Annotated in this window: 51 protein-coding genes, 2 tRNA genes, 1 other RNA gene and 1 pseudogene (2 of these 55 running past the window's edge); 29 read left to right on the top strand and 26 right to left on the bottom strand. The window is 63.4% G+C overall.

Annotation, left to right across the window (positions count from 1 at the left end; translation table 11 throughout):
- Positions 1-814, bottom strand: the 5' portion of a protein-coding gene (gene purU, locus G473_RS0116915) for a formyltetrahydrofolate deformylase (protein ID WP_210163358.1). It extends 53 nt beyond the left edge of the window; only the first 814 of its 867 coding nucleotides appear in the window; it begins with the start codon at positions 812-814; its stop codon lies beyond the left edge, outside the window.
- A gap of 213 nt (positions 815-1,027) precedes the next feature.
- Between purU and G473_RS0116910 the strand changes: the two genes are divergently transcribed.
- From G473_RS0116910 to G473_RS0116895, 4 genes are all read left to right on the top strand, one after another.
- A complete protein-coding gene (locus G473_RS0116910) occupies positions 1,028-1,462 on the top strand; it encodes a MerR family transcriptional regulator (protein ID WP_051330369.1) in 435 nt (144 codons plus the stop codon).
- A gap of 124 nt (positions 1,463-1,586) precedes the next feature.
- Positions 1,587-2,726 (top strand): thiolase family protein, encoded by a 1,140-nt coding sequence (locus G473_RS0116905; protein WP_029014083.1) that lies wholly within the window; start codon positions 1,587-1,589, stop codon positions 2,724-2,726.
- A gap of 25 nt (positions 2,727-2,751) precedes the next feature.
- Positions 2,752-5,094: a 3-hydroxyacyl-CoA dehydrogenase/enoyl-CoA hydratase family protein gene (locus G473_RS0116900; RefSeq protein WP_029014082.1), complete on the top strand. Its 2,343-nt coding sequence runs from the start codon at positions 2,752-2,754 to the stop codon at positions 5,092-5,094.
- Between the two features lie 344 nt (positions 5,095-5,438).
- Positions 5,439-7,235: an acyl-CoA dehydrogenase C-terminal domain-containing protein gene (locus G473_RS0116895; protein WP_029014081.1), complete on the top strand. Its 1,797-nt coding sequence runs from the start codon at positions 5,439-5,441 to the stop codon at positions 7,233-7,235.
- Between the two features lie 90 nt (positions 7,236-7,325).
- Here the strand turns inward: G473_RS0116895 and G473_RS0116890 are convergent, their stop codons facing one another.
- Both G473_RS0116890 and G473_RS0116885 read right to left on the bottom strand, forming a co-directional pair.
- Positions 7,326-7,694, bottom strand: a complete 369-nt coding sequence (locus tag G473_RS0116890) for a hypothetical protein (RefSeq protein WP_029014080.1) — start codon at positions 7,692-7,694, stop codon at positions 7,326-7,328.
- A gap of 149 nt (positions 7,695-7,843) precedes the next feature.
- Positions 7,844-8,275: an OsmC family protein gene (locus tag G473_RS0116885; RefSeq protein ID WP_210163341.1), complete on the bottom strand. Its 432-nt coding sequence runs from the start codon at positions 8,273-8,275 to the stop codon at positions 7,844-7,846.
- Positions 8,276-8,451: 176 nt separating this feature from the next.
- Here G473_RS0116885 and G473_RS27425 point away from each other — a divergent pair, with 176 nt between their 5' ends.
- Both G473_RS27425 and G473_RS0116875 read left to right on the top strand, forming a co-directional pair.
- A complete protein-coding gene (locus G473_RS27425; protein ID WP_051330368.1) occupies positions 8,452-8,769 on the top strand; it encodes a type II toxin-antitoxin system RelE/ParE family toxin in 318 nt (105 codons plus the stop codon).
- Positions 8,766-9,080: an addiction module antidote protein gene (locus tag G473_RS0116875; RefSeq protein ID WP_035707563.1), complete on the top strand. Its 315-nt coding sequence runs from the start codon at positions 8,766-8,768 to the stop codon at positions 9,078-9,080. The genes G473_RS27425 and G473_RS0116875 overlap by 4 nt, the downstream gene beginning before the upstream one ends.
- A 54-nt stretch (positions 9,081-9,134) precedes the next feature.
- Here the strand turns inward: G473_RS0116875 and uvrB are convergent, their stop codons facing one another.
- A complete protein-coding gene (gene uvrB, locus G473_RS27420; RefSeq protein ID WP_051330464.1) occupies positions 9,135-11,318 on the bottom strand; it encodes an excinuclease ABC subunit UvrB in 2,184 nt (727 codons plus the stop codon).
- 144 nt (positions 11,319-11,462) lie between these two features.
- Entirely contained in the window at positions 11,463-12,128 is a 666-nt protein-coding gene (locus G473_RS0116865; RefSeq protein WP_029014077.1) for a nuclease-related domain-containing protein, read from the bottom strand.
- A 175-nt stretch (positions 12,129-12,303) separates the two neighbouring features.
- Here G473_RS0116865 and G473_RS0116860 point away from each other — a divergent pair, with 175 nt between their 5' ends.
- On the top strand, positions 12,304-13,506 hold the full coding sequence (locus tag G473_RS0116860; protein WP_029014076.1) for a pyridoxal phosphate-dependent aminotransferase: 1,203 nt from the start codon (positions 12,304-12,306) through the stop codon (positions 13,504-13,506).
- A gap of 105 nt (positions 13,507-13,611) precedes the next feature.
- Here the strand turns inward: G473_RS0116860 and G473_RS0116855 are convergent, their stop codons facing one another.
- A complete protein-coding gene (locus G473_RS0116855; protein ID WP_029014075.1) occupies positions 13,612-14,013 on the bottom strand; it encodes an acyl-CoA thioesterase in 402 nt (133 codons plus the stop codon).
- Between the two features lie 100 nt (positions 14,014-14,113).
- Between G473_RS0116855 and parE the strand changes: the two genes are divergently transcribed.
- A complete protein-coding gene (gene parE, locus G473_RS0116850; protein ID WP_029014074.1) occupies positions 14,114-16,105 on the top strand; it encodes a DNA topoisomerase IV subunit B in 1,992 nt (663 codons plus the stop codon).
- A gap of 216 nt (positions 16,106-16,321) precedes the next feature.
- Here parE and ykgO read toward each other — a convergent pair whose 3' ends face one another.
- Together ykgO and G473_RS0116840 are read right to left on the bottom strand one after the other, a co-directional pair.
- Positions 16,322-16,447, bottom strand: coding sequence for a type B 50S ribosomal protein L36 (gene ykgO, locus G473_RS0116845; RefSeq protein WP_029014073.1), 126 nt, complete (start codon positions 16,445-16,447; stop codon positions 16,322-16,324).
- Between the two features lie 149 nt (positions 16,448-16,596).
- Complete coding sequence (locus G473_RS0116840) at positions 16,597-17,568, bottom strand: SAM-dependent methyltransferase (protein ID WP_029014072.1); 972 nt, start codon at positions 17,566-17,568, stop codon at positions 16,597-16,599.
- A 445-nt stretch (positions 17,569-18,013) separates the two neighbouring features.
- On the opposite strand from G473_RS0116840, the gene G473_RS0116835 reads away from it, so the two are divergent.
- On the top strand, positions 18,014-18,631 hold the full coding sequence (locus G473_RS0116835; RefSeq protein WP_029014071.1) for a cold-shock protein: 618 nt from the start codon (positions 18,014-18,016) through the stop codon (positions 18,629-18,631).
- 307 nt (positions 18,632-18,938) lie between these two features.
- Positions 18,939-20,687 carry a gamma-glutamyltransferase gene (gene ggt, locus G473_RS0116830; RefSeq protein ID WP_029014070.1) on the top strand — a complete coding sequence of 583 codons (1,749 nt, stop codon included), beginning with the start codon at positions 18,939-18,941 and terminating at the stop codon, positions 20,685-20,687.
- 132 nt (positions 20,688-20,819) lie between these two features.
- On the opposite strand, the gene G473_RS0116825 is transcribed toward ggt, so the two are convergent.
- The 5 genes from G473_RS0116825 to hemC form a co-directional block, all read right to left on the bottom strand.
- The gene (locus G473_RS0116825; RefSeq protein ID WP_029014069.1) at positions 20,820-21,818 is read right to left on the bottom strand and encodes a cobalamin biosynthesis protein CobD/CbiB; all 999 of its coding nucleotides are present in this window, start codon (positions 21,816-21,818) and stop codon (positions 20,820-20,822) included.
- Between the two features lie 113 nt (positions 21,819-21,931).
- Positions 21,932-23,248, bottom strand: a complete 1,317-nt coding sequence (locus tag G473_RS0116820; RefSeq protein WP_029014068.1) for a heme biosynthesis protein HemY — start codon at positions 23,246-23,248, stop codon at positions 21,932-21,934.
- A complete protein-coding gene (locus G473_RS0116815; RefSeq protein ID WP_029014067.1) occupies positions 23,245-24,816 on the bottom strand; it encodes a COG4223 family protein in 1,572 nt (523 codons plus the stop codon). The genes G473_RS0116820 and G473_RS0116815 overlap by 4 nt, the downstream gene beginning before the upstream one ends.
- Positions 24,817-24,857: 41 nt before the next feature.
- Entirely contained in the window at positions 24,858-25,571 is a 714-nt protein-coding gene (locus G473_RS0116810) for a uroporphyrinogen-III synthase (protein ID WP_029014066.1), read from the bottom strand.
- Positions 25,568-26,527: a hydroxymethylbilane synthase gene (hemC, locus tag G473_RS0116805; RefSeq protein WP_035707557.1), complete on the bottom strand. Its 960-nt coding sequence runs from the start codon at positions 26,525-26,527 to the stop codon at positions 25,568-25,570. Before hemC ends, G473_RS0116810 begins: the two co-directional genes overlap by 4 nt.
- Before the next feature lie 81 nt (positions 26,528-26,608).
- On the opposite strand from hemC, the gene tsaD reads away from it, so the two are divergent.
- The 4 genes and pseudogenes from tsaD to G473_RS29980 all read left to right on the top strand — a co-directional run.
- Entirely contained in the window at positions 26,609-27,673 is a 1,065-nt protein-coding gene (gene tsaD / locus G473_RS0116800; RefSeq protein ID WP_029014064.1) for a tRNA (adenosine(37)-N6)-threonylcarbamoyltransferase complex transferase subunit TsaD, read from the top strand.
- A gap of 422 nt (positions 27,674-28,095) precedes the next feature.
- Complete coding sequence (locus G473_RS0116795) at positions 28,096-28,635, top strand: DUF4189 domain-containing protein (protein ID WP_029014063.1); 540 nt, start codon at positions 28,096-28,098, stop codon at positions 28,633-28,635.
- A 256-nt stretch (positions 28,636-28,891) separates the two neighbouring features.
- Positions 28,892-29,884, top strand: coding sequence for an NAD(P)H-dependent glycerol-3-phosphate dehydrogenase (locus G473_RS0116790; protein ID WP_029014062.1), 993 nt, complete (start codon positions 28,892-28,894; stop codon positions 29,882-29,884).
- Between the two features lie 448 nt (positions 29,885-30,332).
- Positions 30,333-30,560, top strand: a pseudogene (locus tag G473_RS29980) (transposase); the annotation flags it as partial.
- A gap of 141 nt (positions 30,561-30,701) precedes the next feature.
- On the opposite strand, the gene G473_RS0116780 reads toward G473_RS29980, so the two are convergent.
- Positions 30,702-31,361 (bottom strand): glutathione S-transferase family protein, encoded by a 660-nt coding sequence (locus tag G473_RS0116780; protein WP_029014060.1) that lies wholly within the window; start codon positions 31,359-31,361, stop codon positions 30,702-30,704.
- A 235-nt stretch (positions 31,362-31,596) separates the two neighbouring features.
- On the opposite strand from G473_RS0116780, the gene G473_RS0116775 reads away from it, so the two are divergent.
- Positions 31,597-32,337 carry a DUF6250 domain-containing protein gene (locus G473_RS0116775; RefSeq protein ID WP_035707553.1) on the top strand — a complete coding sequence of 247 codons (741 nt, stop codon included), beginning with the start codon at positions 31,597-31,599 and terminating at the stop codon, positions 32,335-32,337.
- Positions 32,338-32,350: 13 nt separating this feature from the next.
- On the opposite strand, the gene G473_RS0116770 is transcribed toward G473_RS0116775, so the two are convergent.
- The 4 genes from G473_RS0116770 to G473_RS30785 all read right to left on the bottom strand — a co-directional run bounded on the left by G473_RS0116770 (position 32,351) and on the right by G473_RS30785 (position 35,000).
- A complete protein-coding gene (locus G473_RS0116770) occupies positions 32,351-32,794 on the bottom strand; it encodes a DUF2948 family protein (protein WP_029014058.1) in 444 nt (147 codons plus the stop codon).
- A 32-nt stretch (positions 32,795-32,826) separates the two neighbouring features.
- Positions 32,827-34,122, bottom strand: a complete 1,296-nt coding sequence (gene murA, locus G473_RS0116765) for a UDP-N-acetylglucosamine 1-carboxyvinyltransferase (RefSeq protein ID WP_029014057.1) — start codon at positions 34,120-34,122, stop codon at positions 32,827-32,829.
- Positions 34,123-34,207: 85 nt separating this feature from the next.
- Positions 34,208-34,762, bottom strand: coding sequence for a dCTP deaminase (gene dcd / locus G473_RS0116760; protein ID WP_029014056.1), 555 nt, complete (start codon positions 34,760-34,762; stop codon positions 34,208-34,210).
- A 76-nt stretch (positions 34,763-34,838) separates the two neighbouring features.
- Positions 34,839-35,000: a hypothetical protein gene (locus G473_RS30785; protein WP_169728481.1), complete on the bottom strand. Its 162-nt coding sequence runs from the start codon at positions 34,998-35,000 to the stop codon at positions 34,839-34,841.
- A gap of 174 nt (positions 35,001-35,174) precedes the next feature.
- Here G473_RS30785 and G473_RS0116750 point away from each other — a divergent pair.
- Positions 35,175-35,250: transfer RNA gene (locus tag G473_RS0116750), tRNA-Thr, on the top strand.
- 185 nt (positions 35,251-35,435) lie between these two features.
- Positions 35,436-35,511, top strand: a tRNA-Thr gene (locus tag G473_RS0116745).
- A 125-nt stretch (positions 35,512-35,636) separates the two neighbouring features.
- Here G473_RS0116745 and G473_RS0116740 read toward each other — a convergent pair.
- Positions 35,637-36,299 carry an alpha/beta hydrolase gene (locus tag G473_RS0116740; protein ID WP_029014055.1) on the bottom strand — a complete coding sequence of 221 codons (663 nt, stop codon included), beginning with the start codon at positions 36,297-36,299 and terminating at the stop codon, positions 35,637-35,639.
- 378 nt (positions 36,300-36,677) lie between these two features.
- Between G473_RS0116740 and G473_RS0116735 the strand changes: the two genes are divergently transcribed.
- The 5 genes from G473_RS0116735 to G473_RS27410 all read left to right on the top strand — a co-directional run bounded on the left by G473_RS0116735 (position 36,678) and on the right by G473_RS27410 (position 40,454).
- Positions 36,678-37,790 carry a cysteine desulfurase family protein gene (locus G473_RS0116735; protein ID WP_029014054.1) on the top strand — a complete coding sequence of 371 codons (1,113 nt, stop codon included), beginning with the start codon at positions 36,678-36,680 and terminating at the stop codon, positions 37,788-37,790.
- A gap of 10 nt (positions 37,791-37,800) precedes the next feature.
- Entirely contained in the window at positions 37,801-38,382 is a 582-nt protein-coding gene (locus G473_RS29460) for a molecular chaperone DnaJ (RefSeq protein ID WP_154667441.1), read from the top strand.
- A gap of 147 nt (positions 38,383-38,529) precedes the next feature.
- Positions 38,530-38,844, top strand: a complete 315-nt coding sequence (locus G473_RS0116725; RefSeq protein ID WP_029014053.1) for a ferredoxin family 2Fe-2S iron-sulfur cluster binding protein — start codon at positions 38,530-38,532, stop codon at positions 38,842-38,844.
- Positions 38,845-38,874: 30 nt separating this feature from the next.
- A complete protein-coding gene (tenA, locus tag G473_RS0116720) occupies positions 38,875-39,579 on the top strand; it encodes a thiaminase II (protein WP_029014052.1) in 705 nt (234 codons plus the stop codon).
- Positions 39,576-40,454, top strand: a complete 879-nt coding sequence (locus G473_RS27410; RefSeq protein ID WP_051330366.1) for an EamA family transporter — start codon at positions 39,576-39,578, stop codon at positions 40,452-40,454. Before tenA ends, G473_RS27410 begins: the two co-directional genes overlap by 4 nt.
- Here G473_RS27410 and G473_RS0116710 read toward each other — a convergent pair.
- The 5 genes from G473_RS0116710 to G473_RS0116690 form a co-directional block, all read right to left on the bottom strand.
- Positions 40,431-41,354 carry a CPBP family intramembrane glutamic endopeptidase gene (locus tag G473_RS0116710; RefSeq protein ID WP_029014051.1) on the bottom strand — a complete coding sequence of 308 codons (924 nt, stop codon included), beginning with the start codon at positions 41,352-41,354 and terminating at the stop codon, positions 40,431-40,433. The genes G473_RS27410 and G473_RS0116710 overlap by 24 nt on opposite strands.
- A complete protein-coding gene (locus tag G473_RS0116705) occupies positions 41,348-42,289 on the bottom strand; it encodes a CPBP family intramembrane glutamic endopeptidase (protein ID WP_029014050.1) in 942 nt (313 codons plus the stop codon). The genes G473_RS0116710 and G473_RS0116705 overlap by 7 nt, the downstream gene beginning before the upstream one ends.
- 102 nt (positions 42,290-42,391) lie before the next feature.
- Positions 42,392-43,717, bottom strand: a complete 1,326-nt coding sequence (locus G473_RS0116700; RefSeq protein WP_245580085.1) for a D-alanyl-D-alanine carboxypeptidase — start codon at positions 43,715-43,717, stop codon at positions 42,392-42,394.
- A gap of 153 nt (positions 43,718-43,870) precedes the next feature.
- Entirely contained in the window at positions 43,871-44,482 is a 612-nt protein-coding gene (locus G473_RS0116695) for a glutathione S-transferase family protein (RefSeq protein ID WP_029014048.1), read from the bottom strand.
- 54 nt (positions 44,483-44,536) lie between these two features.
- Positions 44,537-45,448, bottom strand: coding sequence for a uracil-DNA glycosylase (locus tag G473_RS0116690; protein WP_029014047.1), 912 nt, complete (start codon positions 45,446-45,448; stop codon positions 44,537-44,539).
- Positions 45,449-45,605: 157 nt separating this feature from the next.
- Here G473_RS0116690 and G473_RS0116685 point away from each other — a divergent pair, with 157 nt between their 5' ends.
- The 3 genes from G473_RS0116685 (at position 45,606) to G473_RS0116675 (ending at position 50,353) form a co-directional block, all read left to right on the top strand.
- Positions 45,606-47,267 carry an electron transfer flavoprotein-ubiquinone oxidoreductase gene (locus G473_RS0116685; RefSeq protein ID WP_029014046.1) on the top strand — a complete coding sequence of 554 codons (1,662 nt, stop codon included), beginning with the start codon at positions 45,606-45,608 and terminating at the stop codon, positions 47,265-47,267.
- Positions 47,268-47,562: 295 nt separating this feature from the next.
- Positions 47,563-48,297, top strand: coding sequence for an SDR family oxidoreductase (locus G473_RS0116680; protein WP_029014045.1), 735 nt, complete (start codon positions 47,563-47,565; stop codon positions 48,295-48,297).
- 106 nt (positions 48,298-48,403) lie between these two features.
- On the top strand, positions 48,404-50,353 hold the full coding sequence (locus tag G473_RS0116675; protein WP_029014044.1) for a glycoside hydrolase family 84 protein: 1,950 nt from the start codon (positions 48,404-48,406) through the stop codon (positions 50,351-50,353).
- A gap of 42 nt (positions 50,354-50,395) precedes the next feature.
- Here the strand turns inward: G473_RS0116675 and G473_RS0116670 are convergent, their stop codons facing one another.
- Entirely contained in the window at positions 50,396-51,313 is a 918-nt protein-coding gene (locus tag G473_RS0116670) for an AraC family transcriptional regulator (RefSeq protein ID WP_029014043.1), read from the bottom strand.
- A 180-nt stretch (positions 51,314-51,493) separates the two neighbouring features.
- On the bottom strand, positions 51,494-53,200 hold the full coding sequence (locus G473_RS27405) for a methyl-accepting chemotaxis protein (protein ID WP_051330365.1): 1,707 nt from the start codon (positions 53,198-53,200) through the stop codon (positions 51,494-51,496).
- Positions 53,201-53,513: 313 nt separating this feature from the next.
- Here G473_RS27405 and G473_RS0116660 point away from each other — a divergent pair, with 313 nt between their 5' ends.
- The 4 genes from G473_RS0116660 to rsmH form a co-directional block, all read left to right on the top strand.
- Positions 53,514-54,314: an N-acetylmuramoyl-L-alanine amidase gene (locus tag G473_RS0116660; RefSeq protein WP_029014042.1), complete on the top strand. Its 801-nt coding sequence runs from the start codon at positions 53,514-53,516 to the stop codon at positions 54,312-54,314.
- A 10-nt stretch (positions 54,315-54,324) separates the two neighbouring features.
- Positions 54,325-54,753, top strand: an RNA gene (gene rnpB, locus G473_RS29545) — RNase P RNA component class A.
- Positions 54,754-55,499: 746 nt separating this feature from the next.
- A complete protein-coding gene (locus G473_RS0116655) occupies positions 55,500-55,874 on the top strand; it encodes a division/cell wall cluster transcriptional repressor MraZ (RefSeq protein WP_161631001.1) in 375 nt (124 codons plus the stop codon).
- Positions 55,874-56,260, top strand: the 5' end (the start) of a protein-coding gene (gene rsmH / locus G473_RS0116650) for a 16S rRNA (cytosine(1402)-N(4))-methyltransferase RsmH (RefSeq protein ID WP_029014040.1). Its footprint extends 576 nt past the window's final position; only the first 387 of its 963 coding nucleotides appear in the window; it begins with the start codon at positions 55,874-55,876; its stop codon lies off the right edge, out of view. The genes G473_RS0116655 and rsmH overlap by 1 nt, the downstream gene beginning before the upstream one ends.

The raw sequence follows: 56,260 nt of genomic DNA, 5'->3' as shown, positions 1-56,260 counted from the left end.
GCCATTTCACAGCCCGTGCCAGCACGGCGCATTCCACGTCACGGCCCATATTCACCAGATCTTCCGGCGTGTGGCTATGGTCCACACGCTGGATATCCTGTTCGATGATCGGGCCTTCATCCAGCACATTGGTGACGAAATGCGCCGTAGCGCCGATGATCTTCACGCCGCGGTCATGGGCCTGATGATAGGGCTTGGCGCCCTTGAAGCTGGGCAGGAAGCTGTGATGGATATTGATGCAGCGCCCCGCCAGCACGCCGCAGAACTCCGGTGACAGAATCTGCATATACCGGGCCAGCACCACCAGATCGGCACCGCTTTCGCGGATGATGTTGGTGAACTGCGCTTCCTGTTCTTCCTTGTTGCCCTTGGTCACGGGCAGATGGTGATAGGGGATGCCGCTCCATTCCACGAAGCTGCGCATATCATCATGGTTAGAGACAACGGCCGGGATATCCATGCGCAGGATGCCGGAACGCTGACGATGCAGCAGGTCGTAAAGGCAATGACCGAACTTGGAGACGGCAATCACCACCTTGGGCTTCACTGTCAGATCGTGAAGCTCCCATTCCATGGCGTAAGCATCGGCAACGGGGGCGAACCCCTCTTTCAACGACGCCAGATCAGGGAAGCCCGCGCCATCGGGCCGGAAAACGACGCGCATGAAGAAACGATCATTGATCGCGTCGTTGAAATGGTTCGATTCCGTGATCGAGGCATCATGCGAAGCCAGATAGGTGGAGACGGCGGCCACAATGCCCTTCCGGTCCGGACAGCGCACCACCAGCACAAAACGCGCCTGCTCACCCTTCATCATCATGACCCAATCACTAGATTATAAGAAAGAAACTGTCGGGCGGTGAGATTTGCGGCTGGCGGCTGATCTTGTCCACTCCCATAGTGATTCTTGCCCTCTGACGGATGGCGGCCATGCAAAATCCGCTTGACGTTTTGGTAAGCGCGATCTACCTATTACGTAAACGTAAGCACCATATGGTGCGATGTTGGTTATCCAAGGGACGGTCGCATGCTGAACAGCGCGGAATTGACCCGGTCCAACCCGCAGACGGAGCGGACCTATTCCATTGGCCAACTGGCGGAAGAATTCGGGCTGACGCTGCGATCCTTGCGTTTCTACGAGGATGAGGGGCTGATCTCCCCCGCCCGTGTCGGCCAGACGCGGGTCTATTCCCATCGGGACCGGGCGCGGCTGAAACTGATCTGCCGCGGCAAGCGGCTGGGCTTCTCCATCGGCGAGATCAAGGATTTCCTGGATCTGTATGAGACGGACGAAGCGCAGGTAGAGCAGATGAGCTTCCTGTTAAAGGGGGCTCGCAACCGTATCCGCCATCTGGAACAGCAACTGCGCGACGTGCAGCAGACGCTGAAAGAACTGCATGAGATTGACGGCATGATCGTGTCGCATCTCAACGCCAAGGGCGTATCCGTCCCGACTGAATGATTGCCGGGGCGGAATGAAGACCCGGCGGCATCCCCGCCGGTTTAAGATTGGTCAAAACCCACCAGCCGGCACACCGGGACAGAACCGGGGCCGAAGCCACACCAGGCGAGGAGCGCGGAAGATTATGAAGAATGTCGTGATTGCCGGTTATGCCCGGTCGCCTTTCCATCTGGCCAACAAGGGCGAGCTGACGAAGGTGCGCCCGGATGATCTGGCCGCGACCGTCGTTAAGGCCCTGCTGGAACGCACGGGTGTTGACGGCGCCGCCGTGGAAGATCTGATCGTCGGCTGCGCCTTCCCGGAAGGGGAGCAGGGCTTCAACGTCGCCAAACTGATCGCCATGATCGCGGGCCTGCCGGCCTCGGTCGCCGGCGCCACGGTCAACCGTTTCTGCGGCTCCTCCATGCAGGCCATCCATCAGGCCGCTGGCGCCATCGCGCTCGGCGCTGGTGACTGCTTCATCGCCGCCGGTGTGGAAAGCATGACCCGCGTGCCGATGATGGGCTTCAACCCGATGCCCAACCCGGCCCTGCACGCCGCCAACCCCGGCGCCTACATGTCCATGGGCATCACGGCGGAGAATCTGGCCAAGAAGTTTGGCTTCACCCGCGCCCAGCAGGAAGCCTTTGCCGTGGAAAGCCACCGCAAGGCCGCCAAGGCCCAGGCCGAAGGCCGTTTTGAGGCAGAAATCGTCCCCATCACCACCCCGTCGGGCAAGGTGATCAGCCAGGATGGCTGTATCCGTGGTGACAGCTCGGTGGAAGCGCTCTCCACCCTGAAGCCGGCCTTTGACGCCGCCGGCACCGTCACCGCCGGCACTTCCTCCCCGCTCACCGATGGTGCTTCGGCCACGCTGATCTGCTCGGAAGATTTCGCCAAGGCCCATGGGCTGAAGGTGCTGGCCAAGATCCGCTCCATCGCCGTTGCCGGCTGTGACCCGACCATCATGGGCTATGGCCCGGTGCCGGCAACCACCAAGGCCCTGGCCCGCGCCGGCCTGAAGGTCTCCGATCTGGACATCATCGAAAGCAACGAGGCCTTCGCCGTGCAGGCCATGACCGTTTGCCAGGAACTGGGCTTTGACCCGGCCAAGGTGAATATTGATGGCGGCGGCATCGCCATGGGCCACCCGCTGGGCGCCACCGGTGCCCGCATCACCGGCAAGGCCGCCAGCCTGCTGGTGCGCGAAGGCAAGTCGCTGGCGCTGTCCACCCAGTGTATCGGCGGCGGCCAGGGCATCGCCACCGTTCTGGAAGCGGTCTGATCCGGGCCGGACGGGAGGAGCAACCATGACAATCAAGAAAGCCGCCGTCATCGGCGCGGGCGTGATGGGCAGCGGCATCGCCGCCCATATCGCCAATGCCGGCATCCCGGTCTATCTGCTGGATATCGTGCCGCAATCCGTGAAGGATAATGGCGGCGACCGCTCGGTGATCGCCAAGGGCGCCATCGAGAAGATGCAGAAGACCGACCCTGCCCCCTTCATGCACAGGAAGGCGGCCAGCCTCGTCACCCCCGGCAATATCGAGGATGACCTGGAAAAGCTGGCCGATGTGGATTGGATCGTCGAGGCCGTGCTGGAAAACCCGGCCATCAAGCACGACCTTTATGCCAAGCTGGAAAAGGTGCGGAAAGACGGTTCCATCGTCTCTTCCAACACCTCCACCATTCCGCTGAACATCCTGTTGCAGGGCCAGACCGAACGGTTTGCCGCTGATTTCTGTATCACCCACTTCTTCAACCCGCCGCGTTACATGCGCCTGCTGGAAGTGGTGAAGGGTCCGAAGACCCGTCAGGATGCCTTTGAGACGGTTAGCGTCTTCTGCGACAAGGTGCTGGGCAAGGGCGTGGTAGAGTGCAAGGACACGCCGGGCTTCATCGCCAACCGTATCGGCACCTATTTCATGGCCGTTGCCGTGAATGAGGCGATGGATGGCGGGTTGACGGTGGAAGAGGCGGACGCCATCACCGGTCGCCCCATGGGCATCCCCAAGACCGGCACCTTCGGCCTGATTGATCTGGTCGGCCTGGACCTGATGCCGCTGATTTCCAAGTCGCTGCTAGCCACCCTGCCGGCGGATGATGATTACCGCCGCATCCACCGTGACAGCCCGATGATCACCAAGATGATCAGCGAAGGCTATACCGGGCGCAAGGGCAAGGGCGGCTTCTATCGCCAGACCAAGGCTGCCGACGGTCGCCGCACCAAGGAAGCCATCGACCTGACGACGGGCGTGTATCGCGCGTCGGAAAAGGCATCGCTGGCGTCGGCCTCCGCCAAGGGGCTGAAGGCCCTGGTGGAAACGGCGGACCAGGGCGGGGCCTATGCCTGGCGGGTACTGTCGCAGGCGCTCTCCTACGCTGCCGATCTGGTGCCGCAGATTGCCGAGCAGATCACCGCTGTCGATGAGGCGATGCGGCTGGGCTATAACTGGAAGGCTGGCCCGTTCGAGATGATCGACCAGCTGGGCACCGGCTGGTTTGCCGAGAAGCTGAAGGCGGAAGGCAAAAAGGTTCCCCACATGGTGGAAGTCGCCGCTGGCCGGCCCTTTTACAAGGTGGATGGCGCCAAGCTGCTGTTCCTGACCACCAGCGGCGAGTATGCCGAGGTGAAGCGCCCGGACGGCGTGCTGTTGCTGACCGATATCAAGCGTGGCTCCAAGCCGGTGGCCAAGAATGGTTCCGCCAGCCTGTGGGATATTGGCGACGGCGTGCTGTGCCTGGAATTCACCAGCAAGATGAACGCGCTGGACCAGGACATCATGAACCTGATCCGCAAGGCCATCGGCATTATCGGCGACGGCAAGTCCGGCCCGTACAAGGCGCTGGTCGTGCATAATGAGGCACCGAACTTCTCCGTCGGTGCCAATCTGGGCCTGGCCCTGTTCGCCATCAATATCGGCCTCTATCCGCAGATTGAGGCGATGATTGCGGAAGGCCAGCAGACCTACAAGGCGCTGAAATACGCCCCCTTCCCCACCGTCTCGGCCCCGTCGGGCATGGCACTGGGTGGCGGGTGCGAAATCCTGCTGCACAGCTCCGCCGTGCAGGCCCATGCCGAAACCTATACCGGTCTGGTGGAAGTGGGCGTCGGTGTCGTGCCCGGCTGGGGCGGCTGCAAGGAAATGGTGGTGCGCCATCTGGCCAACAAGAAGCGTCCGGGCGGGCCGATGCCGGCCTTGTCCGCGGCGTTTGAGGCGATCAGCACCGCCAAGGTGGCCAAGTCCGCCTTTGAGGCCAAGGATATGCTGATCCTGAAGCCGACCGACGGCATCACCTTCAACAAGGATCGGCTGCTGGCCGATGCCAAGGCGAAGGCGCTGGAAATGGCGGCGGATTACACGCCCCCGACCGCCCCGGAAATCCGCCTGCCCGGCCCTACGGCCAAGGCGGCCTTCGATCTGGCAGTGGATGGCTTCGCGCAGCAGGGCAAGGCCACGCCCTATGACGTGGTGGTCTCCAAGAAGGTCGGCCATATCCTGTCCGGCGGCAACACGGACATCACGGTTGTGATGAACGAGGACCAGTTGCTGGACATGGAACGGGAAGCCTTCCTGGAATTGACCAAGACGACGGGCACCATCAACCGCATCGAGCATATGCTGGAAACCGGCAAGCCGCTGCGGAATTGAGGGTGAGGGGTGGGGCCGGCGCAAGCTGGCCCCGCCATCACCAAACGGTTCGTCCTTAGAGCACTGACGTAGACACGATCGCTTCATTGCCTCCCCCGCGAAAGCGGGGGTCAAGGGTCAAGGGATCAAGGTTCGGTGCCTGCGGCCCCTGGTTCCCCGCTTTCGCGGGGAAGGCAGAATTGGGTGAAGTTAGTACCTTCATAATTCCCCCCTTCCGTCCACCCTATCGACGCCCCGAGGTGCCCCATCTTCTTTCCCGTCTGAAGCCGAGAATCCCAACATCGGTGCCGGGCGTGTCAGGGGGTGCGGGTCTGCCGCGGTAGCGGTTCACACGGAGAATTCAGATGCCCGTCTACAAGGCCCCGCTGGAAGACATCAATTTCGTCCTCAACGACGTGCTGAACGCGCAATCCCTGGCAAATCTGCCGGGCTATGAGGATGCGACCCCCGACCTGATCCAGTCGGTGATCGAGGAAGCCGCCAAGCTGTGCGAGAACGAGCTGCAGCCGATCAACCTGTCCGGCCACGAGGAAGGCTGCCATTACGAGAATGGCGTCGTCCGCACGCCCAAGGGCTTCAAGGCAGCCTATGACAAATATGTCGAAGGCGGCTGGCAGGGCATGGCCTTCGACCCCGCCTATGGTGGCCAGGGCCTGCCCCACACCGTGGGCGTGGTGCTGGAGGAGCTTCTCTGCTCCGCCAATATGGCCTTTGCCATGTATCCGGGCCTGACCCAGGGGGCGATGAACGCCATCAAAGCCCACGCCAATGATGAGTTGAAGGAACGGTACCTGCCCAAGATGGTCAGCGGTGAATGGTCCGGCACCATGTGCCTGACGGAACCGCATTGTGGCACCGATCTGGGCCTGTTGAAGACTCGCGCCACCCCCAATGAGGATGGCAGCTACAACATCACCGGCACGAAGATTTTCATCTCCGCCGGGGAACATGACCTGACCAACAATATCATCCATCTGGTGCTGGCCAAGCTGCCGGACGGCCCGCCGGGCATTAAGGGTATCTCCTTGTTCCTGGTGCCGAAATTCCTGCCGAATGAGGATAACGAACCCGGCGTGCGCAATGGCGTGATGTGCGGTTCCATCGAGCACAAGATGGGCATCATGGCCAACGCCACCTGCGTGATGAATTTCGACGATGCCAAGGGTTGGCTGGTGGGCGAGCCGCACAAGGGCATGCGCGCCATGTTCACCATGATGAACACTGCCCGCCTGGGCGTGGGCATGCAGGGTCTGGGCATCGGTGCCGTCGCCTATCAGAACGCCGTTGTCTATGCCAAGGACCGCATCCAGGGCCGCTCGCTGTCCGGCACCAAGGCACCGGAAAAGGCCGCCGACCCGATCATCGTGCATCCCGATGTGCGCAAGAACCTGATGCAGGGCAAGGCTTTCTCCGAAGGCGCGCGCGCGCTGGGTTACTGGGTCGGCATGATGATCGACCTGTATGAAAAGCACCCGGACCCAACCGTCCGTCAGGAAGCGGAAGATTTCGTGGCCCTGCTGACCCCGGTGGTGAAGGCGTACTTCACCGATATGGGTTATGAGGTCGCCACCAACAGCCAGCAGATGTATGGCGGTCACGGCTATATCCGCGAATGGGGCATGGAACAGTTCGTGCGCGATGCCCGCATCGCCATGATCTATGAAGGCACCAACGGCATCCAGGCCCTGGATCTGGTGGGCCGCAAGATGCCGCAGAATATGGGCCGCCTGCTGCGCCGCTTCTTCCACCCGATGCAGGCCGAACTGGAACAGAGCCAGGAAGACGCGGCCCTGCTGGAATTCGTCGTGCCGCTGGCCAAGGCGTTCGGCAAGTTGCAGCAGGCAACCGCCATCACCGCCCAGAAGGGCATGGTGCGGCCGGATGAAGCCGGTGCGGCATCGACCGACTATCTGCGTATCTTCGGCCTGGTCAGCCTGGGCTGGATGTGGCTGAAGATGGTGAAGGTGGCGCAAGAAAAGCTGGCCGCCGGAAACGCGGACGGCAAGGAAGGCTTCTACGACGCCAAGATCAAGACCGCCCGCTTCTTCATGGACAAGATGCTGCCGGAGGTGGATTTCCGCTTCAAAAGCCTGATGGCTGGCGGCAAGAGCATGATGGAAATGCCGGTCGATCAGTTCTGATCGGGCTGTATTCTTAAAATAAGGGCCGCCGGCTTTCATACCGGCGGCCCTTTTCTTTTTTAGTCCGTGTCTCTGAATAGAGAGTACGGATTATTCATATTCCGCCCAGGTTTCATCCTTCTTGCGGTCATAGAAAATGGAAATGGTTGAGACCTTGCAGAGATCGAAGCCCGCCCATTCGGCCTCCACCTCATCATCATAGACGACCTTCAAGTCCCACATGCAGCTCTTCGCGGCGCGGCTGAACTGGATATGGACATTCTCACCATTATCCAGCACATCGCCACCCATCACATCCTCTTCCCAGTCATCCGACTTGGCGGGGGAAACATAGACCTCCGCAACCGTATAACCGGTGCGGTTCTTCAATGTGAAATTCTGCTTCCCCTCCGCCCAGGCCGTGCCGCCGGTTACCAGCGACGCCAAGACCAGAACAGCCCCCATGAACTGTTTCAGCATGATTATACCCTTGCCGTTGAAGGCCATGATTTCAGGCCTTCTCTACCATAAGTGGACTGATCCACAGACGGCAACAGGGGTGGAAACGGGGGAGGTATTGCGAATAAAGAATGGGGTGGCTGCGAAAGGCACCCACCCCTCTAAAAGCATCAGACCAGATTGGCTTTAAGCCGCACTTCCGCATTCAAAACCTTCGAAACGGGGCAGTTGGCCTTTGCATCAGCCGCGATGCTGGCGAATTTATCCGGCGTGATGCCGGGAACCGCAGCTTCCAGCGTCAGTTCCACGGCCGCAATCTTCCAGCCCGGCCCATCGCTTTCCATGATCAGTACCGCGCCGGTGCGGATCTCCGTGGCCGGCGTATTGTTCGCCGTCAGCATGAAAGCCAGTTGCATGGAAAAACAGCCGGCATGGGCGGCGGCAATCAACTCTTCCGGGTTGGTGCCCTTGCCATCACCAAACCGGGCGACGAAGGAATAGGGCACATTGTTCAGCGTGGCGCTCTGCGTAGAGAGCGTGCCATCGCCATCCTTGCCGGTACCATGCCAAACCGCTTTCGCCGTGCGCTTCAACTGGGCCATTGCCGCTCTCCTGTTCCTTATATGCCGTTGCCGGCGGGTGCAGAAGGGTATCAAAATTGGTTGTCCATGTGACCTGATATAGCGATCTGATTCACAAACGCGAAAGACGCCGTACCGTCGCTTTGCGGCGACAGATTTCCTTGATCAATTGTCGCCGTGAGACTACAAACACCCTTGTGACGACGATCAAGCAAACTGAACTTTATGCTAAGTGGTTCCGCAACCTGCGAGACCAGGAGGCGCAGTCCCGCATCGTCATGCGCATTCGCCGCCTTGCAGGCGGCAATGCCGGTGACGCGAAGGCCCTGCGCGGCGGCATCTCGGAACTACGGATCGACTATGGCCCTGGCTATCGGGTCTATTTCACCCGCCATGACAATGGCGCCATCACCATCCTGCTGGCCGGCGGTGACAAGCGAACGCAAAGCGCGGACATTGAAACGGCCATCGCTCTGGCGGCCACACTGGCGCAGAATCGAAAGGACAGACCATGACCAAGGTCACCGCTGCAGATGCCACCCTGTCTGACTGGGATGGGGCCGCTCATCTTGACAGCCCTGAAGCCATCGCCACTCATCTCCGCGTCGCGCTGGAAGAAGGCGATACTGCCCTGGTTGCAGCGGCGCTGAATGACATTGCCCGCGCCCAAGGACTTGCGGATGTGGCATCACGCGCCGGCATCGCCCGCACCAGCCTTTATCGTACCCTGTCCGGCACAGGAGAGCGACTGGAACTCCGCACCCTGATGGCACTGGTCAAGGCCATGGGCCTCAGCCTCAGCGTCGCGCCCAGCCGTCATACTTGAACTGGGTTTGTTTCCTGGCGCCAGCAACCCGGAATACAGGAATATTTAAAAACATCACCGCCGCCGCTTGGTGTTCTTGCCGCCAAACTCGATTCCACCCACTTCCAACCCGCCATCCTTGGTCTTGGCTGCCCCTTTGGTGCGGCCACCCGCCTTCTTTTCTGGCTTGGCCGGGCTGCGGGGGCGTTCGCCCTGGGCGGAGGCGCGGATGGGGGTGGAGCCGGGGGCCAGCCCCAGATCGATTGCCTCCAGCCGGCGGATTTCGTCGCGGATGCGGCCGGCTTCCTCGAATTCCAGGTCCGCCGCCGCTGCGCGCATCTTCTTTTCCAGCTCGGCGATGATGGTCTTGATGTCCTTGCCGGCCAGGGCCATGCCCTCGGCAGCGCCGGCATCCACCTCCACCCGGTCGCCGCGCTCATAGACGCTGCCCAGGATGTCGGCGATGTTCTTCTTCACCGATTCCGGCGTGATGCCATGTTCGGCATTATATTCCAACTGCTTGGCCCGGCGGCGCGCCGTCTCTTCCAGGGCGGCCTTCATGCTGCCGGTTTCCCGGTCAGCATACAGGATGGCCCGGCCTTCCACGTTACGCGCCGCGCGCCCGATGGTCTGGATCAGGCTGGTACGGGAGCGCAGATAACCTTCCTTGTCGGCATCCAGGATGGCGACAAGACCACATTCGGGAATGTCCAGACCCTCACGCAGCAGGTTGATGCCGATCAACACATCAAACACGCCCAGGCGCAAATCCCGGATGATCTCGATACGCTCCAACGTTTCGACATCGGAATGGATGTAGCGAACCTTGATGCCCGCCTCCATCATATATTCCGTCAGCGCCTCCGCCATCTTCTTGGTGAGGGTGGTGACCAGGACGCGCAGGCCCTTGGCGACCACCTCCCGCACCTCCGCCATCACATCATCGACCTGGGTTTCGGTCGGGCGGATGATGACTTCCGGATCGACCAGACCGGTCGGGCGCACCACCTGTTCCACGAACACACCGCCCGTGCGCTCCAGTTCCCAATCGCCGGGGGTAGCGGAAACGAAGACCGTCTGCGGCCGCATCGCCTCCCATTCCTCAAATTTCAGCGGGCGGTTATCGGCGCAGGATGGCAGGCGGAAACCAAAATCCGACAGGGTGGATTTACGCACAAAGTCGCCGCGATACATGCCGCCGATCTGCGGCACCATGACGTGGCTCTCATCCACGATCAGCAGCGCATCCTGGGGCAGATATTCAAACAGGGTCGGCGGCGGCTCCCCCGGATTACGGCCCGACAGGTAGCGGGAATAATTCTCGATCCCGGCGCAGGAGCCGGTAGCCACCATCATTTCGATATCGAAAGTAGTCCGCTGTTCCAGGCGCTGCGCCTCCAGCAGCTTGCCCTGCGCCATGAATTCCTCAAGCCGAACCTTCAGGTCGCGCTTGATCTGTTCCACTGCCTGGAACAGCGTCGGCTTGGGCGTGACATAGTGGCTGTTGGCGAAAATGCGCACCTCTTTCATGGAGATGAGCTTTTCACCCGTCAGCGGGTCAATTTCGTGGATCGCCTCTAATTCATCGCCAAACAGCGACAGCCGCCAGGCGCGATCCTCCAAGTGGGCGGGGAACAGTTCCACCGTATCGCCCCGCACCCGGAACGTTCCGCGACCGAAACCAAGATCGGTGCGGCGATATTGCAGTTCCACCAGCCTTTGCAGGAATTGCTGTCGGTCAAGCCGCTGCCCTACCTGCAACGGTACGGTCATTTCCGTGTAGGTTTCGACCGAGCCGATACCATAGATGCAGGAAACCGAGGCGACGATGATGCAATCCCGCCGCTCCAGCAGCGCGCGGGTGGCGGCGTGGCGCATGCGGTCGATCTGCTCGTTGATCGAGCTTTCCTTCTCAATATAGGTATCGGTGCGCGGGACGTAGGCTTCCGGCTGGTAATAGTCGTAATAGCTGACGAAATATTCCACGGCGTTATTGGGGAAAAAGCTCTTCATCTCCCCATAAAGCTGGGCCGCCAGCGTCTTGTTCGGCGCCAGGATCAGGGTCGGCTTCTGCAAATTCTGGATGACATGGGCCATGGTGAAGGTCTTGCCCGACCCGGTAACGCCCAGCAGCACCTGATCCCGATCACCGTTTTCCAGCCCCTGCACCAGTTCCCCGATGGCGCGCGGCTGGTCGCCGGCAGGCGTATACTCTGAAACGATGGTCAGCGGTTCCAGATAGGGACGTTCCTCCAGCATAACCCGCCAGGACGGGTTCTGAGGGACGGGCATGGCGGCAGCTTCGGTCGGGTTCTGGCTCATGGCCGGTAATCTATGCCGCCCGACCCGCTTGTGGAAGGGGGGATGATCCGGTTTTGTTCACGATAATTGCGCAGGCCACCCCTATCGGCGCTTGGCTTTACCGCCCTGTTCGGCAGCGCTCTGTTTCAAAGCCTGGGAAATACTCTCCCACGCCGCATCCATTGCCTGATTGCTTGCACCATCCTCCGCCGCCATCTCCCTGATCTGGCGAACCAGATCATCCGGCGTGGCACAACTGCGCGGGGGGCGGCCTTCAAAACTGACCGTGTTGGGAAAAACACACAGCACCCGCACCCGCACCAGCGGGAATCGCGACCGGATGGCGCTGATCAGCGGGTGAAGCTGGACCACGGGGTTCACGATACTCCCGACCGAATGATCGGCCCGCAGATAGCGCCACCGCCCCATATTCGGATTGCAGCGGGGCGTGCCCACGGCATCGGCGGGGCCCGACATGATCAGCAGGATGCTGGTCGGCAGGCGCATGACATGGTCGATGCGTGTGACGCCGGATTTGGTGCCGCCGATGGTGATGTCGTTCAGCAGCGGATAGGAGAGCTCATCCAGCTCCATGCGGCGCTTGAACAGCTCTGCATTATATTGCCGGCTGGACAGCTTCTTGTATTTGCGCGGCCGGATGGACAGGGCGAAGGTGGCCATCAAGGTGATGACCACCAGCATGATCGCCGTCAGGGTGACCAGATCGACGACTGAAATCCCCAGGGAATTGGCAATATCCGTCAGCATGCTTTGGGAAATATCGTAAAGCGCCCCCCTTTGTCACGGGGTGGTGACAGGGGTAGGTTTAACCACCCTTGCCCAAAACGCGCCCGTCCCATCCCAATCGCGTGCTTGAAGCGCAATGACAGGGGGCTTTAAGGTCCGTGCCCGGTCATAAACCGTCCCAACCAGGGGAAAATAAATGTCGTTCCTTGCCGACCGCCTGTCCCGCATCAAGCCGTCGCCGACCATCGCGGTGACCAGCAAGGCCCGCGCGCTGAAAGCCGCCGGGCGTGATGTGATCGGCCTGGGTGCTGGCGAACCTGACTTCGACACGCCGGAAAATATCCGGGCTGCCGGTATCCGCGCCATCGAACAGGGCCAGACCCGTTACACCGATGTGGACGGCACGCCCGATCTGAAAAAGGCGATCTGCGCCAAGTTCGCGCGCGAGAACGGCCTGACCTACACCCCGGATCAGGTGACCGTGGGCGTGGGCGGCAAGCAGGTGCTGTACAATGCCCTGATGGCCACCCTGAATGCAGGGGACGAGGTGATCATCCCCGCCCCCTACTGGGTGTCTTACCCGGATATGGTGCTGCTGGCGGAAGGCACGCCCGTCTCCGTCCCCTGCCCGGCCGAAAATGGCTTCAAGCTGCAGCCGGCCGATCTGGAAGCCGCCATCACGCCCAAGACCAAGTGGCTGATCCTGAACAGCCCCTCCAACCCGACGGGGGCTGCCTACACGGCGGATGAGCTGAAGGCCCTGGGCGACGTGCTGCTTCGCCACGCCCATGTCTACATCATGACCGACGATATGTATGAACATCTGGTCTATGATGATTTCACGTTCACCACCATCGCCCAGGTGGTGCCCGCCCTTTATGACCGCACGCTGACGGTCAATGGCGTGTCCAAAGCCTATTCGATGACCGGCTGGCGTATCGGCTATGCCGCTGGGCCCAAGGCGCTGATCAAGGCCATGGGCGTGATCCAGAGCCAGTCCACCAGCAACCCGACCAGCATTTCCCAGGCCGCCGCCGTGGAAGCGCTGAACGGCCCGCAGGACTTCATCAAGGAACGCGCAGGCGTGTTCCAGAAGCGCCGCGATCTGGTGGTGTCGATGCTGAACCAGGCCAACGGCCTGCACTGCCCCAATCCGGAAGGCGCCTTCTACGTCTATCCGTCCTGCGCTGGCACCATCGGCAAGACGGCCCCCACCGGCAAGGTGATCGAGACGGACGAGGATTTCGCCGCCGAGCTGCTGGAAGCCGAAGGCGTGGCCGTGGTGCATGGTGCCGCCTTCGGCCTGTCGCCTTTCTTCCGCATCTCCTATGCCACCAGCACGGAAGTGCTGGAAGAAGCCTGCACGCGCATCCAGCGCTTCTGCGGCAGCCTGAAGTAAGCAGACCCTCGGGTCTTTGACGGAAAAGGCCGGGGGCGGCAACACCCCCGGCCTTTTTCATTCATGAAGCCCGCTGGAAGAGGGGGGCCGTTCCGGCCCTGTCCATCACACCGTCTGGGCTTGCGGCACCACGGGACGGGGGCGGCCATCCTTGTCGATGGCGACATAGGTGAAGACGCCTTCCGTCACCTTATAGGCCGTACCGTCGATCTTGCGCACCCAGACATCAATCCGTACGCGGATGGAGGTGCGGCCGATACGTTCGACTTCCGTGTAGCAGTTAACCTCATCGCCCACGCTGACGGGGCGGTGGAACTTCATCGCCTCCACGCCCACCGTGGCGACGGGGCCACGGGCAAGGCGGTTGGCGGGGGCAGCGCCGGCAAGGTCCATCTGCGACATGACCCAGCCGCCGAACACGTCGCCATTGCCATTCAAATCCTTGGGCATCGCGAAGGTTCGTGAGGTGGGGGCGTCGCGTTCAAAATCAGGTGTTTTCTCAGACATCACTGCCCTCCCAGGGCAAACTACAAAATATGGTGGCATATATCGTTCGGAGATACTGCATCTCCTTGAACCTTGGCGTTCCCCCTCCCTATAATGGGGCATGAGCGATCTGTTTCAGAATACCGCCGTCAAGCAGGACAGCTATTCCGCCCAGGACATCGAAGTTCTGGAGGGGCTGGAACCCGTGCGCCGCCGCCCCGGCATGTATATTGGCGGCACCGATGAACGCGCCCTGCACCATCTGGTGGCGGAGGTGCTGGACAACGCCATGGACGAGGCGGTGGCGGGACACGCCAACCGCATCGAACTGGACCTTGCCGCCGATGGCACGGTGACGGTGCGCGACAATGGGCGCGGCATCCCCACCGATGAACATCCCAAGTATCCCGGCAAATCCGCGCTGGAGGTGATTTTCACCACCCTGCATTCCGGCGGCAAATTCTCCGGCAAGGTCTATGCCACCTCTGGCGGTCTGCATGGCGTCGGCTCTGCCGTCGTCAACGCGCTCTCCGACCGGCTGCATGTGGAGGTGGCGCGCGACCGTCAGCTTTGGGTGCAGAGCTTTTCCCGCGGCTTGCCGCTGGGGCCGCTGGCCAGTGGCGGGGCGGTGCAGAACCGGCGCGGCACCACGGTCAGCTTCCACCCGGATGCGGAGATTTTTGGCGCTGATGCCCAGTTCAAGCCGGAACGGCTTTACCGGCTCTGCCGCTCCAAGGCCTATCTCTACCGTGGCGTGGAAATCCGCTGGAGCTGTGATCCGGCCCTGCTGCCGCCGGGCAGCGAGGTGCCGGCGGCAGAGGTGCTGCATTTCCCCAATGGCCTGCTGGATTATCTGACCGGCAGCCTGAAAAGCCGCGCCACCGTGACGCCCAACCCGTTCGCCGGGCAGGCGGATTTCCCCGGTGATGCCGGGCGGGTGGAATGGGCGGTGGCTTGGCCGGAAGATGACGAAGGTTTCAGCCACACCTATTGCAACACCATCCCCACGCCGCTGGGCGGCACGCATGAGTTGGGCCTGCGCGGGGCGCTGACCCGCGCCATCAAGGGCTATGGCGACCTGCTGGGCAATAAGCGCGCCGGCACCATCACTGCCGATGATGTGATGGAAGGGGCCATGGTGCTGCTCTCCGTCTTCATCCGCGATCCGCATTTCCAGGGCCAGACCAAGGAACGGCTGGTGAATGCGGAGGCGCAGAAGCTGACCGATGCCGCCATCAAGGACCATTTTGACCATTGGCTTTCCGGGTCCCCCGATGCGGCCAAGGCCCTGATCGAACGGCTGATCGAAAAGGCGGATGAGCGGGCGCGCAAGAAGGCGCAGAAGGAGATGGCGCGCAAGACGCCCACCCGCCGCCTGCGCCTGCCCGGCAAGCTGGCCGATTGTTCGCGCCAGAGTGCGGAAGATACCGAGATTTTCATCGTCGAGGGTGATTCGGCCGGCGGTTCAGCCAAGCAGGCGCGCCGCCGCGACACCCAGGCCATTCTGCCCCTGCGCGGTAAGATCCTGAACGTGGCCTCGGCCAGCGTGGACAAGCTGCGGGGCAATCAGGAACTGGCCGATCTGGCCCAGGCGCTGGGCTGCGGCACCGGCAAGGATTTCAGCGTCGACAAGCTGCGGTACGAGCGCGTCATCATCATGACCGACGCCGACGTGGACGGCGCGCACATCGCCTCGCTGCTGATGACCTTCTTCTATCGGGAGATGCCGGGCCTGATCCAGCAGGGACACCTCTATCTGGCCCTGCCCCCGCTCTACCGCATCGCCGGCGGCGGCAAGGTGCAATATGCGCGCGACGACGCGCATAAGGACCAGTTGATGCGCACCACCTTCAAGAATGTGAAGGGCAAGATCGAGATCAGCCGCTTCAAGGGCCTGGGTGAAATGCCCCCGGCCCAATTGAAGGAAACCACAATGGACCCGCAGAAGCGCATGCTGCTGCGGGTGGTGGTACCGGACCTGCGCGACCCGGATCAGAAGGATGATGCGGAAGCGACCAAGGGGCTGGTGGAAAGCCTGATGGGCCGGAAGCCGGAACTGCGGTTCAAATTCATCACCGAGAATGCGAAATTCGCCCAGGATCTGGACGTCTGATCCCAAAGCCTGCTCTTTCACCGTCCCCCTGAAAAGGTGAGTTGACGGTGAAAGATGGCCAGTAGAAGTCATCTGGGCTCAGCAATCGCCTTTCGGCCCGACTAATCCTGACAGCCGCCACGGAACGCGAAGCCCAGAAATGCGAAAACCGCGCCAAGAGGCGCGGTTTCAGCATACCGGGATGTTTACACATCCCGGCCAACCCGACCCGGTTGATCAGCCCTGGCGAGCCTTGAAACGCGGGTTCAGCTTGTTGATGACGTAGACGCGGCCCTTGCGGCGGATGACGCGGCAAGCCTTGTGGCGGGTCTTCATCGACTTCAGCGAATTGACGATCTTCATGATTTAGGTGCTCGGCGCTGGCTGCATTCTTTGCGAGGCGCGGAACATAGTCGCTACGCCCTGTTCTGTCAACCAACCCGCCCCCTGCATTGCCGCAAACCCCGTCTGCACCGGCTCTGGGGCCGTCTGCTGTCCGCTCAGGCCTGGATTCAGGCCAGTTCAGGGGGTTTCATCGCATAGAATCGATAGTAGCGCAGGCCCGATGACAAGGCGGCGACGCGGCGGGCCCACATTTCCACCTCCTCCACCACCGCCAGTTTCGTCTCCCGCTCCATCGACACGGTTTCCAGGTGGCGGACCAGATTCTGGATCGCGTTCAGGATCAGGCTGCGCTGGGTGTCGGAATTATCCTCTGCGATGCGCAGCTCGATATTCCGCTGGGCCAGCGCGCTCACATATTGCTCCACCGTCCAGGGACAGGGCTCCACCGGCTCCGCCGCCAGCCAGCCATCATAATCCCGGCCCCGGACCTGATCCCGCTCGATCACATAATCCGTAAAGAGCAATTGCCCGCGCGGCTTCAACGCCGCCTCGATGGCGTCGATCATCCCATCCTTGTTGCGAACCGTATAAAAAGCTTCTTTGGAGAAGACGGCATCAACCCGCTTGGTCCAGGAGAAATTCTCCATGTCGCAGGTCTGGACCGGCGCCTGACGGGCAAGGCCCGCTTTCTGCGACCGCATCATGCCGGCTTCCGCCAGCACCGGGTTCGGCTCTACGCCCGTGACCCAGGTTCCATATTGTTGCGCCATCACCCGGCTGGCCCCACCCAGGCCGGCGCCAATATCCAGCACGCTCATCGCCGGGTTCAGGCCAAGGGGCTTTACAATGGTGGGGATGAACTCCTCCCCTCCAGGGCTCGAGAATCCCTCACCCCAGATCTTCTCCACAACCTGGATTCGGGTCGGGCTCCAGAGCGGTTTTCCCCGCCGGTTCGTATGCCGGCCGGCGGCACCAGCCTGTCCGCCCTCATGGCTGTCACTATGGCCACTCAGCCCGCCATCCACGCCGGCAGACCGACGACGATGGGACAGGTCATAGCCCTCCCACCAGGCGAGGAAGCGGTCCTTAAGAGTGAGAGCCGTATCTGCCATATCGTCCGAGGCGGGGGGCGCAGCCATGCGGGTTCCGGGAAAATCACCGCTGTTTCCAGGTTGGACGGGAGCTTAACCCTTATGAGCGCCGCGCGAAACAGTCTTGCTGTGGCGAATGGGCAACGGTTAACGATTTAGTCAGGATTTTCACGTAATAGTCCCATGTTGCAACGGTACACACAATTCCTAGTGCCTGTTCGTAAGCTGTTGGTCTGAATGTCAGGAAACATGTTTATCCTGCCATGCGTGAGCCGCGTGACGGGGCGCTGAGACCTGTCATCCTTCCGTGGCAAGATGCGGCTTTGATAGTGCATCTGATGGTTAGACGGTGTAGTGTTCAATTCGGGGTGGCTGCTCGGCAGCCGGTATAAACGGGATTTTGGTTCCCGTTCGCTGCCGGTACGGGTACTGTCCTTGCAGCCGGACCACCGGTGAAGTTCCTGACACTTTCGACAGTCGAGTTCGAGACCACATGTACGAGCGCCGTTCTCCGCAGAGCCCGCAGATCACCCGCCGGGGCGTCAACGCCACCGTCAAATGGTATAACCCCACGAAGGGCTTCGGCTTCGTGACCCTCTCCGATGGGTCGCCCGATGCCTTCCTGCATGCCTCGGTCGTGCAGGCTGTCGGCCATGACAGCCTGGCCGATGGCACGACGATCGTTTGCGATCTGTCCCAGGGCCAGAAGGGTCCGCAGGTCGCTTCCATCCAGAGCGTCGACACCTCGACGGCCCAGGCTCCGCGCCGCAGCCCCGGTGGCTTCGGCGGCGGTGATCGCTTCGGCGGTGGGGACCGTTTCGGCGGCGACCGCTTCGGTGGCGACCGTTACGGCGATGCCCCGCGCGCTCCGCGCGCTGTGCGTTCGTTCGACAACGGCCCGACGGAAACCATTGAAGGCGTGGTGAAGTTCTTCTCCGCCGACAAGGGCTTCGGTTTTGTGACCCCCGATGGTGGTGGGAAGGACGTTTTCGTCCACATCACCGCGCTGGAACGCTCCGGTGTCCGCGCGCTCACGCCTGAGCAGCGCGTCCGCCTGCACACCAGCATGGGCCAGAAGGGTCCGCAGGCCAACAAGGTTGAAGTTCTCTAATAACCTTGTCTTACTTTTTGACCTGAGGCTCTGCGTCACAGGTGCTTGAAGTTGATATGGGGGGAGCTGCCCCGGCGGGCGGCGCCCCCCATATTCGTTGCGACTTTCATACGGTCGTAACCATTGCTCTGCCGGCGCGTTTGGTCTCCGTGCCGGATTCGGGAAGTGGAAAAATGCCACTCCCTGCCGTTCCTTTGTTGCATCGCAGCGCCGCGCGGGGTCACGATAGGGGTCAACCATTCCCCTCCCCCGCACCGGGCCGCCCATGCTGACGAACCTTGCGCCATCCCCCTCCAGGTATTGCCGCTTGAAACAGGGTCTGCTGGCGGGTATGGCCGCCTTCTTCCTGTTTTCATCCTCCATCGGCTGGGCCCAGCAGGCCCCGGAGCCGGGGTCGGCCCATGCGGCCAAGGCACTTGTCACCGCACAGCACCATATGGTGGTTGCCGCCAATCCGCTGGCTGTCGAAGCCGGGCGGGAAATGTTGCGCCGCGGCGGCACGGCAGTGGATGCCGCCATCGCGACACAGCTTGTCCTGGGGCTGGTAGAGCCACAATCTTCCGGCCTGGGTGGCGGCAGCTTTATGGTGCTGGCCGAGCCGGGCGGGCACATCACCACCTATGACGGCCGGGAAATGGCGGGTGCGGGCGTAACGCCGACCCTTTTCCTGGGGGCGGATGGTCAACCGCTGAAATTTTTCGATGCTTTGAAGAAGGGGCGCGCTGTTGGGGTGCCAGGTCTGGTCGCCATGATGGCGCAGGCCCATGCCGCGCATGGCAAATTGCCCTGGGCGGACCTGTTCGCACCGGCGATCCGGCTGGCGGAGGCTGGTGTTCCAGCACAGCCCCGCATGGTGGAGGTGCTGACGGAATGGCGCAAGTTCCTGGCCGATAATCCTGATCTGGTCCGCACCTACTATAATGACGGCGCCGGCCCGCCCTCTTTGGGCCAGGTATTGCCCATGAAGGAACAGGCCATCACTCTGCGCCTGCTGGCCCAGGCGGGTCCTGAAGCCTTCTATCGCGGCCCTATTGCCAAGGCCATCACCGACCGTGTGGCGGCTGCCGCCGGACCGGACGGCCCGCCGGTCATCACCATGGCGGATTTCGCCGCCTATCGCGCGGTGGAGCGGGAGGGGGTTTGCATCGCCTATCGCGTCTGGCGCGTCTGTGGCATGGGGCCGCCCTCAGCCGGGGGCGTCGCCGTTTTGCAGATTTTGGGCATGCTGTCCTCCCACGACATGGCGGACCTGGGCAAGGACAGTCCGGAGGCCTGGCACCTGTTGATGGAGGCCAGCCGACGCGCCCATGCGGATAGAGAGGCCTGGATCGGCGACCCCGATCATGTCAGCGTTCCGACCAGCGGCCTGCTGGACAGGCGCTATATCGCTGACCGTGGCGCCAGCATCAACCCCGCGCAGGCCAGCGCGGGCAAGGTGGCCCCTGGCACGCCCCCAACCCGGCATGGCGCCTTGCATTATGGGCAGGGCACGGGGCCGGACATGCCTTCCACCACCCATCTCTCCATTGTGGATGATGCGGGGCGCATGGTTTCCATGACCAGTTCGGTGGAATTCGCCTTCGGGTCGGGCCTGATCGCAGGCGGCATGGTGCTGAACAATGAATTGACCGATTTTTCCTTCATCCCCGTCCAGGATGGGGCGACGGTCGCCAATGCGCCGGGACCGGGCCGGCGCCCCCGCTCCTCCATGTCACCCATGGTGGTGTTTGATGCCGAAGGCCGTCCGGTGGTGGCTGTCGGCTCTCCCGGCGGCAGCGCCATTATCGGGTATGTGGCCCAGGCCCTGGTCGCCATGCTGGATTGGAACCTGGACCCGCAGCAGGCGATCAACCTGCCCATCCTGTTGAACCGGAACGGCGCCACCCAAGTAGAGGCCGTGCCGGCCGCCGATGCGTTGGCCAGCGCCCTGACCGCCATGGGCCATCAGGTGAAGCGGGAGACAATCAATAGCGGCCTGCATGCCATCCGCTGGTCACCCGATGGCTGGCAGGGCGGTGCCGATCCCAGGCGTGACGGGGTGGCGCTGGGGGATTAAAGGCCGCTGGTAAAATGTCCCATCGCGGCCGCTAGAGCCGTGTGCGTTTAATCGGAAACGCACACGGCTCTAAGCCCTTGTTCAGCGAGCAGATTCACGCTCCAAAGCGATTCCGCTTTTCCGCGATCTGCTCTAAGTCCATAATTGGTAATGCACCGCAACACCGGCGCCCATCACAAGGCACGCCATGATAAGTGCCGCGACGATGTAAAGGGCCATGGCGACGCGCAGGTCGCGCGCCAGGGCCCGGGCCCGGCCATCGCCGATCCACGGTTCCTTGACCACCATCTCCCCTTCCCGGCGGGGACCGCCAAGGGCGAGGTCAAGGATACCCGCGACCGCTGCCACAGGCAGCGCCATCGTTCCCCAGGGGTGGCGCCGCGCCGCCTTCACCCCCCGCACCCCGGCCAGCGCCTTGCCATGGGGAACAAAGCTGGCGGCCAGCAAAAGCGCCAGGACCGCCAGCAACATGGCGGGAAAGCCGGCGATGCGCTGTAACTGCCGGGCGACGGCACCGAAATAGCGGAAGCGTGGCACATCATGGCCAATGATGCGGGCCACCCCATCAATGGCCGCCCAGCCCAGCAGACCGGCAAGGCCAAACAGCGCGTACCAGAAAGCCGGGGCCACCATCCCACAGGCAAAGCGCAGGGCCATGCCCTCCACCGCCGCGCGCACAACACCATGGTGATCCAGGCTCCAGCATTGGCGGTCGGTCAAAGGGGCCACGGCATCGCGCGCCGCTTCCAGATTGCCGGCCTCCAGCGCACCCAGCGTGCGCCCCATCACGGCCCAGGGCAAGCGCAGCGTGACGGCACGGAACAGCACCAGCAGTTCCAGCACGGCCCCGAACCGCACAGACCGCGCAACAAAGGACAGGGCCAAGCCCAACAGAATAGCAAGCGCCACCAGGCCCAGCGCCGTCAGGGCCCCACGCAGCCGCCGGGTGGAATCGGTGCGGTCGATCCGGTTCAACCGCCGGTCCAGCCGTGCGGTGATGGTGGCGAAGAGTGTGGCCGGTGCCGGAAGCAAACGGGCCAGCCATCGCGCATCCCCGATGCAGGCATCCAGGATCATGGCGATGATCAACAGCAACAGGGCATCCACCCCGCCGGAAAAAGGCAACAGCATGGCGACCCCTTGATGGAAGGCACCGACAGGGCCTGGCCCCCTCTGTACCCACCGGCACCCTCACCCGCCCTGACCCGCCGCACGGGGGCAGGACGGGGCGCTACCCAGGCGTTTTACAGGCTGGAAGCCGCTGGCGGCAAGGCAGCACCCGGCTTGCGCCAGGCGATGCTGTCAAAGCTGCCACAGGCAGAGCAGACGGCATGCCACTGCTCATGCGCGACGCCGCAATTACCGCAAATCCAGGTGGGATCGGGATCGGCGCTCGCCACACGCGCCAGCCACGCGCTGACCTGCGGTCCCTCCCCATGTTCGGCCCGCGCCAGTTCCGCCAGCAGCCGGTACGTCGCGGCAGTGGGATCGGTTGCAACGGCCTGATCCAGATGGTTACGGGCCACACCCCACAGCCGCGCCTTGATGGCCGCCGCCGCCAACCCGCGATGGGCATCGGCAGAGGTCGGCGATAAGGCCAGCAGCGCCTCGTACCGTTTCACCAGATCCAACGGCTGCTGCTTGGGCGCGGTTTCGCCCCAGGCGGCGGCCAGATCGGGATGCGGGGCGAGCCGCCATGCCTGTTCCAGCACTTTTGTCGCCTTGCCATGCTGGCCGGATGCCGCCCGCAGACGGGCCAACTGGGCCGCCGCCGGCACCCGCGCGGGGTCGAGATCGAAGGCCGATTGGGCGGCCTGAAGCGCTGCTTCCGGCCGGCCGGCCGCGGCGGCACTCCGGCTTTCCTCGATCAGCAGGGCCGCCCGGCGATGGCGGGCGGTGTCCTTGTCCAAGGCCTTGGTCTTCTGGGCCCTGGCCAGGGCGCTGTCCGCTTCCAGCCAGTTGCCGCTGGCGGCTTCCAGTTCGGCCAGGGCAGCGGCAGGCCATTGCGCCTTGGGGTGCAGCGCCTGGGCGCGGCGGGCATAGTCCAGCGCCGCCGCGCGGTCACCCCGGCGCATCGCCTGATTAAGCAGGCCGCGCAGGCCCAGCAGTTCCGTTTCCTTGCGGTTCAGCATGGCCTTGAAATAGGTGGTGGCCGCACCATCATCGCCCTGCAACTGGGCCGCCTGGGCCGAGAGAAGCAGGGTCAGCGGCGGCTCATCCAGCAGGGATTCGGCCTTCGCGGCATGGCGCTTCGCCGCTTCCGCGTCGCCAGCCGCCACCGCCACCATGCCCTGGGTCAAGGCCCGATAGCCCTGTTCCCGCTTGCGGGCATCGCGGCGCCTGCCCATCGCCTGCGGTCCACCGCGCACGGCCCGCCAGAACCGGTATAGCAGCGCCACCACGCCCATGATCAACAGCATGATGGCGAAAGCCAGCGCCACCGGCAGGTCGATGACATAGCCCAGCCATTCCACCGTCATCCGGCCCGGCTGCTGCGCCAGCCAGACGGCGGCAGCAACCAGGATGCCCAGCTTGATGAAGAAAAGGATCGACTTCTTCATTGCGGCTGCTCCTCCCCACCGCTCAGGCGGGACAGGGTCAGTTCCGACAGACGGGAAGCGGCCTGATCAGCGGCGACACGGGCCTGCGCCTGGGCCAGCCAGGGGGCCGCAACTGTTGCCGCCGGCCCCTGCATCTGCCCCACCTCGGCCACGGCCTGGGCGATATCGCCCTTGGCCAGGGCGGCTTCGGCGCGGGCCAGCAGGGCATCGGCCCCGTCCCCCGCCACATCGCCATCGGCACGGCGTACCGTGATGATGCTGGACAGGCGGCCCAAGGCCTGATCCGTCCAGCTTGCGTCGCTACGGGTACGGTCAGCCCGGAGAATTTCCGGCGCCAGATCCCGGAATTGCTGATGCAGGGCGACATCGCCCGTCAGTCCTGTGCCTGCCGAGGCCTCCAGCGGCGCCAGTTCGGCCTGCAGCGCGGGCTGATCGGCAGCCAGGACCTTCACCGCCCGCAATTCCCGCTCATACGGGCGGCCGGAAACCAGGGCTGAATGCAGCCGGCCGATGGCCACCACCAGCCCTTCCCCGGCGGACGCCTGCTGACGCCGGCTCTCCAGCGCCTGGACCCGTTCCGTCAGGGCCAGAATCTGTTCCCGCAGCCCCACCTGCCCTTCCGCAAGGGAGGAAAGGCCGCCTGCCTGTTGCTCCAGCGCGGCGATCCGCTCGGTTACCGGGGCCAGATCCGCGGGCTCCTGGCCGGGGGCCTGTTCCAGCCGGTCCAGGCGTGCCGCGAGATCGCGCTGGGCTTGCAGCAGTGGCTCCAGGTCGGGCAAAGCCGGGCCTGAATCCGGGGCGGCTGGTGCCGGCATGGCTGGGGCCGCCTCCCCCATCTCCGGGGCGGGGGATGGGGGCGTGGGCTGTGCCTCCAGCGCGGCCAACCGGGCCGTCAGGGCGACCAGCGCATCCCGGTTGCTGGCATTCGCGGCTTTCTGTGCGGCCAGTTCGGTTTGCAGGGGCTCTATATCCACGACCGGGGCCGGTGCTTCCTGCGCGGGCGCCACAGACCGCATCATCTGCCATTGGCCATAACCGGCCACACCCAATGCCGCCAGCGAGAGGATGAAGGCCGTACCGGCCAGCCCCTTGCCACCGCTGCGCGGCGGCGGCGCCAGGCTGGCCGGCTTGGTCGAGGCGGAACCGGTCGTGCTGGCGGCTGGCTTGACGCTTGCGGCAGCAGGCGGGGGCGGCGGAAGCGGTGGCGGGGCGGCCTGGGCCTTGTCGGCGGGCTTTTCCAGCTTGGCCGCCAATTCCTTTTCCATTTCCGCCAGACCGCGCCGTTCCTGTTCAGACAGGTCGGCATCGCGCAGGACGGCAGCGTCGATTTCCACAGAAGTCAGGGCGATGCCGTGGGCGGCGGCGGCAGTGGCAAGATCACCGGCATGGCGCTGGGGAATAAATCCACGCTTGCGCCATCCCTGCACCTCGTCCACCTGCAATCCCAGCTTGCCGGCCATCGGCCGGACGCCGCCGAACCGATCGATGATGGTATCCGTCGCCAGCGCGCGCGCGCTTTCAGCCGGTGAGCCAGACGCACCACCATCCCGGTTCATTTCATCCGCCATTGATCCTCCTTGTCCTGCTGTTGGGAACCCGGAGCCCGTGTTCAGGGTGCCGGGGGCAGCAGGGCCAACAGACTGTCGGCATCGGGCGATGCCGCAATTTCTACCCGTCGCCAGGAAAGGCCGGATGCGGCCTCGGCAACGGCGTTGCTGATACACAGCGCGGTCAGGCCATGCACCGCTTCCACCATTTCGGCCTGACACGCCAAGGTAACAAAGGCGCGCGCGGTACGGGCGGAAAAAAGCAGCACATGGGTTATGTCACCAGCCGCCAAGGCCGCCACCGTACCGGCATCCAGGTGCCGGACGGGGACGGCGCGATAGGCGACATGCCGTTCCACCTGCAGGTTGCCGGGGCGGAGCAGCGACGCCAGATCGCCCGCCACATCCGCCCCACAGATGTGCAGCAAACGGCCTTCACTGGCCGGCGGTTCCGTCAGGATCAGGCGGGCCAGATCATGAATATCGCCACCGGCACTGCGCACGGAGGCGAAACCCGCCGCCAAGGCCATATCGGCCGTGCGATCCCCCACCGCGTAAACCGGCAAATCGCGCTGCCCGATCAGGCCCTCCAGCGCCCGCACCCCGTTGGGGGAGGTGAGGACAAGCGCCGCCACGCCCGCCAGATCGGGCGGCGGGGTTAATACCCCCTCCACCTCCAGCAGGGGGCATGAATGAACGCTGTATCCGCGCGCCGCCAGAAAGGCCGTGGTTTCGCTGGCCGCCGGTTCCGGCCGGGTAACAAGGATGCCCGTCACACCACGGGCTCTTGCGCCATCGCCTCGGCCCCTTTGAAGAAGTCCGAAGGCAGCATGGATTTCAGTTCATTGCCGGCATCAATGCCCATGGCGGCAGCATCGCTGATAGCCCCCGTACGGGCGGTGACGAACCATTGCTGTCCATTGGGGCGGATGACCAGCGCCTGCACGGACAAGGCCGCCCCGGATATCAGCGCCAGGGCCGCGATAGGCGTGCGGCAGGACCCGTCCAGCGTCGCCAGAACACCCCGTTCCGCCGCCACGCGGGCCGCCGTCGCCGGGCAGTTCAGCGCCATGACATATCGGTTCACGCGGTCATCATTGATCCGCGTCTCGATCCCGATGGCCCCCTGGGCCACGGCGGGCAGCATCACATCCGGCTCGATCACACTGGTGACCCGGTCGGCCAGCCCCAGGCGCCGCATGCCGGCCATGGCCAGCAGGGTGGCGTCCACCTGCCCTTCCTCCAGCTTGCGCAGACGGGTCTGCACATTGCCGCGGAAGGGCACCACGCGCAGGTCGGGCCGGCGCATCAGCACCAGGGCCTGACGGCGCAGGCTGGCGGTGCCCACCACACTGCCGGCCGGCAGATCATCCAGCGTGGCCGCCTTAAAGCTGATCCAGCCGTCGCGGTGATCCTCACGCGGCAGCAGGGCGCTGATGCTCAACCCATCGGGCAGCCAGGTCGGCACATCCTTCATGGAATGGACGGCCAGATCGACCCGGCCATCCAGCAGCGCATCCTCAATCTCTTTGGTGAAGAGACCTTTGCCGCCGGCAGCCATCAGGGTGCGGTCCTGGATACGGTCCCCTTCTGTTTTGAAGGTGACAATCTCCACCGCGCCGGGCTCGGCGAGTTCGGGGAACAGGGCGGCCAGACGGTCGCGGGTTTCGTGGGCCTGCGCCAGCGCCAGCGGGCTGCCGCGCGTGCCGATGCGGATGAGGGCAGTATTCATACCCGCCTCAATATCCTTGAATGGCTTCGGAGGGAAGCCTCCCTTGCCGTGACAGCCCCTGACGACTAGCTTGGGGCCACCATGATCATACTTGGAATTGAGACAAGCTGCGACGAAACCGCTGCCGCCATCGTGGCCGCCGATGGCGATTCCGCGCCCGGTACCGTGCTGTCCAACGTGGTTCTAAGCCAGCTTGACGAGCATCGCCCCTATGGCGGCGTGGTGCCGGAAATCGCCGCCCGTGCCCATCTTCAGCATCTGGACCGGCTGGTTCGCCAGTCGCTGGACGATGCGGGCCTGACCCTGGACGATATTGATGGCGTGGCCGCCACTGCCGGGCCGGGCCTGATCGGGGGTGTCATGGTCGGGGTCATGACGGCAAAGGCGATCTGCGCCGTGCGCAACCTGCCCTTCGCCGCCGTCAACCATCTGGAAGGCCATGCGCTGACCGCGCGGCTGACCCATGGCGTGCCCTTCCCCTTCCTGCTGCTGCTGGTTTCTGGCGGGCATTGCCAGTTGCTGGCCGTGGAAGGGGTTGGCCGCTATCGCCGCCTGGGCACCACCATCGACGATGCCGTGGGGGAAGCCTTCGACAAGGCGGCCAAGCTGATGGGGCTGGGCTATCCCGGTGGGCCGATGATGGAAAAGGCCGCCAACCGCGCCACCGACCCCACCCGATTCAGCCTGCCGGTGCCGATGAGGGGCCGCCCGGATTGCGATTTCAGCTTCTCCGGCCTGAAGACCGCCGTGCGCCGCCACGTGGAAATGCTGGGGGAGACGGGGAGCGATGCCGACATGGCCGATCTGGCCGCTGCCTTCCACCAGGCCGTGGGCGACAGCCTGATCGACCGGTGTGATCGGGCGATGAGACTGTTCCGCGACCAATGGCCAGACGGCAACACGCTGGTGGTGGCCGGCGGCGTGGCGGCAAACCAGATTTTGCGGGCCCGGCTGACCAAGCTCTGCGCCAAGCGAAAGTTTGATTTTGTCGCCCCGCCCTTGAACCTGTGCACCGATAATGGCGCCATGATCGCCTGGGCCGGGCTGGAACGGCTGCGCCTGGGCCTGACCGACAGTCTGGACTTCGCCCCCCGCCCCCGCTGGCCGCTCGACCCCGGTGCTGCCAAGGCCGGTGCCAAGGCCTGATCACGGTATCTGATGCCTGTTTTTATGGCCCGGTCATCCCTGATGGCCGGGCCTTTCTATTCAGTGCCTGGGGACTCTGTGACAAATTTCGGTCACAACGAATTCGCTATAGCCAGTCATGACCACCGAATATGGAGATATTGCGTCATAGGACAAAGATGAGGGCAAAAAGTGGGCGAGATTTCAGGATGAATTAGGCGGACATTTAGCAATAGGTTGGAATCGCTTACGGTCGCTATTTTCTCCCGATTTTGTCGGTGACCTTTGGGAACAACCCCCTTTGAAGGCCGTTGTTTGTGCGATGCTGGGCTGGACGCAAGCGTTGATTGAAACAACTCAATCATCGCACCCCACCCGGACGATGCCGGAGCCGCCGCCTTTAAGGGCGCATTGCCCGGCCCAACCTGGCTAGGAGATGAACCATGCACAAGAACACCAAGGCCGCCCTGATCGCCGCTTTCCTCGTCGCCACCCCGGCCGCCGCCATGGCCCAGTCCGACCCGCTGGAAAATCTGAGCCCGGTCGGCAAGGACAGCTACGCGCTGTATATGAAGCTGGACGGCCCCAAGGCCTTCGCCCTGGCTGACGATGGCTCCATCGGCTACAGCTCTGCCGCTGACGGCGCCACCGCCCGCGCCAATGCACTGAGCCGCTGCGCCGAAGTGACCAATGAACAGTGCCGCATCTTCTCTGTCGATGGTCAGGTGACCGCAGCCAATGCCGGCGGTGAACTGCGCCAGATCGCCAACACCAACACGGATGCTATCGACCTGAAGGGCGAAGTCCTGGCCGATTACGAGAAGGCCGAAGGGGCCAAGGCCCTGGCCATGTCCACGGATGGCGCTTTCGGCTGGGTGGTCCGCGAAAATGAGGAAGAAGCCCGCCAGGCCGCTTTGACCGAGTGCCAGACCTATGGTTCGGACTGCACGATCCAGTCGTCGCAGCCCGCCGCCACCAACTAAGCAGAATCGACACTGATCCAGCGCCATGACGGGCGGGGCTCGTACCCCACCGGACCGTTCTCCCCCGGACAGTCCAGCCCCGCCCGTTATAGCGCCGACGGCTCAGTGACGATGGATAAGCCCGGCCGGGCATGAAGGCGGAACCCCTGCCCCTTCATGCCTGACCGGGCTTATCTTTATTTCCGGACCGGACCGCGCTAAGCCTTGGGGCATGAAACCCGGATTAAGGCCGGCAGAGCAACCAGGGGGAAATGCCATGCAGCGTATCGGTGTGATCGGGGCCGGGGCCTGGGGCACAGCCCTGGCAATGGCAGCGGCGCGCGCCGGCCGGCAGGTGGTGTTGCAGGCGCGGGAACCGGAAGTGGTGGACAGCATCACCCAACATGGTGAGAACAGCCTGTTCCTGCCCGGTATCCCGCTGGACCCGGCCATCCGCGCCACCGCCGATCTGGCTGAAGCGGCAGCCGTGGATGCCGTGCTGCTGGTCACGCCCGCACAGCATCTGCGCGCCGCCTGCCGCAGCCTGAAGCCGCTATTGTCGCCCACGGTGCCTGTGGTGATCTGCGCCAAGGGAATCGAGATCGACACCGGCGACCTGATGAGCGAGGCGGCCAAGGCGGAACTCGGGAACCAGCCGCTGGCCGTGCTGTCCGGCCCCACCTTCGCCGCCGAAGTGGCCAAGGGCCTGCCAACGGCGGTGACGCTGGCGATTGAGGATGCGGACCTTGGGCGGCAACTCCTGGCTGCCCTGGGCGGCCGCACGTTCCGCCCCTACCTCTCCGACGATTTGATCGGCGCCCAGGTGGGCGGGGCGGTCAAGAATGTGCTGGCGATTGCCTGTGGCATCGTGCATGGCCGCGCACTGGGCGACAATGCCCGCGCCGCCCTGATCACCAGGGGCTTGGCGGAGATTGCCCGGCTGGGGGTGACGCTGGGCGCGCGGCCTGAAACCCTGATGGGCCTGTCCGGTCTGGGCGACCTGACGCTGACCTGTTCGTCGCTGCAATCACGCAACATGTCACTGGGTGCCGCCTTGGGCCAGGGAAGGCGGCTGGAAGAGGTGCTGGGCGAGCGCCGCTCTGTTGCCGAAGGGGTCTATACCGCCCGCGCCGTGACCAAGCTGGCGGCCGCCAAGGGCGTGGACATGCCGCTCTGTCAGGCGGTGGATGCCCTGCTGAACCATGGCGCCGATCTGGAAGCCATGATCGACGGCCTGATGGCCCGCCCCTTCAAGCCGGAAGGGTTATAACCGGCACACAAGCGGCGGGAGGTCTAGGCTGTGAACTCATAAACGCAATCAGTGAACGGTCTTTGGGCCATCCGACAGTGAGGTTAGGTAATCCGCGATTGCCCGCGCCGTTGCGGCGGCTGCATCGGAATCTACGACAGATAACCCCATATGGTCGGATACGATTCCGACAAGGTAGGTTGTCGCTTCGTCTTTCGAGCTACCGCGATAGAGCATGCTGACGACGTGCAGCAGATAACCGTCATATTCGTCGGCGCATCCTTCGCCACAAGACCCGTTCTCATCTGCCAAGCCTATCGGGTCCCAAAGCCTCCAACCAATCTCGCGCAAGCGCGAGAGCTGTATTTTCGGGTAGTATAGCATGTTGAAACCTTAACATCGCAAACGAGACTCGACTATATGCCCTTTCCATTTCGATCGTTTGCTGATTCAGCATCGGCATGAGCCAATTAATCTGACCGACTTCGAATGGCGTGTGATCGAGCCGATTCGACCGAACAAACCGCGAGATGTGCCTCGCGTTGATGACAACCGTGTGTTGAACGGCCTCTTCTAGGTGCTACGCACCGGTGCGCCGTGGCGCGACCCACCCAAGCGCTATGACCCGCGCGCCATAATCGACAGCACCTCCGTTCGCCACCAGCAGGCCGCGATGCTCAAGGGCCCCCAATCCCACTGAGCCTTACCGCTCCACAGATTTGCAACCAGACACGGCTGGCCGGGAACTTCCTCACTATGGTCCAGCTTATTTTTAATGCGCCCGCGGCTTCATTTTTATGATTTTACGATCTAGCACCTCACCGCTACGAATAGTTTATTACCGCACCACCATGGTCTGGGCCGACTGCACCAGCTTTTCCGCGCTGGTGAAGCGGGGCGGCTGTTCCAGGCCGGCGGCCATGGCCGGGCGAGCGGCAAGCTGGTCAATCCAGCGCTTCAGGTGGGGCAGATCATCAATCGCCACACCCGACCAGTCATGCGTGCGGGCCCAGCACCAGTTCGCGATATCGGCGATGGAAAAATCGCCGGCCAGGAATTCATGCTCCTTCAGGCGGCTGTCCAACACGCCTAACAGCCGGTGGGTTTCTTTCTGATAGCGCTGGATGGCGGGTTCGATCTTCTCCGGGAAATAGCGGTAGAAGACATTGGCCTGCCCCATCATGGGGCCCACACCGCCCATCTGGAACATCACCCATTGCAGCACGCGCGACCGGCCCTTGGCGTCGGTCGGCATCAGACGGCCGGTCTTCTCCGCCAGATAGACCATGATGGCGCCCGACTCGAAGACCGTGAAATCCTCAGCTCGGTCCACGATCACGGGGATACGGCCATTGGGGTTCATCGCCAGGAACCAGGGTTCCTTCTGCTCCCCCTTCGAAAGATCGACCGCGTGGAGCGTGTAGGGCAGCCCCACCTCCTCCAGCGTGCAGGACACCTTGTAGCCATTGGGCGTGGCGGCGGAATAAAGGTCGATCATCGCGGCGTTCCTTCCCGATTCCCCAATGAAGGGCTCATTGCCTCCATCAACGCACCCCGCGATGCCGGGATCAATGGCGAAGGAGGGGTTTTATCCGCCGCATGGCCGTTTTCCGGATATTTCCACATACGATCATGTGGTTTTGGGTCGCCCCCGCCCACCTTCGGACGGTAGATTGCCTGCCGTTACACGACCAGAAGCGCTTTGTGCGCCTGCCGGAGAAAGGAAAAGCGATTTGACCCGCCAGACCGCCGATCATCCCAGCCGCCGCATCATCCTGGGCGCCGCCGGGGCCGGGCTTGCGCTCGCCACCGTGCCGCCCGCCCTGGCCGGGGCGCAGGGCCCTGCTGCCGGCGCCCCGCTGTATGGTGATGATTTCACCCAGGGGCTGGCCAAGTGGCATGTGGAAATGCACCAGCCGGGCAAGGTGACAGCGCAGGGCGGCATCCTGGATATTGACGTGCCCGCCGGTACCTCCGTCTGGTTCCGCCAGCGGCTGGAAGGGCCGATCCTGATTCGCTATCAGGCGCTGGCCGTGTCGGAAGGCGGGCCGAATGACCGGGTCAGCGACCTGAACGCCTTCTGGATGGCGACCGATCCCGGCGCGCCCGATGGTAACGCGCTCACCAACCCGCGCACCGGCAAGTTCGAGGATTACGACACGCTGAAGCTCTATTATGTCGGGCAGGGCGGTAACTGGAACAAGACCACCCGCTTCCGCCGCTATACCGGGCAGGCTGGCAACCGGCCGCTTTTGCCGGGCCATGACCTCCAGGACCCGGCCGACATGCTGACGCCCAATGTCTGGCAGGAAATCACCCTGGTCGCTGATGGCCCGACCGTTCGTTATTACCGCGACGGCAAGAAGCTGTTCGATTTCACCGATCCGGAACCCTATACCAGCGGCCATTTCGCCCTGCGGACGACGCAAAGCCATCTGCGCATCCGCCGTTTCGGCATCTATCGCCCGGCGTGATTTGGCGGGTGGGTCAGTCCGGATGGGCCGGTCGGCTGCCGGCGGGCCAGGGCAGGCCGATATCTTCCAGCACACAGTCAATTTCACTGACGGTCAGGCGGATATCGGCCCCAGCCGCCATATGCAGCAGGATGGCCCCGTCCATCGCTTCCAGCGACAATAGCGACAGGAACTGGTCCCGCCGCTTCAGGTCCAGGCCCCGGCAGGCGACATGGGCCACCTTGTGGAAGCGCACGGCGCTATGCACCCGCTCCCCCGCCACCGGCTCGTCAGGGGTGGGGCCGGCGGGCGCCTTCCCCTCCCCTTCCCAGCGGAACCGGTTGGCTACCAGGACGAAGCAGGCCTCATCCGGCAGATAGGCCATTTCCCCGATGGGCAGGATGGCATCCTGCAGCACCGCAGATATCACGCCCAGATCTTCCGCATCGCCAGCCCGAAGCCGCAACCCATCCGCCATGATGCCCCCCATCCTGCAGGCGCTGACCGCGATCAGGCCGCCTCTTCCCGCACCCGCTCCATGGACGCGCCGCAGGCGGCCAGCTTCTCCTCAATCCGCTCATACCCGCGATCGAGGTGATAGATGCGGTTGACCACTGTTTCCCCCTGCGCCGCCAGCCCAGCCAGGACCAGGGAGACCGAAGCGCGCAGATCGGTCGCCATCACTGGCGCCCCGGTCAGGCGCGGCACGCCACGGACCAGGGCGGACGAGCCATGGACAGTGATATTCGCACCCATGCGGGTCAGTTCCGGCACATGCATGAAACGATTCTCAAAAATCGTCTCCGTGATCATGGAAGCGCCCTTGGCCACGCACATCAGTGCCATCATCTGGGCCTGAAGATCGGTGGGGAAACCGGGGAACGGTTCCGTCATCACATCCACGCCGAGCAGTTCGCCCGCCGTGGCGGAAACCAGCACGCCGCCGGCGGTTTCCACCAGCTTCACATTGGCAGCCGCCAGCGTCTTGCCCACGGCCTTCAGGTCCGCCAGCTTGGCGCCCAGCAATTCCAGCTCACCACCCGTGATGGCGGCGGCCATGGCGAAGGTGCCGGCCTCGATCCGGTCGGGCAGCACGGCATAGGTGGCGCCATGCAGCCGGTCCTTGCCCTTGATGACAAGCCGGTCGCTGCCCACGCCCTCGATCTCCGCCCCCATGGCAATGAGGCAGCGGGCCAGATCGCCGATTTCCGGTTCGCGGGCGGCATTGACCAGCACGGTTTCACCCTTGGCCAGGGTGGCGGCCATCATCAGGTTCTCGGTCGCGCCGACGGATACTTGCGGGAAGACAAATTCCGCCCCCACCAGCCCGCCTTCCGGCGCCTTGGCCAGGATATAGCCGCCTTCGATATCAATCTGCGCGCCCATGGCCTGCAGGCCCTTGATATGCAGATCGACGGGCCGCGTACCGATGGCGCAGCCGCCGGGCAGGCTGACCTTCGCCTGGCCGAAACGGGCCAGCAGCGGCCCCAGCACCAGCACCGACGCGCGCATCTTGCGCACCAGATCATAGGGGGCGGTGGTGTTGAAAATATCGTTGGCAAACAGCTCGACCGACCGGCCACTGGACCCGAAGGCATCGCGGCCATTGATATGCACCTCCACCCCATGCTGGGCCAGCAGCCGGTTCATGGTGGTGATGTCGGCCAGCAGCGGCAGGTTCGTCAACGTCAGCTTCTCATCGGTGAGAAGGCAGGCGGCCTGCAAAGGCAGGGCGGCATTCTTGGCGCCGCTGACAGGAATCTGGCCCCGGAGAGGGTTGCCACCGCGGATGACGAGCTTGTCCATGGGGGAGGTTCTTCACGAGTACGGGATGAAAGGATCGGGCTTGGGACCGGTTTATCGGCGCCGAACATGGCGCCGCTACGGCAGATCAGAGGCGCGCCAGCGTCACGCCGCGCTGCTTCATGTACTTCCCGGCGCGGTCGGCATAGGAGACCTCGCACGGGCTTGCCCCCTGGAAGAACAGGAACTGGCACAGCCCCTCATTCGCGTAGACCTTGGCCGGCAGCGGCGTGGTGTTGGAAATTTCCAGCGTCACATGGCCTTCCCATTCCGGCTCCAGCGGCGTGACATTCACGATCAGGCCACAGCGGGCATAGGTGGATTTGCCCAGGCACACCACCAGCACATCGCGGGGAATGCGGAAATATTCCACCGTGCGGGCCAGCGCGAAGCTGTTGGGTGGGATGACACAGACATCGGTCTTGCGGTCAACAAAGCTGGTCTCGTCGAACTTCTTCGGATCGACGACCGCATTATCGACATTGGTGAAGATCTTGAATTCGTCGGCCACCCGGGCGTCATAGCCGTAGGAGGACAGACCGAAGGAGATCACACCCTCGCGGCGCTGCCCTTCGATGAAGGGCTCGATCATCCCGTTCTTGGTTGCCTGTTCCCGTATCCAGCTATCAGGCATGATCGGCATAATGGTCCCCCAATGGCAAAAGGCCCCTTACCATCCACGGGGCCGCAAGAGTTTGTAGCCCAGCGCCGGACAAGGCTCAAGCGGTGGGGCTTTCTACCTGCCCGGCATCATTGGGGGCATCGGCCTCATCTGCTGTGTCGCGGGCACGATTCTGCTCCTTGCGCTTGCGCAGATTATCGCGCAGCGCCTGGGCCAGACGGTCCTTGCGATCATCCTTGCGGGACGGGTTCTTGCTCATCTCTGGTCGCTCCCCTCAAAACGGGCGGAATTCCAGGGGATTTACCCCGGTGCCGTCAAGGGGTGGGCGAAAAAATCGCCGAATGCGTTTTTTGTGCTTGCGCTGCGGGGCGTGGAGTGGCACATAGCCGCCCACCGCAGCGGCGCCTTGGCCGCGACGGGATGAAATGACAGTGCTGCCATAGCTCAGTCGGTAGAGCGCGTCCTTGGTAAGGACGAGGTCGTTGGTTCGATTCCAATTGGCAGCACCATTTCAGAAAAACAAAAACCCGCCAGTCTGGCAACGGACGGCGGGTTTTGTTTTCAAGGACTTACGGCATCGGCCTTTCCGGGTCATGGCTGGACATGCGAATAAACGCTTGCACCAGCCGCGCTGGAATGGCACATAGCCGCCCACCGCAACGGCCACAGGGTCGGGGCGGGATGAAATGTCGATGCTGCCATAGCTCAGTCGGTAGAGCGCGTCCTTGGTAAGGACGAGGTCGTTGGTTCGATTCCAATTGGCAGCACCATTTCCCCAACAAAAAACCCGCCAGCCCGGCATTGGGCGGCGGGTTTTTTGTTTTCCGGCTTCATCGCCGCCCCATCCCGTCATCCCGGCCAAAGCCAGCACGACGGGACCAAGGCGCAATGCCGATCAGCCGGCCGCCGCACCCAGCGGCTTGGCAAGTGCCATATCCAGATAATCATCCACGATCCGGCCCAGATCATCGGCACGGTCGTTGAAGAAATGGTTGGCGCCTTCCATACGGCGATAATCGATCTTGATGTCCTTCTGCGCCGACAGCTTGTTCACCAGACGGGTAACAGAGGCTTCGGGCACCAGCTCATCCCGGTCGCCATGCACGATCAGGCCCGATGCCGGGCACGGGGCCAGGAAGCTGAAATCGAACATGTTGGCCGGCGGGGCGATGGACAGGAAGCCATCCAGTTCCGGCCGGCGCATCAGCAACTGCATGCCGATCCAGGCGCCGAAGCTGAAACCGCCAATCCAGCAGGAACTGGCATTGGGGTTGTAGGTCTGCAGCCAGTCCAGCGCGCTCGCCGCATCGGACAGTTCCCCCTCACCCCGGTCATAGGTGCCCTGGCTGCGGCCCACACCACGGAAATTGAAGCGCAGGGCAGAGAAGCCGCGCTTGGTGAAGGCATGGAACAGCGTATAGACGATGCGATTATTCATCGTCCCGCCATGCTGCGGGTGGGGATGAAGCAGCAACGCCACGGGGGCGTTGGGCACTTTGCTGTGCGAGTAGCGTCCTTCGAGACGGCCCGCCGGGCCGTTCATGATCACATCAGGCATTGGTTCACCGGTCCCGATCAGGCGTGCAAGCAGACGGCAGGCGGGGCAGCCGACAGAAAAAACACGGGCGCGAACCCGTGCCCGGAGGCGGGAGAATGCAAGGGAGGCGTTCTTGACCGACCAGCCGGGTCATTCTATAGGACAGCCTGTGATGACAAGGCCCGCCGTTGCACGACCGGGATGGCCGTACCCCGGCGTCCGGGGGAAACGCGCCGATGCCGATCAAGGCAACGGAGCGGGCACGGACTATACCACAGCGGCCCTGTTGCTATTCAAGCCTCTTCGCATCTATCTGCGAGAAGCTGTTCAACTGCCGTTTTCATAGGCAATTCGGCGGCAATCCGGCCCCTGGCGGCCTGCTGAACTGGCGGTGACCCGATGGCAGACATGGTTTACCTGGACTGGAATGCGACCGCGCCCCTGCGGCCAGAGGCGCGTGCAGCCCTGATCGGGGCCCTGGATCATATTGGCAACCCCTCCTCCGTTCATGGATTCGGTCGCCGCGCCCGGCGGCTGGTGGAGGATGCGCGCGAACAGGTGGCAGCCCTTGCCGGTGCCAGCCCGGCGCAGGTCACCTTCACCGGTGGCGGCACAGAAGCCAACAATCAGGCGCTTGCCCTGGCCGGAGACAAGCGCCGTCTGCTGGTTGGTGCCACCGAACATGCCTCGGTGCTGGAAGTGCGCGCCGATGCGGTGGCCGTGCCTGTGGATGGCGACGGGCTGATCGACAGCGCCGCCCTGGCCGCCCTGCTGGCTGCTGACAGCCAGCCCGCGCTGGTTTCCATCCAGGCGGTCAATAATGAAACCGGCGTGATCCAGGACATGGCGTCCCTGGCCGCAATCGTCCATGCCCATGGTGGCTGGCTGCATAGTGATGCGGTGCAGGCCGCCGGGCGCATCCCCATCGATATGGCGGCCTGGGGCTGCGACCTGTTGAGCCTGTCCGCCCACAAGATCGGCGGGCCGCATGGGGTGGGCGCCCTGCTGGCCGTCGCCGGCATCCCCCTGGCGCCGCTGCTGCGCGGTGGCGGGCAGGAACGGCGGATGCGGGCGGGAACGGAGAATGTGGCCGGTATCGCCGGTTTTGGCGCAGCCTGCGCCGCATCGCTGGCCGGGCTTGCCGATTATGCCGCCCTATCCCTGCTGCGCGACCGGCTGGAAACGGCGGTGCTTGCCCTGGCGCCGACGGCACAGATCATCGGGGCAGGCGCCCCGCGTGTGGCCAATACAAGCTGCATCGCCCTGCCCGGTGTGCCGGCCAACAGCCAGTTGATGGCGTTTGATCTGGCGGGCATCGCCGTATCGGCCGGGTCAGCCTGTTCCTCCGGCAAGGTCAAATCCTCCCATGTCCTGCGCGCCATGGGGCTGGAGGAGGCGCTGGCCGGGGCGGCCATCCGGGTCAGCCTGGGCTGGGACAGCACAGAGGCCGATATAGACCGTTTTATCGCCTGTTGGGACCGTATCGCCGCCCGCACCCGCCCGGCGGCCTGAAGGAATGGATATGGATATGATCACGCCGGGTGAAGGCCAGCCCGATCCTCTTCCCTGCTGGCATTGCGGTGCCGGCGTGGCGGCCCGTGCCCTGTTCTGTCACCAGTGCGGCGCCATCCAGCCCCCAGGCGATGTCGACCCCTTCACACGCCTGGGCCTGTTGCCCAGCTTTGAGATCGAAACTGCAACGCTGGACCGGCAGGCGGCCGGCTTTGCCCGCATCCTGGACCCATCGCGTTTCGCCGCGCGGGGGGAAGAAGCCCAGGCCATCGCCGCCCGCCAGCGCGATGCCCTGACCCATGCCATTGCCAGCTTGCGCGATCCCGCCGCCCGCGCCCGCGCCCTGCTGACCCTGGCCGATGCGGCCCCGGCAAAGCCCCGCAATGGCGGGGCGTGGGAATTGCGGCTGGCAGTGGTGACGGACGGCCCGTCCCTGGCGCGGCTGGTCACGGAGGTGAAAACCGATATGCAGGCGGAATTGCGCCTGCTGCTGGATGCCTTCCGCCTGCGCGATCTCTCCCTGGCGGCCACAAGGCTGCGCCGGGTGGAGGAGATGGCCCTGGCATTGACCGCCGCCGAAGGACGGCGCTGACCGCACCCACCCCTTCATCCTGCTCCGGTCACCCGCGCCAAAACGGCGCTGGACTTGACCGCGCCGGATTCGTAACAAGACGGACACGATAAGGCTGGCCCCTCCCCCAAGGCCAGCAACAATAAGGTTGTTAGGAGTTCTGGCGCGATGCCGAAGATGGTGTTCATTGAGACCGATGGCACCCGCCGTGAGGTGGATGCCCCGCTTGGCCTGTCGATCCTGGAGATCGCCCGCCGCCATGATATCGACCTGGAAGGTGCCTGCGAAGGTTCGCTGGCCTGCTCCACCTGCCATGTCGTCATCACGCCGGAATGGTACGACCTGCTGCCCGACGCCGACGAAGATGAAGAGGATATGCTGGATCTGGCCTTCGGCCTGACCAAGACCTCTCGCCTGGGCTGCCAGATCCGCATGAGCGAGGAACTGGACGGTCTGACGGTCAAGCTGCCCGGCAGCCGCTGACCCCAACCCGGAAGGGACGATCCCATGACCATGACGGCCCGCCCCGCCTTGCCCGATCTGGCGACGCCCGGCGGGCTGTTCGACCGGCTGCGGACCGCCGCGCGCCCGTCATGGGATCGTTATATCCGGCATGATTTTGTGCGCGGCATGGGGGACGGCACCCTGCCCGCCGCCAGTTTCCGCCATTATCTGGTGCAGGATTACCTGTTCCTGATCCATTTCGCCCGCGCCTATGCGCTGGCCGCCTTCAAGGCCGATGATCTGGCCGACATGCGGGCAGCAGCATCGTCCATGTCGGCGCTGCTGGATCTGGAAATGGGGCTCCACATCAAATATTGCTCCGGCTGGGGCATTGACGAGGCGGCCATGCAGGCCATGCCGGAGGCCCAGGCCACGCTGGCCTATACCCGATACGTGCTGGAACGCGGTGTCGCCGGTGACCTGTTGGACCTGCATGTCGCCCTGGCCCCCTGCATCGTCGGCTATGCGGAAATCGCCGCCCATCTGATGGCCGACCCGGCCACGGTGCTGGATGGTAATCCCTATGCCGACTGGATCGCCATGTATGCCGATCCAGAATATCGCAAGGTCGCGGCGGCACAGGTGGCCCTGCTGGACCGGCTGGGTGTCAAGCGCGGTGCCGATGCCCGCTTTGCCGACCTGACGCGCTGCTTCGATGCCGCCAGCCGGCTGGAAGCAGGCTTCTGGGATATGGGAATGGGCCTGCTGCCGTGATCGCCCCGGCGGCCCCTTCCACCACGGTTGAAGGGCGCTGGACCCGCATCGCCCCCTTCCTGCTGGTGCTGCTGGCCATCATGCTGCCGCCGATTGGCGGCGGCATCGCCAAGCACGTTGCCGTGGGCCATGACATTCTGGGTCTGGCCTTCCTGCGCAATGCCATCAGTGCGGCGGCTTTGCTGGTGATCGCCCGGCCCCGCCTGCGCGGGCTGACCGGGGCGCAATGGCGCGCGGCCCTGGGCTTGGGTGCCGCCCTGGCATTGATGAATGCTACCTTCTACCTGTCCATCACCCGCCTGCCGCTGGGCGTGGCGGTGGCGGTGGAATTTATCGGTCCGCTGACGGTCGCCATGCTGGGCGGGCGGCGCTGGCTGGATTTCCTGTGGCCCTTGCTGGCACTGGGCGGGGTCTTGCTGCTGACACCCTTGGGCGGCGCCACGCATCTGGACCCGCTGGGCCTGTTCTTCGCCGCCACGGCGGGGGCCGGATGGGCGGCCTATATCCTGACATCGCAAAAGGCGGGGCAGTTGATCCCCGGCATGACCGGCCTGGCCCTGGCCTTGACAGCCGCCGCCCTGTTCACCGCCCCCGTCGGGCTGATGGCAGCAGGGCCGTTCCTGGCCGATGCCCATGGCATGCTGCTGGTGCTGGGGGTGGCCCTGTTCTCCACCCTGCTGCCTTATATGCTGGAATATGTCGCCTTGCGCCGGGTGCCGACGGCGGTATTCGGCATTTTGCTGGCGCTGGAGCCGGCCATCGCCGCCCTGGTCGGCGTGGTGGGGTTGGGGGAGCGGCTGGGTCTTGTCACCTGGACCGCCATTGCCATGGTCTGCACGGCAGCCCTGGGGTCAAGCCTGCTGCGCCCGCGCTGAGGGGCGGCCAGCCCATCCCCGCTCAACAAAGCCGGTGCGCAGGCCCACCAGCCAGTAAAAGCCGATACTGACCGCATGGATCCCGACAAAAGTCAGGATATCCGTCCAACCGGCAAAATCCGGCGGATCGGGGTCCAGCGACTGGAACAGGCCGGGCAAGGTGATCTGTTCGGCACCGATGAACCAGATGAACAGGATATTATTGATGATGTGAACACCCATGGCCGCTTCCAGCCGGCCCAGCCGGACGGTGAGCCAGGAGAGGAACAGCGCCGTGACGAAGATTTGCGCCCGCGCCGCCCAGACGGCCTGTTGATCCCCCCCTTCATGCGCCAGGGTGAACAGGACACTGCTGATCAGCACCATGGCGGGGGTATTGCGGCAGACCACGCGCAGCCCCTGGGCCAGATAGCCCCGGAAAATGATTTCCTCGGTGGAGGCCTGCAGGACGAAGCCAATAATCACAAAGGGCATCCAGAGCAGGAAAGTACCCATACCCGCCGATGCCGGTACCAGTTCCCCTGTCCAGAGGCTCCAGACCACCTGCCCCAGCAGCGGGACGGCGAAGACCAGCGCGGAGCGAAAGGCCATGCCGATATCCAGCCGGCGACCGGGCGCAATCAGGTCCATCGGGCTTTGTTTATGGACCACACGCGCAACGAGGAGCACCGGCCCTAACAGGGCGATGATCGCCAGCAAGGGAAGGAACCCGTAAAGATCCTTCGGGATCAACGGCAAAAGGGGCGGGACAAGGATGAAGAGAACCAGCCCCAGAACGATCAGACAGCCGATGAACAGCGCCAATGCCGCAAGATAGGACCGGCGGCGACGCCCCGCCCACATACCATAAAGATGGACCGGTACCGGTTCCCGTGCCGGGACGAAATCCACGGTCACCATTCCTCCTTATCGGGCGCGCCGCGCCAGCCATGTTCGATGAAGCCGCTTTGCAACCCTAAAAACCAATAGCTGGCGAACAACGCGCCTTGCAGCAGCAGGATGGACAGCAGGGCTTCCACATCCAGCGGCCCGGCGCCATTTGCCATCCCCTCCATTAAAGCCCCCTCGGCTGCAAAGCCCGCCGGTTGCGCCATCAGCAGGTAAATCAGGGAATTATGGGCAAAGCGCACCCCGATGGCCGCCTCCAGCCGGCCCAGCCGGCAGGTGATGTAGGAAAGGCCCAGCGAGATCAGCAGCAAAGACAGTTTACGGCCCCATCCCCCCTCCCAGTTCCCCCCTTCATGCAGCAGCACGAACAGGATCGCCACCGGTATGGCTGCCAGAACCGCGCTGCCCGACAGAACCTGGAAAGCCTGGGTGAGATAGCCGCGATAGATGATCTCTTCCACAAAGGATTGGAACAGGATCAAGGTGCCCATGACCGGCAGCCACAGCAGGGCCAGCCCCACCGTCCCGGTACTGACATGGCCCTGCTGTACCCCCATCATCACAATGGGCAGGAAGGCGGCAGCATAGACCGCGACGGAACGCAGGAAAAGCCGGGCATCCAGGGGGCGGCCAGGGGCAACCAGACTCATCAGGTCACGCCCCTGGCGGGTCAGCAGCCACCCCAGACACAATGTCAGACCACCGGCCCAGACCAGACTGGCGATATGGCGGACCATCGGGGCATCCGGCCCGCTGCCGGTAAGCGCTGCCAGAGGGGGTGGCAGGAAATTGACCAGCCAGGTGCCGATATAAGCAATAGAGGCCACAAGAGCGACGCCGGCCCCATAGTGCCAGACCGAGAGGCCCATGCGCTCACCGACCAGATGGACGGGAACCGCGCCATCATGGCGCCGCAGCATCCGGCGATAGGGCTCGCCCTTCTCCATCCCCTCCCCTCTCACGCAACCGGGGCGCCGCATTGGCGGCGCCCCGGGGAAATGTGCGTTAATAAGGATCGGCTGCGCAAGGGCGGATGCGTCGCAGCCCTGTCAGGCGGCGGGCGGCACCGTCAGGCAGCTATGGCCACCCTTGGACAGTTGGGCACAGGCACGCCGGGCCGTCTTTTCGTCCATGCCGGTCAGGCGGGCGCGATACAGCTTGCCCTTCGCGGTGGAGACCTCCATCACCTGCGGCGTCGCACTATCCAACAGGGTGCCTGCGCGCTGGGTAGCCTGGCTGACAGCGCGCTGACTGGCCTGCTTGTCATTGAAGGCACCGACCTGAATGGCCCAGCGGCCATTGGCATTAACCTTCGGCAGGCTGGCGGCGACCGGGGCGGCAACAGCGGTACGGGGCAGCGCGATTTCCTCGGCACTGTTCACGATTTCGCTGGCGACGGCGGCCACCACGCTGCGTTCCTCGTTCCGCGACTTGGCCGGGCGGCTTTTGGCCTTGGCGTCGGCACTGGCGACCAGCATCGGCGCGGACTTCTTGCCCTTGAAGGCTTCATCCAGCAGGTCAGCCATATGGTTGTCACGCCAGGCAGCCGTCTGGCCACCAAACACCACGCCAATCAAGCGGCGGCCATCACGCACGGCTGAAGAAGCGAGATTGAAGCCGGAAGCGCGGATATACCCCGTCTTCAACCCATCCATCCCCGGATAGCGGGCCATCAGCCGGTTATGGCTGCCGATGGTGGTGCCCTTGTAGGTGAAGCTCTTGGTGTTGAAATACCCGTAATATTGCGCGTGATCATAGATCAGGCTCTGCGCCAGCCGGGCCATGTCGCGGGCAGTGGAAAGCTGACCGGTATTGGGCAGGCCGGAAGCATTACGGAAGGTGGTGCGGGTCATGCCCAACTGGCGGGCGCGATCCGTCATCATGCGGGCGAAATTCACTTCCGTTCCGCCAATCGTCTCCGCAATCACGGCGGCGCAGTCATTGGCGGATTTGGTCACCAGGGCCAGCACGCATTGTTCAACCGTGATGGTATCCCCCGGCCGCAGGCCCAGCTTTGAGGGGGCCATGCCGGATGCATGGGCGGACACCTTCATCGGGTCGGCAAGCTTCAGCTTCCCGGCCTTCAGGGCATCAAACACCATATGCAGCGTCATCATCTTGGTCAGGCTGGCCGGGAAATTGCGCGTATCCGCACCCGCTTCGTGCAGCACCTCGCCCGACTTGGCATCAATGATGATGGAAGCGTATTTGGCCAGCGCGGCAGTGGGCAGGCCAACGGCAACAAGCAAGCCCAGCATCACAGCGATCTGGGCGCGCATTAATTGGGTCGCCACCCAACTTTTACGTTTACCTATGGGGGAGATTGTCACGATGTCGCGTTCGATCGACCGTTCTGTCGTCGTTTCGGATGCCATGACGCGATCCCCTTCCCCAATACCCGCTGATCTTCGCCACCGTAAAGGCGAAGGTTATCAATGTCTAGGGCCTAAACTTTAAGATTCTGCCTGCAGCAGGGCCGCTTTAGCGCCTTATTTTCGGCACCTGTTCTTTCGGGATAATCCGATCCGTCAGGCGGCGGCACTCGGCCGGCTAGCGACCTCCCCCATCCAGCGCTGCACCGATGGATAGCGCTCATCAATCGTGATCCCGACCAGACGCGGAAAGAAGGCCAGGGTGGTGAAAGCGGTGATGTCGGCGATGGTGAACCGGTCGCCCGCAACAAAGCCCTGCCGGGCGAGGTCCGCCTCCAGCACCGTCAGCCGTTTTTCCGCCTGCACCCGCTGCACGTCGGCAAAGGCTGGCACCTGAACCTCCAGCGCCGCCATCTTCGGGTGGGAATGGCGGAAAGCATGCGCGAAGGGCAGCAGCAGCTCGAACTCCATCCGCCGCTGCACCATCTCGATCCGGGCCTGCTCCAGCGGGTCGCGGCCCATCAGGTTAGGCTCCGGATGAAGGGCTTCAATGTACCGGCAGATGGCCACGCTCTCGCAAATGATGGTGCCATCATCCAATTCCAGGGCCGGGACACGGCAGGATGGGACGCGGGCGGCATAATCGGGGGCGAGATGCTCCCCCTTACCGATCACCACGGGCACGCGGGGAATATCCAGCCCCTTTTCCGCCAGGAACATGCGCACACGCCGGGGCGTGGGGGCAATGGCATCATCATAGAGTTTCATCACTCCTCCCCACCGGGGCCGCTTCTTTTGCGGCCTTCCTTGTCTGGAAAATACTTATCGGTCGATTACCCCATCCATGCGCAGCCGCAGGGCCAGCAGGTCCTTCCAGGCCTCCCGCTTGGCGGCCGGATTGCGCAGCAGATAGGCTGGGTGCAGCATGGGCATGGCCGGCACCGGCTTCTTCAGGCCGGGCGCGCTATAGTCAAACCAGCGGCCCCGCAGACGGGTAATCCCCTCTGTCCGGGCCAGCATGGCCTTGGCGCTGATACCCCCGGCGAAAATCAGGTAATCCGGCGCCATCAGCTCAATATGCCGGACCATGAAAGGCAGACAGGCTGCGATTTCCCCATCCGTGGGGCTGCGATTGCCTGGCGGACGCCAGGGCAACATGTTGGTGATATAGACCGCCTTTGCCGGATCGTCGCTGGTGCGGTCCAGCCCGATGGCACCCAGCATCAAATCCAGCAGCTTGCCAGCCGGCCCCACGAAAGGCAGACCCTGGCGGTCCTCATTTTCCCCCGGCGCCTCGCCGATCAGCATGATCCGGGCCTGACGGCTGCCCATGCCGAAGACAAGGTTGGTGGCCGTCTTCTTCAGGGCACAGCCCTCGAACGCAGCCAGTGCCGCCTTCAACGCATCCAGATCCGGCGCCGCAGATGCGGCTGCGCGGGCCGATGCCCCCGCCTCCGCAGCACCCAGCGGCCCCGGCTCCCCCCCACCTTGTAACGGCGCCGACCCCACTACCGGTACATTTTGTCGCGGAGTCGCGGGCTGTGCGACCCGACCTTCCAGGCCGGCAGGCGGCAGCGCCCGGCCATGCTCGGCAACGGGTGACGCTACGGCTGCCTGCGCCCGCGACCGCGTGGCAACACTCGTCCAGTCCGTGGGACTGTCCGCAATGGTTTCGTCAACGCCGGCATCCAGCAAAAACCGAAGGGCGGCGACACTATCGACCAGGGCATTCATGGTTTGACCCTACCACCGGCCTATGCTGTGTTAACAGCGACGAAATGGCGGCCCTTCGGGAAGGGCTGGAAAACAGGCATTCCGCCAAGGCCCGTCTGGCAACGTCCCCCGCGATGGCGCCACGGATAAGCGGAACCAAGTTGCAGTGGGATGGGGAATGGAACGCGAATCGATGGAATATGATGTCGTGATCGTTGGCGCAGGGCCGTCCGGCCTGTCCGCCGCGATCCGACTGAAGCAATTATCGGCCGAGAAGGGCCAGGAGATCAGCGTCTGCGTGATCGAGAAAGGGTCGGAGGTCGGTGCCCACATCCTGTCGGGTAACGTCATCGACCCCAAGGCCCTGAACGAGTTGATCCCCGACTGGAAGGAGAAGGGGGCACCGCTGAACACCCCCGTCACCGACGACCGCTTCTATATCCTGTCCGACAAGGGCGGCATCCGCGTTCCCAACTTCCTGCTGCCGCCCTTGATGCATAATGACGGCAATTACGCCATCAGCCTGGGCAACCTGTGCCGCTGGCTGGCAGGTCAGGCCGAAGAGCTGGGCGTGGAGATCTATCCCGGCTTCGCCGCCGCCGAGGTGCTGTATAACGAGGATGGCTCCGTCAAGGGTGTGGCCACCGGCGATATGGGCATCGGCAAGGACGGTGAGCATACGCACAATTATACGCCGGGCATGGAGTTGCACGGCAAATACACCTTCTTCGCCGAAGGGGTGCGCGGCAACCTCTCCAAGCTGCTGATGGAGAAGTTCAACCTGCGGGCCGATTGCGATGTGCAGAAATACGGCATCGGCATCAAGGAACTGTGGCAGATCGACCCGGAACTGCATCAGCAGGGTCTGGTGATGCACACCCAGGGCTGGCCGCTGGACAGCAAAACCGCCGGCGGTTCCTGGATGTATCATCTGGAAGATAATCAGGTTTCCATCGGCTTTGTGGTGAACCTGGATTACCAGAATCCGCATCTGTCCCCGTTTGAGGAATTCCAGCGCTTCAAGCAGCACCCGTTCATCAAGAAGTATCTGGAAGGCGGCAAGCGCCTGTCCTATGGCGCGCGCGCCATCAATGAGGGCGGGCTGCAATCAGTACCGACGTTGACCTTCCCCGGCGGCGCGCTGATCGGCTGTTCTGCCGGCTTCGTCAATGTGCCCCGGATCAAGGGCACCCATAATGCCATGAAGACCGGCATGCTGGCCGCTGAAGCCGCGTTCGAGCGGTTGACGGCTGGCGTTGAGGGCGGCGACAAGCTGGATAATTACGAAGCCGCCTGGAAGCAGAGCTGGGTCCACGAAGACCTTTATAAGGTGCGCAACGTCAAGCCGGGCCTGAAGGCCGGGCTGATGCTGGGCAACCTGCATGGCGGCCTGCAGATGTGGCTGCATGATCTGGGCCTGGGCAAGCTGCTGCCCTATACGCTGCACCATACCAAGGCCGATCATGAAAGCCTGGTGCCCGCCTCTGCCGCACGGAAGATCAAATATCCCAAGCCCGACGGGGTATTCAGCTTCGACCGGCTGTCCTCGGTGTTCATCTCCAACACCAATCACGAGGAAAACCAGCCGGCGCACCTGAAGCTGAAGGACCCCACCATCCCCATCGCCTATAACCTGCCCACCTATGATGAGCCGGCGCAGCGTTATTGCCCCGCCGGGGTGTACGAGGTGATGCGCGATGATGATGGCAGCAATCCGCGCTTCGTGATCAACGCGCAGAACTGCGTCCATTGCAAAACCTGCGACATCAAGGACCCGACCCAGAATATCGTCTGGACCGTGCCGGAAGGCGGCGGGGGCCCGAACTATCCGAACATGTAAGGCCCGTCAGCCGAGGGCTTGACCCTTGGCTGACGGGGGGCTGGCGACCGCCAGCCCGGCGCCTGAGAGACCACAAAACTTCCCGTGATCGGTCACGATCACGGGAAGTTGGTATAAAGCAAGGGCCCGGATCAGCGACGATCCGGGCCTTTTTCTTTCCAGCCAACACGGCCAGCATTTCCCGGAAAATCAGGCAATGATGCTGGAGTGCTGTTCTACCGCTCTCCCCTCATTTGGCGCCATTTTCCTATCCGAAGCCAGGGCCAATGCCCGGCATGGACTGGAGGATGGGTCAATGTCCCAGATCGAAGGCAAGACCGTACTGATTACCGGCGCCAGCAGCGGCATCGGGGAGGCCATCGCCCGCCATCTGGCGGCGAAGGGTGCCAAGGTGGTGCTGGGCGCACGGCGCATCGACCGGCTGGCCACGCTGGCGGCAGAAATCACCGCCGCCGGCGGGCAGCTGCGGTTCCAGGCGCTGGATGTCACGGATCGCGCGGATTTCGACCGCTTCGCCCGTTTTGCTGAAACTGAGTTTGGGCCCGCCGACGTGCTGGTCAATAATGCCGGGCTGATGCCCCTGTCCCCGCTGGCCGCCCTGAAGGTGGATGAGTGGGACCGGATGATTGATGTGAATATCCGGGGCGTACTGCATGGCATTGCCGCTGTGCTGCCCGGCATGCAGGCCCGTGAAAAGGGCCAGATCATCAATCTGGCCTCCATCGGTGCGCATCAAGTCTACCCGACCGCCGCTGTTTATTGCGCTACCAAATATGCCGTCTGGGCCCTTTCCGAAGGGCTGCGGCAGGAGAATGACAAGGTCCGCGTTACCACCATCTGCCCTGGCGTGGTGGAAAGCGAACTGGCCGGCACCATCACCGATCCCGGCGCCAAGGCCGCGATGGTGGATTTCCGCCGGATCGCCCTGACGCCGGATGCCATCGCCCGCGCCGTCGCCTATGCTATCGAACAGCCGGCCGATGTGGATGTAAGCGAGTTGATTGTCCGCCCCACAGCCAGCCCCTACTGAACCACCGCGCAACGAGGATCAAACCCGGTGGGTCCAGATTGGCCCTGGACCCACCAGACCACGAATGATACCAGGAAAATACCAATAAAGCCGTGGAGCCATATCGATGCGGGAAACCCGATCCGTCAATCCCGGAACCTTGATTGCCAGCGGGGCCTTGGGCTTGCTGTTGGTGGCATCAACCCCCGCCAAGGCGGCCACGGCCCCGGCAATCTTCCCCACCCCTGCATCGGTGGAATTGACGGGCACGGATTTCGCCCTCGGCAAAGCGGTGGTGATCGTACAGCCGAAGGGTATGGACCCGGCAACGGAACAACAGGTACGGGCCGTTCTGGCGGCGGCGGGCGTGGCGGACATTCAGACCGCCACCTCCCTGTCCAAACGGTCGGAGCGGGTCCAGATCGTGCTGGGCACGGCGGAGAACTCCACGGTACGGGACGCGCTGGACCGTGTGGGTATCACCGTACCCGATCACGCTGAAGCCTATGCGCTTGGCAGTCGCGCCACAGAGGGCGGCGGCCTGATCGTCCTGGCCGGCAAGGATAGTGACGGTCTTTATCATGCCGCACACACCTTCCGTCAGATCGTCCGGCACGGGCAGATTGGATCCCTGTCTATTGCGGATTATCCGGCAATGCCGGTGCGGGGCACGGTGGAAGGCTTCTACGGCAAGCCCTGGACCATGGCGGAGCGTAAGGCCCATATCGCCTTCCTGGCCCGCTACAAGGCAAACACCTATATTTACAGCCCCAAGGATGATCTGTTTGCCCGCGATCAGTGGCGCGAGCCTTATCCCACGGAAACGCTGAACGAACTGGGTCAGGTGATCCAGGTCGCCAATCATGAACATGTGAATTTCGTCTACGCCCTCTCGCCCGGTCCGTCGATCTGCTACAGTGATGCGGCCGATCTGGAGGCCATCCGGCGCAAGTTTGGCGTCCTGCGGGACCTGGGGGTCCGCAGTTTCTATATCGCCTTCGACGATATCGAATATACGAAATGGAACTGTGACGCCGATCAGGCGACCTTCGGTGCCCCTGGGGAGCGGGCTGCCGCTATCGCCCAAGCCAAGCTGCTGAACATCGTGCAGGCGGATATTGCCGCAGCCGGCCACGGCGCGTTGATCACCGTGCCGACGGAATATTTCAACGCCACGGAATCCCCCTACAAGGCCGCCCTGCGGGAGCATCTCGATCCGCGCGTCGTCGTGCAATGGACGGGCACGGATGTGGTGCCGTCCTTCATTTCCGTTGCTGATGCCCGCAATGCGACGAAGGCTTTCGGCCGCATGACCCTGCTGTGGGACAATTACCCCGTCAATGATTTCGCCGAAACCACCGGGCGTCTGCTGCTGGCCCCCTATGACCGCCGGGAAGCCGGCCTGTCGGGAGAGCTGAGCGGCATTGTCGCCAACCCGATGAACCAGGAAGTCGCCAGCCGGCCAGCCGTGGCGGGGTTGCTGGCCTTCGCCTGGAACGACAAAGGCTATGACGCGCAGCGGACCTGGCGGGCGGCCGCCCGCGACCTTGCCGGTGACGACCCCATCGTAACCCAGGCCTTGCTGACCTTCTTCGACACACAGCATGTCGCGCCGACCTTCGGCCATCTTCCCTGGCAACCCCAGGCCCCCCGGCTGAAGGGCTTGATTGATAATGCCCGCGATGCGCTGGCCGATGGCAACCCGGCGACCATCCGCCCGGCCCTGGCCGCCCTGGGTGACGCCGCCGATGCCCTGGTCGCCGCGCCCGACAGGATACGCGCCGGGGTCACGGTGCCCGGCTTTGTCGCCGAAGCCGACCCCTGGCTGGATGCCGCCCACGTGTGGGGCCGCTCCCTGCGCCTGACGGTTGATGGGCTTGAAGCCGCCTTTGCGGGCAGCGATGCCGCTTCGCGTTACTTCCATGAGGCGCAGAAGCTGGCGGTTGCAGCGGCAAATATCCAATCGATCCAAGGCGCGACCCGCTTTGGCGGGCCGGTGAAAATTGCCGACGGCGTTCTCGATACATTTGTGACGGACGCCCCCCGCCTGATTTATCTGCCCAAGGCACGCAAATAACCGAAAGGGCGTCGGGGGCGGCAAAGCGGGCGGGCCGCCCCGTCAAACGACCATCCCCTGCCCCGCCCCTTGCGCCGCGCGCAGCCGCGCCACATCGCGCAGGGGCGGGGCGCCGAACAGGCGGCGATATTCCCGGCTGAACTGGGACGGGCTTTCATACCCGACGCGAAAGCCGGCGGTGGCCGCATCCATCGCAGCGGCCAGGATCAGCCGCCGCGCCTCCTGCAGACGCAATTGCTTTTGATATTGCAACGGGCTCATGGCGGTGACCGCCTTGAAATGCTCATGCAGGGCGGAAACGCTCATCCCGGCTGCATCTGCCACGGCATCGCCGCTGAAGGGCTGGTCGTAATGGCGTTTGATCCAGTCGATGGCGCGGTTCACCTGCGCCAGCCGGCTTTCCCCCATGGCAATCTGGCGCAGCCGCGACGCCCCATCCGCGCACAGCAGACGGTAAAGGATCTCCCGCTCCACCAGCGGCGCCAGAACGGGAATATGGGCCGGCTGGTCCAGCAGGCGCAGCAGCCGGATCACCGCATCCATTATATCGGGATCACATACCCCCAGCGACAGGCCGGGACCCGGCGCCATGGTGGCCGCCGCTGGCACGGCAGCAGCCGGCTGTTCCAGCAACAGCCCCGCCAGCACAGTGGGGTCCAGGTCAAGCCGGAAGCAGAGATAGGGCGCGTCCGCGCTTGCTTCCAGCACCTGCCCGATCACCGGCAGATCGACCGACACGACCAGATATTTGGCCCGGTCATAGGTGAGAACCAGATCGCCCACCATCACCCGCTTGCTGCCCTGGGCAATGATGCACAGGGCCGGTTGATGAAGGGTGTGGATTTCCTCCGTCGGGCTGGACATGCGGATCAGGCCGACACGGGGAAGGGGCGTGCTGTGGACCCCATCCCCCTCACAGTACCGGTCAATCAGCGATGCCAATGCCCGATGCCGTTCCATCTTCCCGCGTCCTCCAACAGACAGAATTGTCCGATCCAGATGAGGGTAAAAGAAGCCGGACCCAAACCCTATGGAAAATCAGGCAATCATTGCGGACCATCCGACAAGATGGCCTGATCATACGAAACATCCTGGACAGGGATACCGGCATGGGCGAGAAGGCAGGTCCCCCCCTGCCCTTTACGCCGCTTCCGGCAGCCCGCGGGTCAGTTCATCGAACGCGCGGTGGAAGGAGGAAGCCTGACTGTCCGAAATATCGAATTTCACATGCACCGTCTCCTGATCCACCGTCAGAACACGCAGGCGGGTGGCAAAAGCCGGCAGGCGCGGCAAGGCCAGGTGCCCATCAGCCCCCACGATTGCTTTCCCCTGTGCCAGCCGGATCATGGCGCCACCTTCGGACAGATTAATCAGCCGCCCCTCTTGCGCCGCCGCCCCATCCAGTTGGAGCAGGCACATTTCGTCCACCGTGTAGCGGGGTTTGCGGCGGCGGTTGGCCTCCTCCGTGCTGGTGCGCACGACCCGGACCAGCACCCGCCGCAAATCCGTGATGCTGCCCGCCACATCTGCCGAACCCGCCTTGACCTGGGCCGCTTGTTCACCTGTGCGGAGCGCTTCATCGGAGACGGTGGCGATATTATTGCTCACATCCCTGACGGCAGCGGACGTTGCAGCCACATTCCGGCCAATCTCCTGCGTCGCGGCAGACTGTTCCTCAATAGCGGCGGCGATGGCGTTGGAAACATGATCAATTTCATCAATCGCCGCCCCGATGTCCGATACGGCCTTCACGGCTGACTCGGTGACCGTCTGGATCGCCGTGATCTGACCGGCAATATCCTCCGTCGCCCGCGCCGTCTGATTGGCCAGCGACTTCACCTCCTGCGCCACAACAGCAAAGCCTTTGCCTGCTTCCCCGGCGCGCGCCGCTTCAATCGTTGCGTTCAAGGCCAGAAGATTAGTCTGGGCAGCAATATCGGAAATCATCTGCGCCACCTCGCCGATCCGCCCCACCGTTTCGGACAGGGACTGGATCGTCGCATGGGCATGATCGCCGGTCTGAACCGCCTGCCGGGTGACCTTGTTGGAATGGGCGACCTGACCGGCAATCTCCCGGATGGAACCGACCAGTTGCTCCGTGGCGCTGGCAACCGTCTGCGCATTATTCAACGCCTCGCGCGCCGAACCGGCCACATCCTGGGCATTCGCCCCTACACGCTGGGCGGAACCGGCCATGCCTTCCGCGTCGCGCGCCATGCCGCTGGTCCGGGATGCGACCTGTTCCACGGCGATGCTGGCCTCCCGCTCCACCGTCTCGGCCATCTTGCTCAAGGCCTGTGCCCGGCTGGCATGCTCCGCCTCGGCATAGGTTTCCAGCAGCAGTTCCAGGTCCAGCCAGACAAGTTTGGTCAACGCCTGGCGCAAAGCCTGTTTGCGCCCGTCCCTCCTGCCGAAAAGCCCTGTACGCGCCGGATCATCAAGGCCCAGCGCCTCCGCAATGCCATTCAACACTGTGTTGTGGCAGATGGCTACGGCATATCCGGGGACGTTATTATCAAAGAAAGCCTTGGCCAGACGGTTGGCCGAGGCCAGAAAATCCGCATCGATCCGGCCAGATACTGCCCGCTTCCAATGATCCACCCGGACTGCATGCACATCGGGGCTGGCCAGGGCCGACTGGATTTCCGGCCAGGCGGCGAAGCGGGAATGCCACTGCTTCAGCAAGCCCGGCAGACTGTCACGGGCAAAATCAGATCCCATGTCCTGAATAATGGAAATGTCGGCCTCGGTAATTTTAAAGGAAGCAAGCCGCCGTGCCTGTGCTTCCTGTGCCTGCATCGCATATGTCATGACGCTGAATTCCTCTTCTTCATTATCTGCAATCATATGAACTCTCTTCGCAGATACCGGGCTTTCACTGCGAAGGCTCATTCAAGCGCATGTAAATTTAAGCGGCGTCGATGATAAATCCACGTCCAGCACCCTATACGAATGATGAGGGTTAGCGGATCATGCAGGAGTATGACATGGGCGCAAAGGTCCACTTGGTGCCACATAGGCGACCTGCCCCATCCGTACCGGACAGGCCATGTCGCGAGCGCTATAAGGACTACTGATCAATCCAGGCCGCCATGGCGGGACGGATGGCTGAAAACAGTGGATCGACAATGCGGGTGCCATCACGCAGGTTGAGAGGGCTATGTCCGACATCAATGCCATGCCGCCCCTGATCGACCATCCCAGCCCCAATCATGGGCCCCGCCTGGGCGGCGCGCCGGATATGCTGCTGCTGCATTATACGGGAATGCCGGATGCGGCCGGCGCCCTGCACCGGCTGTGCGACCCCGCGGCGGAGGTCAGCGCGCATTACATGATTGACGAAGACGGCACCATCTACCGTCTGGTCGCGGAGGATCGCCGGGCCTGGCATGCGGGCCGGGCCTATTGGCGGGGCGAAACGGATATTAACAGCCGGTCGATCGGGATCGAACTCGTCAATCCGGGGCATGAATGGGGCTATCGGCCTTTCCCCCGCGCCCAGATGACGGCGCTGGCAGCACTGGCGCAGGATATCTGTTCACGGCATGCTATCCAGCCGCTACGGGTGCTGGGCCATTCCGATGTGGCGCCCGGCCGGAAGCAGGATCCCGGCGAGCTGTTTGAGTGGAAAGCCCTGGCCGACGCCGGCATCGGCATCTGGCCGGCGCCGTGCCCGGATGATCACCGACCCGCTGATTTGGGCGAAGTTCGGCTTCTTCTGGGACACCTGGGTTATGAAACAGCCGCCAGCGACGTCCCCCATGGGATTTCATGGGACGGAAAAAGGCCATTTGGGATTTTATGGGATGAAAAGGCCGAAATGGCCCTGGTCGCGTTCCAACGTCACTGGTGCCCCGGCAGCCTGGGCCGCGGGGCGGATGAACCAAGCGTGGCTGCCCTGCGCGCGCTGATCCGCCAGGAAACCACCGGAACTGTTGCATTTGATAAGCGCGACGCCTAGAACGCCTGCGCCAGACGGCTGGATGGTCGCTCCCGCGCAATGGGGAAACCCGCGCGGGGGAGGAAAGTCCGGGCTCCACGGAAGTACGGTGCCGGATAACGTCCGGCGGGGGCGACCCCAGGGAAAGTGCCACAGAGAGCAGACCGCCGACGCTCCTTGATCTTCGGATGAAGGCGTTTCGGTAAGGGTGAAAGGGTGCGGTAAGAGCGCACCGCGCCCCTGGCGACAGGGGCGGCATGGTAAACCCCACCGGGAGCAAAACCGAATAGGGACGGCATGGGCGGGCAACCGCCCAGGCGCACTTCCGCGCTGTCGTCCGGGTGGGTTGCGTGAGGCGTCCGGTAACGGGCGTCCCAGAGGAATGACCATCCCCCGGAGACCATCCACATGTGGGATATGGTCCGGCGGACAGAACCCGGCTTACAGGCCGTCTGGCATTTTACTATGTTAACCACATGTAACTATTTTCACCGCTTGAGCGGTTGAGGCGGGGCGTGTCCTACGACCCAGCATTTGCCAAGCTTTTTGGCCGGCAAATCAGCGCGAATCCACCATATATATTGCCTATTAACCATCACAAGACACCATATATAGATAACTCTTGCCAGAGTCAGGATATTACTTCGATTTTTGATGCTTATTCGATGCTAAAAGCCCATTCGGGCTTTTCTGCACTCATGACGAAGACAAGAAAAAAGCCTACCACGAACGGATAGACACAAATCAAAAACGACAACCGATTCGGCTTTTTTCCAATATGCCGGCGGGACAGAATCATTCTTTCGCATGAAATCGCCTGAATACCTTGAAGTTGAGACTGATCGTTTATTACGAAACAAATTTATCCACAGAAGTGGCAACCTGATGTGGATAGACCAAATGGATATAGAGATTCTATTGCGCGGCCATTGACCGTCAATCCTGGCCCATGATATCCCATAAAAACCCAAACGAAGGGGGTTCACAGATCATTGCTGCCCACCCTGCCGGCCCTCCCCCAGGACCGCTCGGAGGCGATTTGATCGGGTGAGATGGCGGGGCGGCACCGGTGATGGTGCCACAGGGCGGGGCGTGATGGGCTTGTTCCTGTCAACATATGTCAACAAGGTTGACAAGAAAGGACGGGTATCCATCCCCGCACCCTTTCGCGCGACCTTGGCGGCAGGACAGGCGGGCACCGTAGGCATGGTCATTTTCCCATCCCTGCAGGCCCAGGCGCTGGAAGCGGCCCCCTACTCCTACTTGGAAAAGCTGGCCGAAGCCCTGGAAAATCCGAATGTGCCGGACGAAGACCGGGACCTGATCGACACAGCCGTGTTCGGCCGGTCGGTTCAACTGGCGCTCGACCCGGAAGGCCGGGTGATCCTGCCCGAACATCTCCTCACCTATGCCGGCATCACGGAGAACATCTCCTTCGTCGGCACACGCAACACGTTCCATCTGTGGGATCCGGTCCTGTTCGAGCAGCATGACAAGGCGAAGCGGGAAATCGCGCGCGCCAACAACATCTCCCTGTCCACCATCCTGGCCAAGGCCAAGAGCCTGGCGAAGGGGGCATGATGACAGGGCCGGTTCATATCCCTGTTCTGCTGCATGAAGTGGTTCACGCCATGGCCGTGACCGACGGCGCCACCCTTGTGGATGGCACGTTTGGCGCCGGTGGCTATAGCCGCGCCCTGCTGGACAGCGCCGCCTGCACCGTCTGGGGCATTGATCGCGACCCGGCCGCCCTGGAACGCGCCCGCCCGCTGGAAGCCGCCTATGGTGGCCGGCTGCGCGTGCTGCGCGGCTGCTTTGGCGACATGGAAAGCCTGCTGACAGCCCAGGGCGTGCGGGGCGTCGATGCCATCGTGCTGGATATCGGCGTCTCCTCCCCCCAGATCGACACGCCGGAACGCGGTTTCAGCTTCCGCTTCGACGGCCCGCTGGACATGCGCATGGGCGAT

This window comes from Niveispirillum irakense DSM 11586, assembly GCF_000429645.1.
Classification (GTDB): Bacteria; Pseudomonadota; Alphaproteobacteria; order Azospirillales; family Azospirillaceae; genus Niveispirillum; species Niveispirillum irakense.
The sequence above is the reverse complement of the archived record's forward strand: the minus strand, read 5'-3'. Positions and strand labels throughout refer to the sequence as shown.

Excerpts from the sequence above, each read along its gene's own strand:
- G473_RS0116910 (WP_051330369.1), top strand. The coding sequence starts at position 1,028 with ATGCTGAACAGCGCGGAATTGACCCGGTCCAACCCGCAGACGGAGCGG.
- G473_RS0116905 (WP_029014083.1), top strand. The coding sequence starts at position 1,587 with ATGAAGAATGTCGTGATTGCCGGTTATGCCCGGTCGCCTTTCCATCTG.
- G473_RS0116900 (WP_029014082.1), top strand. The coding sequence starts at position 2,752 with ATGACAATCAAGAAAGCCGCCGTCATCGGCGCGGGCGTGATGGGCAGC.
- G473_RS0116895 (WP_029014081.1), top strand. The coding sequence starts at position 5,439 with ATGCCCGTCTACAAGGCCCCGCTGGAAGACATCAATTTCGTCCTCAAC.
- G473_RS0116890 (WP_029014080.1), bottom strand. The coding sequence starts at position 7,694 with ATGCTGAAACAGTTCATGGGGGCTGTTCTGGTCTTGGCGTCGCTGGTA.
- G473_RS0116885 (WP_210163341.1), bottom strand. The coding sequence starts at position 8,275 with ATGGCCCAGTTGAAGCGCACGGCGAAAGCGGTTTGGCATGGTACCGGC.
- G473_RS0116875 (WP_035707563.1), top strand. The coding sequence starts at position 8,766 with ATGACCAAGGTCACCGCTGCAGATGCCACCCTGTCTGACTGGGATGGG.
- uvrB (WP_051330464.1), bottom strand. The coding sequence starts at position 11,318 with ATGCTGGAGGAACGTCCCTATCTGGAACCGCTGACCATCGTTTCAGAG.
- G473_RS0116865 (WP_029014077.1), bottom strand. The coding sequence starts at position 12,128 with ATGCTGACGGATATTGCCAATTCCCTGGGGATTTCAGTCGTCGATCTG.
- G473_RS0116860 (WP_029014076.1), top strand. The coding sequence starts at position 12,304 with ATGTCGTTCCTTGCCGACCGCCTGTCCCGCATCAAGCCGTCGCCGACC.
- G473_RS0116855 (WP_029014075.1), bottom strand. The coding sequence starts at position 14,013 with ATGTCTGAGAAAACACCTGATTTTGAACGCGACGCCCCCACCTCACGA.
- parE (WP_029014074.1), top strand. The coding sequence starts at position 14,114 with ATGAGCGATCTGTTTCAGAATACCGCCGTCAAGCAGGACAGCTATTCC.
- ykgO (WP_029014073.1), bottom strand. The coding sequence starts at position 16,447 with ATGAAGATCGTCAATTCGCTGAAGTCGATGAAGACCCGCCACAAGGCT.
- G473_RS0116840 (WP_029014072.1), bottom strand. The coding sequence starts at position 17,568 with ATGGCTGCGCCCCCCGCCTCGGACGATATGGCAGATACGGCTCTCACT.
- G473_RS0116835 (WP_029014071.1), top strand. The coding sequence starts at position 18,014 with ATGTACGAGCGCCGTTCTCCGCAGAGCCCGCAGATCACCCGCCGGGGC.
- G473_RS0116825 (WP_029014069.1), bottom strand. The coding sequence starts at position 21,818 with ATGCTGTTGCCTTTTTCCGGCGGGGTGGATGCCCTGTTGCTGTTGATC.
- G473_RS0116820 (WP_029014068.1), bottom strand. The coding sequence starts at position 23,248 with ATGAAGAAGTCGATCCTTTTCTTCATCAAGCTGGGCATCCTGGTTGCT.
- G473_RS0116815 (WP_029014067.1), bottom strand. The coding sequence starts at position 24,816 with ATGGCGGATGAAATGAACCGGGATGGTGGTGCGTCTGGCTCACCGGCT.
- hemC (WP_035707557.1), bottom strand. The coding sequence starts at position 26,527 with ATGAATACTGCCCTCATCCGCATCGGCACGCGCGGCAGCCCGCTGGCG.
- tsaD (WP_029014064.1), top strand. The coding sequence starts at position 26,609 with ATGATCATACTTGGAATTGAGACAAGCTGCGACGAAACCGCTGCCGCC.
- G473_RS0116795 (WP_029014063.1), top strand. The coding sequence starts at position 28,096 with ATGCACAAGAACACCAAGGCCGCCCTGATCGCCGCTTTCCTCGTCGCC.
- G473_RS0116790 (WP_029014062.1), top strand. The coding sequence starts at position 28,892 with ATGCAGCGTATCGGTGTGATCGGGGCCGGGGCCTGGGGCACAGCCCTG.
- G473_RS0116780 (WP_029014060.1), bottom strand. The coding sequence starts at position 31,361 with ATGATCGACCTTTATTCCGCCGCCACGCCCAATGGCTACAAGGTGTCC.
- G473_RS0116770 (WP_029014058.1), bottom strand. The coding sequence starts at position 32,794 with ATGGCGGATGGGTTGCGGCTTCGGGCTGGCGATGCGGAAGATCTGGGC.
- murA (WP_029014057.1), bottom strand. The coding sequence starts at position 34,122 with ATGGACAAGCTCGTCATCCGCGGTGGCAACCCTCTCCGGGGCCAGATT.
- dcd (WP_029014056.1), bottom strand. The coding sequence starts at position 34,762 with ATGCCGATCATGCCTGATAGCTGGATACGGGAACAGGCAACCAAGAAC.
- G473_RS30785 (WP_169728481.1), bottom strand. The coding sequence starts at position 35,000 with ATGAGCAAGAACCCGTCCCGCAAGGATGATCGCAAGGACCGTCTGGCC.
- G473_RS0116740 (WP_029014055.1), bottom strand. The coding sequence starts at position 36,299 with ATGCCTGATGTGATCATGAACGGCCCGGCGGGCCGTCTCGAAGGACGC.
- G473_RS0116735 (WP_029014054.1), top strand. The coding sequence starts at position 36,678 with ATGGCAGACATGGTTTACCTGGACTGGAATGCGACCGCGCCCCTGCGG.
- G473_RS29460 (WP_154667441.1), top strand. The coding sequence starts at position 37,801 with ATGGATATGATCACGCCGGGTGAAGGCCAGCCCGATCCTCTTCCCTGC.
- G473_RS0116725 (WP_029014053.1), top strand. The coding sequence starts at position 38,530 with ATGCCGAAGATGGTGTTCATTGAGACCGATGGCACCCGCCGTGAGGTG.
- tenA (WP_029014052.1), top strand. The coding sequence starts at position 38,875 with ATGACGGCCCGCCCCGCCTTGCCCGATCTGGCGACGCCCGGCGGGCTG.
- G473_RS0116710 (WP_029014051.1), bottom strand. The coding sequence starts at position 41,354 with ATGGTGACCGTGGATTTCGTCCCGGCACGGGAACCGGTACCGGTCCAT.
- G473_RS0116705 (WP_029014050.1), bottom strand. The coding sequence starts at position 42,289 with ATGGAGAAGGGCGAGCCCTATCGCCGGATGCTGCGGCGCCATGATGGC.
- G473_RS0116700 (WP_245580085.1), bottom strand. The coding sequence starts at position 43,717 with ATGGCATCCGAAACGACGACAGAACGGTCGATCGAACGCGACATCGTG.
- G473_RS0116695 (WP_029014048.1), bottom strand. The coding sequence starts at position 44,482 with ATGAAACTCTATGATGATGCCATTGCCCCCACGCCCCGGCGTGTGCGC.
- G473_RS0116690 (WP_029014047.1), bottom strand. The coding sequence starts at position 45,448 with ATGAATGCCCTGGTCGATAGTGTCGCCGCCCTTCGGTTTTTGCTGGAT.
- G473_RS0116685 (WP_029014046.1), top strand. The coding sequence starts at position 45,606 with ATGGAACGCGAATCGATGGAATATGATGTCGTGATCGTTGGCGCAGGG.
- G473_RS0116680 (WP_029014045.1), top strand. The coding sequence starts at position 47,563 with ATGTCCCAGATCGAAGGCAAGACCGTACTGATTACCGGCGCCAGCAGC.
- G473_RS0116675 (WP_029014044.1), top strand. The coding sequence starts at position 48,404 with ATGCGGGAAACCCGATCCGTCAATCCCGGAACCTTGATTGCCAGCGGG.
- G473_RS0116670 (WP_029014043.1), bottom strand. The coding sequence starts at position 51,313 with ATGGAACGGCATCGGGCATTGGCATCGCTGATTGACCGGTACTGTGAG.
- G473_RS27405 (WP_051330365.1), bottom strand. The coding sequence starts at position 53,200 with ATGATTGCAGATAATGAAGAAGAGGAATTCAGCGTCATGACATATGCG.
- G473_RS0116660 (WP_029014042.1), top strand. The coding sequence starts at position 53,514 with ATGTCCGACATCAATGCCATGCCGCCCCTGATCGACCATCCCAGCCCC.
- G473_RS0116655 (WP_161631001.1), top strand. The coding sequence starts at position 55,500 with ATGGTCATTTTCCCATCCCTGCAGGCCCAGGCGCTGGAAGCGGCCCCC.